The following is a 57,245-nucleotide window of genomic DNA, read 5'->3' as shown; positions in this document are numbered from 1 at the left end:
ACGTGGGTATTGGATCGCCCTACGGTGCGTTGACGCTCGGTCGGCAGAGCAGCTTGCTCTATTTGCAGTCCGCGCAATTCAATCCGTTCTATGCCTCGTTTACGTTTTCGCCCACCATCAATCAGCTCTATTCCGCTTTGGGTACCTACCCTGGTTATCGCATCAATCAGGGCATTCCTGGCGGAACGTCGTGGAGCAATGCGATTCAGTATGCGACGCCGGACTTCAGCGGCTTGAACGCACATGTGATGTACGCGTTCGGCAATCAGGCCGGAGACGATGCAGCGAAAAAAGTTTCGGCGCAGGCCACGTGGACGCACGGCTATTTCGCGATGGGCGCGACCTGGCAGTACCTGAATTTCGGCACCACGCCGGGAGACCTCAATAATCTCGTGCGCGGCTTCCAGAGCCAGACGGCGATGCAATTGGGCATGTCGTACAACTTCAACTTCGTGAAGCTGTACGGCGAATACACCTATGCCGACAACGAGCTGATCACCAGCAGCTTTCACGTGAACATGCTGCAAGGCGGCCTTTCGGTGCCGGTGGGCGTGGGCAGCATACTGGCATCGTATGCGTGGTCGCGCGATAACAGCAATTTGAATCAGGCGCGGCAAACCGCAACGCTGAGTTACGACTACCCCTTCTCCAAGCGCACCGATGTTTACGTCGGCTATATGTACGACCATGTTTCCAGGCTGTCGAGCGGGTATACCGCGGGGGCTGGCATTCGAACGCGTTTCTGACGACGCATTCGACCATGCGAATTGCGGATGAAACGACCTTCGAGTCGGCGCCAGTTGATGATGAAGACGCATTAACTAGTTCCGAAATGTCGTTTGGCGTTTCATCTTGTTAATCAATACACTCTGTCCGGCGCCGAGATAGGTGGAATAAACAGCAGGCGCCTTTCCAGCCGCGCGGCTTTTCGTGTGCGGCCGGCCCCACGATGAAGGCGACACGCACGTCAGCCGGTTCAGTGCGTTCATGCCGCTAGCGTGTGGCAGGAGAACCAGACGTGCATCGTCGTCTTAGACAAACAAGGAGACAGCGCACGTCATGCGTTCACAACCGGACAATCATTCCCCGGGTACATCGGGTTCCAGATCAGGGGAACCCATACTCCATCGCGGACTGCAAGCGCGCCATTTGCGCATGATCGCAATTGGCGGGTCCATCGGCACGGGCCTGTTTGTTGCCACGGGCACATCGATCTCGCAGGCGGGTCCCGGAGGCGCGATGCTCGCGTATATGGTGATCGGCCTGATGGTCTATTTCCTGATGACGAGCCTCGGCGAGATGGCGGCCTTCATGCCCGTGTCGGGGTCATTCGCCGCATACGGTGCGAAATTCGTCGACGAAGGTTTTGGTTTCGCGATCGGCTGGAACTACTGGTATAGCTGGGCGGTGACCATTGCCGTCGAGCTGGTTGCCGCACAACTCGTGATGCACTACTGGTTTCCCAAGGTGCCGGGCGTCTGGTGGAGCGCGCTGTTTCTCACCCTGATTTTCGCGCTTAACGCTTTGTCGGTGCGCGGCTTCGGCGAGGCCGAATACTGGTTCTCGCTGGTCAAGGTATTGACGGTGATTGCGTTCATTGCGGTCGGCGTCCTGATGATTTTTGGCATCATGCAGGGCGGCCCCAGCAACGGGTTCGAAAACTTCACGATCAAGGACGCGCCGTTCGTTGGCGGCTGGGCCTCGATGCTCGGCGTCGCGATGATCGCGGGATTCTCGTTTCAGGGCACCGAAATGATCGGCGTGGCGGCGGGCGAAGCTGAAAACCCGAGCACGACGATTCCGCGCGCGGTGAAGCAGATTTTCTGGCGCATCTTGTTGTTCTATGTGCTGGCAATATTCGTGATCGGCATGATCATTCCTTATACCGATCCGAGCCTGCTGAAAAGCGACGTGACCGATATTGGCGTAAGCCCGTTCACGCTCGTGTTCCGTCACGCGGGCCTTGCGTTTGCGGCCGGCGTCATGAACGCGGTGATCCTGACCGCCGTGCTTTCGGCTGGCAATTCGGGCATGTATGCGTCCACGCGCATGCTCTACAATCTCGCGGTCGAAGGCCGCGCACCCAAGCTGTTTGCAAAAGTCTCGGCGGGAGGCGTGCCGCTCAACGCGCTGTTTGCGACCACCGCCGTGGGCGCGCTGTGCTTTCTCACGTCGCTTTATGGCGACCAGACCATGTACCTGTGGCTGCTGAACCTCTCCGGAATGGCCGGCTTCATTACGTGGCTCGGCATTGCGATCAGCCACTACCGGTTTCGCAAGGGCTTCCTGAAGCAGGGCTATCGCCTCGAGCAACTGCCGTACCGGGCCAAGCTCTTCCCGTTCGGTCCGATCCTGGCTGCCGTGCTGTGCACGCTCGTCACGGTCGGCCAGGACTATCAGGCTTTTCTCGCCAACAAGATAGACTGGGCAGGCGTGAGCGCCACCTATATCGGCTTGCCGCTTTTCCTCGCGGTCTGGTTCGGCTACGCGATCGTGCGCAAAAGCCGCCTCGTGCGCTATGAGGACATGGAATTCGCACCCTGGGTCGAGCGCTATGCGAAAAGCCAGCTCGAGACCGCGTCGAGCGAGAGTCGATCGGGCTACATGAGCGCCCAGGCGAAGGTGGCGCCCGAGGCGTGATCTGTCCCGCTGGAGAGGTGGGCAGTTAAAGCGCCCGCATTCATTTTTCCGTTTTTTAGAAGCCCAATCGCATGCAAAACTTCTACGAATCCACCGTCACCCGTCAGCCTTATCCGCAACTGAGCGGTAAGGTCGACACGCAGGTCTGCATCATCGGCGGCGGCCTCGCGGGCTTGAACACCGCGCTTGGGCTCGTCGAGCGCGGGGTGCGCGACGTGGTCGTGCTCGATGGCGAGCGCGTTGGCTTTGGCGCATCGGGCCGCAACGGCGGCTTCGTGTTTGGTGGCTACAGTCTCGACAATGGCGACCTGCTCGGCACGCTTGGGGCCGCCAAGGCGCGCCACCTGTACGGCCTCACGATCGAAGCCGTGGACCTGATTCGCGCGCGCGTCGCCCGCTATGGCATCGATTGCGACCTCGTCGACCGTGGCGTGATGCTGGCGAACTGGTTCGACGATGCATCGAAGCTGGATGCCGTGCGCTTGCTGATGAAGCGCGATTTCGGCGTCGAATGGGAGCCGGTGGCGAAGGACGCGCTGCGTGCGCGGCTGAAGACCGCGCGCTATCACGGCGGACTCTTCGAACCCAACGCTTTTCATTTCCACCCGCTGAAATACGTGCTGGGCGTGGCGAATGCCGCGGCGCAGGGCGGCGCGCGCATCTACGAGCAATCGCCGGCACGCTCGATCGAGCGCGATGGCGCGGGTTTCGTTGTGCGCACACCGACTGGCACGGTGTCCGCCAAAGATGTGGTATTCGCCTGCGGCGGTTATGCGCGCGGTGTCTCGCAGCGCATCGAGCGCGCGGTCCTGCCGATCGCGACCTATGTGATCGCGACCGAGCCGCTTGGCCCGCGCCTTGCCGAGGCAATCGACGCGCCTTATGCCGTCTACGACACGCGTTTTGCGTTCGACTATTACCGGCCGCTGAAAGACACGCGCATTGTGTGGGGCGGCCGCATCTCAGTGCTCGACCGCGGCCCGGAGGCCATCGCGCGGCTGCTCAGGCGCGACCTCGTGCGCGTGTATCCGCAGTTGGCGGACGTGAAGGTCGAATACGCGTGGGGCGGGCTGATGAGCTACGCACGGCACAAGATGCCGCAAATCGGCCGCGATGGTGACGGCGTCTGGCACGCGATTGCATTCGGCGGGCACGGCATGGCGCCCACCACGGTCGCTGGCGAAACGCTCGCCGACGCGTTGGCGCTGGGTCAGCCGGTGCCGGAAGGCTTTGCGGCATTCGGCCTGACCCGCACGTTCGGCCTCGCCGGCCTTGCTGCCGCACAGCTCACGTACACCGCGTTCCAGGCGCGCGACGCGCTCGCGGCGTACCGGCATTGAGCGTCCCCAGGCGCTCGGTTCGTTCTCGAAGCCGTCACCTCGTGGGGACGCGCTTCGACCCGCCTGTCACTCGATACCGGCGTATGCCCCCGCCTGTTCCAGCAGCCACGCGCGAAACGCTTCGAGCGGTTTGCCGTGGCTGAATTCCGTTGGATAGACGAGATAGTAGGCGGCATCCGAACTTCCGTTCTGCGCCACCGGTGATTCAAAAGGGATCACGAGCCCCAGGTGCTTGAGCTGCCCCTCCACGAGGAATCGGGGCACGAGCGCGATGCCCAGTCCCGCCGCCGCACCCGCGGTGAGCATCGTATGCAGTTCATATCGAACGCCTTGCATCGTGGCGTTGTCTTCCACGCCCAGCGCCGCAAACCATTGCGACCACCCGTGAGGCCGCGTGGTCGAGTGAAGCAGCGGATAGGCGAGCAATTCGTGGGCTTTCTTGATCGGCTTCTTCAACAGGGCCGGCGAGCAGATTGGCACCACCTCTTCGCCAAACAGGTAATCGGAAGTCGTGCCAGGCCAAGTGGGTTTCCCATAGTGAATAGCGGCCTCGAAATGCGATTCGTCGAACGAAAACGTGTCCGTTCGCACGCCCATATTGATCCGCACATCGGCATTGCGGTCGTTGAAGTCTTTCATGCGCGGAATTAACCACTCGGAAGCGAAGGTCGGCAGGACCGCCAGTTCGAGGTAGCCGCCGCCGCTGCCGTGCACGATGATCGAGAGGGTGTCCTTGTCCAGATTTTCCAGCGAGCGGCGTACCTGCATGCCATAGAGCTTGCCCGCGCGCGTCAGGACCACGCGCTGCTTGGCGCGCACGAACAGGCGCACGCCGAGGCCCGATTCGAGGGTGGCGATTTGCCGGGACACGGCGCTTTCCGTGAGAAAAAGCTCCTTGGCTGCCTGAGTGAAACTCTCATGCCGCGCGGCCGCTTCGAATGCGATCAGCGCGCTCATGTTGGGGATCCTGAATTTACGCATGGTAGTTCCAAAAACTCATCGACTGGCAATTTTATGTCACTTTACGGCGGGCGTGGCGTTTTGAATAATTAATTGGTGCGCTGCGTGGGATGGAATCGGTCTCGCGCTCCAATTTGCTGGGATTTGGGAGATGGCAATGAGAAATTCGAATGTTGAAAGCCTGCTGCATGGTTTGCTGGGTGCGCAAAAGACCGAGCGTCTCTTTGCGACGCTGAATATCCCCGCGCTGCTGCAGGAATGGGAAGAAGGCGTGGTCACGCGCGCCGAACTCGCGCAAGCGATGAATATGGCGCTGTTCGAGGACCTGCTCGAACGCTCGCCCAACGGCCGCAACTACACCAACGACGCGATTGCGCAGGGTGGTTCGGTGTACTTCGATCATGGCGCGCTGCGCACGGTGCGCTGGGCGCATAGCGGCGCGCTGCCGCCCGGCGAGGCTGCCTTTACGCGCATCCTGCTGCCGCTCGGCTTCAAGCTCAATGGCCGCTACCCGCTGGACAAGCTCGGCATGACCGGGCGCGCGTATGTGCACGAGGACGCGCCGGACGAGATTGCGCAGTTCTTTGTGAGCGAATTGCATCCGGAGCGCTTCTCGAAGGAGTTTCAGCAGGCTGTGTCCAACGTGCTGGGCACTTCGCGCGATCCGCTCACGCCGCTCGCATGCTCGCAGCTTGCCGAGCTCGCACGCGACGGCTATCTGCCGCTCGAAACGGCGCGCGAATTGTTGCCCGTGATCGTCGGCGCATTTTCGCGTCAGCACGAAGCGCCTAGTGTCAAAGACTACGAAACGCTGCTGCTCGAATCAGCGGAAATGGCCTGGATCGCGACGGAGGGCAACGCATTCAATCATGCGACCGACCGCGTGGCCGACGTGTTCAAGCTCTCCGACGACGAGAAGGCGAAGGGCCGTCCGATGAAGCCCGATGTCGAGCGCTCGCGCTCGGGCCGTGTGTTCCAAACCGCCTATCGTGCTGATATCGTGCTGCGCGATCTGCGCCAGAGCGATGGCGGCACGGTCAAGCGCGAGGTGCCGGGCTCGTTCTACGAATTCATCACGCGCAAGCGCATCTTCAATCAGGCCACGCGCCAGTGGGAAACCGATCTGCGCTTCGACGCCGGTAACGCCACGGGCATCTTCAAGATGACCGCCAATACGGCTAATAACGCCGCCAACACCTCTGCGGCCGGGAAGTAAATTGAAAGCCGCCACTCCGTATCAGGCCAGCGAAGACGTGCTGCAAGGCGTTCAAGCCGATCTTCACCGCGCGCTGCGCGGCGAAGTCCGGTTCGATGCCGGATCGAAGGCGCTCTATGCTTCGGATGCTTCGAACTACCGGCAAATTCCGCTTGGCGTGGTGGTGCCCGCCGACGTGGAGGATCTCGTCGCCGCAGTGGCGGTTTGCAAGCGTCACGACGTACCGTTCCTGACGCGTGGCGGCGGCACCTCGCAAAACGGCCAATGCGTGAACGTCGCCGTGGTGGCGGACGCCAGCAAGTACGTGAACCGGGTGGTGTCCGTGGACCCGGTCGGGAAGACGGCAATCGTGGAACCCGGTGTCGTCTGCGACTCGCTGCGCGATGCCGCCGAGGAGCACGGCCTCACGTTCGCGCCCGATCCGGCAACGCACAGCCGCTGCACGCTCGGCGGCATGATTGCGAATAACTCCTGTGGAGCGCATTCGGTGATGGCGGGCAAGACGGCTGAGAACGTCGAAGCCCTGGAGGTCCTGACGTACGATGGCGCGCGCTTCTGGGTCGGCCCGACCAGCGAAGGGGAGTTGGACGCGATCATCGCCGAAGGCGGCCGTCGCGGCGAAATCTATCGGCGCCTGCGCGCTCTGCGCGATCGCTACGCAGCGCACATTCGCGACGAGTTTCCACAAATCAAGCGGCGCGTCTCGGGCTTCAACCTCGACCAGTTGCTACCGGAGCACGGCTTCAACGTTGCGCGCGCGCTCGTGGGAACCGAAGGCACGTGCGCGATTACGCTGCAGGCCAAGGTGCGGCTCGTGCATAGCCCGGCTTCTCGCGTGCTGCTCCTGCTCGGCTTCAAGGATATCTACGTTGCGGCGGATGCGGTGCCGCATTTCACACGCTTTACTCCCATCGCCATCGAAGGCCTCGATCGTGGCATCGTGCGCGGCCTGCAGGCGCGCGGCCTCAAGAGCGAGGAGATCGCGCTGCTGCCGCACGGCGACGCGTGGGTCGTGCTCGAGTTCGGGGCTGATTCGATGGAGGACGCGACGCGCCAGGCAAAAGCGGCGGAGCGCCATTTTCTGGCGGCTGAGGCGTGCGCCGACGTGACGGGCTTCGTCGTCACGGAAAAAGCGCTACAGCAGAAGATCTGGTCGATACGCGAGACCGGCGCATCGGCGGTTGCTTTGTCGATCGACCCAAACAAGCCCGACCCGATGGTGGGCTGGGAAGATGCTGCCGTGGATCCGGAGCGGCTGGGCGACTATCTGCGGAATTTTCAGGCCCTGGTTGACCGCTACGGCTACGACACCTGCCTGTACGGCCACTTCGGTGACGGCTGCGTGCACGCGCGCATTACCTTCGATATCCGCACGGCGGAAGGCGTCCTCAAATGGAGAGGATTCCTTCGTGAAGCGGCGCAGCTCGTCGTGGATTTCGGCGGCTCGCTCTCGGGCGAACATGGCGACGGGCAAGCCAAGGCGGAATTCCTGCCGATCATGTACGGCCCGGAGATCATGCAGGCGATGGAAGAGTTCAAGGCCATCTGGGACCCGGCGAATCGCTTGAACCCAGGCAAGGTCGTGAACGCCTACCGCGTCGACGAAAACTTGCGCATGGGGCCTTCATACAAGCCCGTGACGCTCACGACGAAGCTGAGCTTCGAAAGTCCCGAGGGCGATGGCATGCAACGCGCGGTCGAGCGCTGCATCGGCATGGGCAAGTGTCGCTCACTCGACGGCGGCACGATGTGCCCGAGTTTTCGCGCCACCCGCGAAGAGCGCTTCTCGACGCGCGGCCGCGCGCATCTCTTCTGGGAGATGTTGCAGGGCGAGGTTATCAAAGACGGCTGGAATAGTACGGAAGTCAAGGAGGCGCTCGACGCTTGCCTCGCCTGCAAGGGGTGCAAGTCCGATTGTCCGACGCATACGGACATGGCCTCGTACAAGGCGGAGTTTCTATCGCACTACTATGAAAACCATCGCCGGCCGCGGCAGGCGATGTTCATGGGGCGAATCGGGCAATGGGCGCCATGGGCGAGCCGCTTCTCGCGGCTTGCGAACTTCGCGATGTCTTCGCCGTCGCTGGCGCGCATCGGCAAATGGGTCGCGGGCGTGGCCGCCGAGCGCGATCTCCCGGTTTTCGCGCCGAAGTCGTTCAGGGCGTCGAGTGCGGAAAAACATGCAGAGCGCGGTGCGCTGCGCAATGTGGCTCGCCAAAAGGTGATCCTCTGGGTCGACACCTTCAACGATCATTTCTCGCCGCAGGTTGCTTCGGCCGCCATGGAGGTTCTGGAGCGCATCGGCTACGAAGTGGTGCTGCCCCGCAAACGGCTGTGCTGCGGACGCCCGCTCTACGACTACGGTCTCCTCGATGAGGCGCGGGCGTTGCTATCCGACATTGTCGAAGCGCTCGCGGACGACATCCGCAGCGGCGTGCCGGTGGTCGGGCTCGAGCCGGGTTGCCTGTCGGTGTTCAAGGATGAGTTGCTGAAGCAGCTTCCGGGCAACGATATTGCGCGGCGGCTCTCGCAGCAAAGCTTCCTCTTTTCGGATTTCGTCTCGCAAGCCCAATTCGAATGGCCGGCGCTCGATGCGGATGTGCTGGTGCATGGGCATTGCCATCAAAAGTCGCTGTTCGGCATGAAGGGCGAAACGGCCTTGCTGAACAAGCTGGGGGTGCGCTGGACGCTCCTCGATACCGGCTGCTGCGGTATGGCAGGATCGTTTGGCTTCAATGCCGCCCACTACGAACTGTCGATGAAGATTGGAGAGGACAAGCTACTGCCGCTTGTGCGGCAAGCGCCGCGCGAGACGCTGGTGGTGACGAATGGATTTAGCTGCCGCGAGCAGATCGCGCAGGGCGCTGGACGGCACACGCTGCATATCGCGGAGCTTGCGTTGCGCTCGCTTGCACGAGGGCAGTCCACCCGGCTCGAACCCGTGTCCGGTTGCGCTGAGGAAACAGTATAAAGCGGCTTAAAACGACTTGAATCGGCTTAAATCGGCGTCGATCATCCCGATGAATTCAACGTCGTCAATTTTTTGAATCAGCATTATCAAGAGGTCATACATAGCATGAAAGCATCGAGCATTCTCAAGGAACTCGGCATTGCTCATCTGGCGGAAGCCGGCGATATCGCAGTCCATTCGCCGATCGACGGCGCACTGATTGGTCGCGTTCCCAGCGAGCCGGTCGCCAACGTGGACGCGTTGCTCGACAAGGCGCAGGCCGCGTTCAAGGTCTGGCGCAACGTACCGGCGCCGCGCCGCGGCGAGCTCGTGCGTATTCTCGGCAACAAGCTGCGTGAGAAAAAGCAGGCGCTTGGCAGCATCATTACGCTCGAAACCGGCAAGATCCTTCAGGAGGGCTTGGGTGAAGTCCAGGAAATGATCGACATCTGCGATTTTGCAGTGGGACTTTCGCGGCAGCTTTACGGCCTGACCATCGCCTCGGAGCGGCCCGGCCATCGCATGGCGGAAAGCTGGCATCCGCTGGGCGTTTGCACCGTGATCTCCGCATTCAATTTCCCGGCGGCGGTGTGGTCGTGGAATGCGGCGCTCGCGCTTATTTGCGGCAATGCCGTGATCTGGAAGCCTTCGGAAAAAACGCCGCTCACGGCGCTCGCGGTCGACGGCATCCTTCAGGACGCCCTCAAAGAGTTTGGCGACGCGCCCGAGGGCCTGACGATGCTGATCAATGGCCGGCGCGAAGTCGGCGAAAAGCTCGTGGCCGATCCGCGCTCGAACATCGTCAGTGCGACCGGCAGCACGGAAATGGGTCGCGCCGTCGGCATCGAAGTGGCGCGCCGCTTCGGACGCTCGATCCTGGAACTCGGCGGCAACAATGCCGGCATCGTGTCGAATACCGCGAACCTCGAACTGGCACTGCGCGGCATTCTCTTCGCGGCTGTCGGCACGGCGGGCCAGCGCTGCACGACGTTGCGCCGGCTGTTCGTGCACGAGAGCGTTTACGACAAGACAGTCGAGCGCCTCAAGGCGTTTTACGGCAAGGTGACTATCGGCAATCCGCTGGAGCAGGGCACGCTGATGGGCCCGCTGATCGACGAGCAATCGTTTGGCCGCATGCAGGCCGCGCTCGCGCAAGCGAAGGCCGAAGGGGGCAAGGTGTTCGGCGGCGAACGCCACGTCGTGAGCGGCAACGAGCAGGGTTTCTACGTGCGTCCCGCGATTGTCGAGATGCCGTCGCAAACTGAGAGCGTGCTCACGGAAACCTTCGCACCGATCCTTTACGTGCTCAAGTACAGCGATTTCGACGCTGCCATTGAGGCTAACAACGCGGCTCACCACGGTCTCTCGTCGTGCGTGTTTACAACGGATATGCGCGAGAGCGAGCGTTTCCTTTCGGCTTGCGGCAGCGATTGTGGCATCGCGAACGTGAATATTGGCCCGAGCGGCGCGGAGATTGGCGGCGCATTCGGCGGCGAAAAGGAAACGGGTGGCGGACGCGAATCCGGCTCCGATGCGTGGAAGGGCTATATGCGCCGTGCGACCAACACCGTGAACTACTCGTCGGCATTGCCGCTTGCGCAAGGCATCGATTTCAACATCGACTGAAAGCGCCAGCCGGCCCGCTTCATTCATAGTTACGCCGTCCGGTAGCACTTTCTCCGGACGGCGGCTCACCACCGTTTCGATCCATTCCGGTTCTTCACCTCTCTCGAACGACACCATGTACGCGTTCACGACTCCGTTCCATCAGCCTTCGGGTTCACCGATTCGCGAGCTCTTCAAGTATCTCAGCGAGCCCGGCATGATTTCGTTCGCGGGCGGCTATCCGGCCAGCGATTTGTTCGATGTGGAAGGCTTGCGGCTCGCGGCGCAGCGCGCTTACGATCCCGCGGTTCAGTGCCTCCAATATGGGCCCACGGATGGACTGCCGGCGCTCAAGCGTGAAATCGTGGCGCTAATGGGCCGGCGTGGCGCAGTGTGCGAAGCCGACGAGGTGATGGCGACCACGGGCTCGCAACAGGGGCTCGATTTGCTGCTGCGCGTGCTGGTCGAACCCGGCGACGTCGTGCTCACCGAAGAGCCCGCCTATCCCGCGACTTTGCAGGCGTTCCGGTTGCAGCGTGCAAAGATCGTGACGGTTCCGATCGATGCGCAGGGGATTCAGGTGGAGAAGCTCGCGGCGCTGCTGGAATCGGGCGCATGCGGCAAGCCGAAGCTGCTTTACACCGTGCCGACCTTTGCGAACCCCACCGGCGCGACGCTGTCCGCCGAGCGTCGGCGCGCGCTGCTCGCGCTGGCGGTCAAATATCGTTTCGTGGTGGTCGAGGACGATCCCTATGGCGATCTGCGCTTTGCAGGCGCGCCGCTGCGCTCTCTGCTCGCCGAGGCGGAGCAGATCGACGGCGCGCGCGACTGGGTCGTGCATTTCGCGAGCCTGTCCAAAATCGTTGCGCCTGGTCTGCGCGTGGGCTGGATGGTTGGTCCGCGCGAGATCGTGAGGCGTTGCGTCATCGCCAAGCAGACGGTCGATCTGTGCAGCTCGCCCTGGACTCAGGCGGTGGCGGCCGAATACCTGGCGGCTGGCGCGCTCGAACCTCATCTGCCGAAAATAACGGCGGCCTACGGCGTGAAATGCCGCGAACTGTGCTCCGCGTTGCGTGAGGAACTGGGGGAGGCCATCGAGTTTGCGCAGCCCGAAGGCGGCATGTTCGTGTGGGCTCGCTTGCCGGGCATCGACGCATCGGACCTGCTGGCGCGGGCGATCGAGCAGAAGATCATTTTCGTGCCCGGTAAAGCCTTCTTTGCCGATGCAGCCGATCAGGCTTCGTTGCGGCTTTCGTTTGCCGCGCCTGGCGTGGACGCGATCAGGGAAGGCGCGCGGCGCATGAAGCGGGCTTATGACGCGGTGGTGAAGGCAGGAAGGCCGTCATAGCGGGTTATACCGCTTTCGCATAATGTCGTTCGTGGACAGCTTGCCGTCGCACGGCGGTAAGGCGTTGTCATATTTCCGTCATATTTTCGTGTGCACGTGCCCTCGCACCCGAGGGGCCGTCATATCCACGGAGAGAGACCATGCAACGCCGCAAGTTTCTAAACACGATTGCCGTTGCCACCGCGGCCGGCGCGCTTGTCACCAGAGCAGGCGCTGCAGAAGCCGGAAAGCCTACAGCCGACGCGCTCGATCCGGCCCGCTGGTCGCCGCTGAACGCGGCGCGCCTGCAGTCGGTGCTCGACCAGCACGGCGTGAAAAGCAAGCAATACAACCCGAATCGTCGTCCATACGCGGTGTTCGATTGGGACAATACGTGCATCATGAACGACTGCGAAGAAGCGTTGCTGATGTACCAGATCGATCATCTGCAGTACAAATTGACGCCGGATGAATTCGTTCAGGTGATGTGGAGAGACGTGCCGAAGGGCCCGTTCATGAAGGACTACACCACGGTGGACGGCAAGCAGGTCACGATGGAGGACCTCGCCGCCGACGTCGAATCCGACTACCGCTGGCTGTATGCGAACTATAAGGGTCTCGCCGGCGACAAGAGCCTCGAAGTGATCCAGGAAACCGACCAGTTCAAGGATTTCCGCGCGAAGCTGTATTTCATGTACGACGCGATCTGCGATACGCATCCGCTCGAAGTCGGCTACAAGTGGATCATCTACTTCTACAGGAACATGACGACTGCCGAGGTGCAGGCGCTGGCGGCCGCCTCGAACGATCATGGGATCGGCGACGCGCTGCGCAAGGTGACGTATGAAAGCCCGAAGACGCTGCCTGGCAAAGCGGGTGTCGTGTCGGACCAGCATTTCCACGGCCTGCGCATTCATGAGGAAATTCGTGCGGTGATGCATACGCTGCGCGCCAACGGAATCGACGTTTATGTGAGCACCGCGTCGCTCGACGACATCGTGCGCGTTTTCTCCGGCCATCCGAACTACGGCTACGGCGTGCCGCCGGAAAACGTGATCGGCATGCGGCTGGAGATGCAGGACGGCAAGTACACGAGCAATTACAAGAGCGGCTGGTACTTCAACTACGGTCCGGGCAAGACTGCGGGTATTCGCGGCGAACTGGAGTCGAAGAAGGGCTATGGCCCGCTGCTCGTATTCGGCGACAGCGACGGCGACGCGTGGATGCTGCGCGACTTCAAGGACACAGCGGTCGGCGTGATCGTGAACCGGATGAAGAAGGGGGAGATTGGCAAGGACAGCAAGCTCGCGGCCGAGCAGATCGGCAACCCTGATGCACGCTTCATTTTGCAGGGCCGCGACGAGCGCACCGGGCTGATGATTCCGGATGAGAAATCGTTGAAGTACGGGAAGACGGAGCGCAAGCTGCTGGCGTGATGCGTGGCAGTCTGCCCCGGTTATGAAGAGGGGCTGCCGCCAAGGTTTGGCTCGCTTCGTAACCGGGCCTTCGCTCCAACGCCGCGTTCGCTTGCGGGTTGGAGCTTGGGGAGTTATTTACGGATGGGTTCTTAACCCTGCACGGCCTGCCACGCTTCATACAGGTCCTGCCCTTCGTCGCGTGCGCGGTGGTGGATCAGCTTCATCTCGCGCTGCTCGATCGGGCGCGCGATTTCCACGTAGCCGCGCGCGGCGGAGAGGTCATACGGCTCGCCTTCTTCGTTCGAGTAGGCGTAATACACCTTGCTGACGCCCGCCAGATACATTGCCGTCAAGCACATTGAGCACGGGTAGCCGCTCGCGTAGACCACTGCGCCGCTCAGATCCGTGCTGCCCTGGGCCTTGCTAGCAGCGCGCACTGCCTGCATTTCGGCATGTGCGCTGGGGTCGCAAAGCGCATCCACTTCATTGACCGAACGGGCCAGCACCTTGCCGTTGCGCACGAGCACGGCGCCGAAGGGCCAGGTCTTGCGCTCTTGCACGTTCTCCATGGCAAGGCGGATCGAGTCGACCAGATAAGTTTCAGTATCGGTATTGGACATGGGACGTCTCCATTGAAATGCGTTGAGGGTTAGCTGCCGCGATACGTGGAAAAGCACCACGGCGAGCAGAGCAGCGGCACGTGATAGTGCTGCACGGGATCGAATACGTTGAATCGCACCGGCACGACATCGGCCAGCGCCGACTGCTCCTTGAAATGCGTGCCGATGGCGAAACGCAATTCGAACTGTCCTGCTTTCGCTGCGCTGCCGGCCAGCATGGGTGCGTCGGTGCGGCCATCGGCGTTGCTGACCGTGCGGTTCAGCAGCTTCGGCGGTTTGACGCTCAGGTCGTAGAGTTCGATCGGCACGCCGGCGATGGGCTTGCCCGTCGTGAGGTCGAGTACATGAGTGCTGATGCCTGCCATTCGCTTGCTCCGGATTGGGTTGATCGGGTTTGATCGTCAGGTGGCGGCGCGGGCCGCTCAGCTGCCACGCTCAACTACCCCGGTAGTAGGTGTAATTCCACGGGCCGAACTGCACCGGCAGATGCAGCCGCTCCGCCGCGCTGCTGATGCGAAAGCGAATCGGCACCTTGGAGAGGAATGAGGGCGAACCAATCCGTGCGCCTTTCATCTGGAAGTAATCGTCCACATGCAGGAGCAACTCGTAATCGCCGGTGCGATAGCTGTCGCCGATCAGCAGCGGCTCGTCGGCGCGGCCGTTCTGGTTGACGCGCACCGTTTTGATCGGCACGGCGACATCGTTCTCGATGCGCGCGAACTCCACGTTCAGGCCCGTCGCGGGCATGCCGTGCCAGGTGTCGAGAATGTGGATCGTCAGGCGCGGGCTCGCGCCATGCAGCGAGATGGGGTCCGCGGATTGTGCGGGCTGCGCCGAAGACGCCGACGATGCGGCAGCAGTGGGCGTGCTCGCGAGCACCTGGCGCGACAGCAGCGCGCCGCCGGCCATGGTCATCGAGGCGAGAACGAATTGGCGGCGATTGGGTTTGCGAAGGTCGCTCATGGATCAGCCCTCCTTCGAGCGGCGAGCTTGCACGATGAAGAGGATCACCAGCGCCGCCGACAGCAACTCGATTCCGGCAACGAGGTACAGGCCGGGCGCGAGGCTGCCCGTGGCGGTCTTGACGAGGCCCAGCACATACGGCGCGCCGAAGCCGGCGAGGTTGGACACCGAGTTGATCAGCGCCACGCCGATGGCTGCCGCACTGCCGGCCAGATACAGGTTCGGCAATTGCCAGAACACGGGAATGGCGCTCATGGTGCCGGCCAGTGCGATCACCATCGCGGCCATCGTGAAGGCGGGGGCAATGCCGTGGAAGCCGAGCATGGCGGCCAGGGCGGCCATGGCCAGCGCGCCGCAGCCCGCCGGGACGGCGAAGTGCCAGCGCACTTCCTTGTTGCGGTCGGAGCGTGCGCCGTTCAGGATCATGCCCGCCGCGCCGAACACATAGGCGAATGCCGCAATCCAGCCAATCACGAGGGTCGAACCGAAGCCCGAGTCGCGGATGATGGTCGGAATCCAGAACGTGAGCGCCGAATTCGCGCACAGCAGGCAGAAGAAGATTGCGATCAGCAGCCACACTTTCGGGTTGCTGAACAGCGTGCGCCAGTCATGACCGCGTTCGCCGAGCGCGCGCTTGTCCTGCTCCAGAATGTTCTGGAGGACCTGCTTTTCGGAAACGGTCAGCCACTTTGCATGATCGGGGCGGTCGGTCATGTAGAAGAACGCCACGATGCCGGCCACGATCGACGGAATGCCTTCGATCACGAACAGCCATTGCCAGCCGTGATGGCCGCTCACGCCGTCCATCGAGGTCATGATGGTGCCCGCGAGCGGGCCGCCCAGCACGCCAGCAATTGCGGAGGCCGACATGAAGGTGCCGAACGCCTTCGCGCGGCGGCTGCTCGGATACCAGTAGGTCAGGTAAAGAATAATGCCCGGATAGAAGCCGGCTTCGAATGCGCCAAGCAAAAAGCGCAAGAGATAGAACTGTGTCGGGGTGCGAACGAATGACTGGAGGATGCAGATAATGCCCCAGCCGATCGTGATGCGCATGATGGTCTTCTTCGCGCCGATTTTCTGCAGCAGCGCGTTCGAAGGCACTTCGAAAAAGAAATAACCGAGAAAGAAAATGCCGGCGCCGAGGCCGTAGACCGCTTCGCTGAATTTCAGCGTATCGAGCATTTGCAGCTTGGCAAAGCCGATATTGACGCGGTCGAGCCAGGCAAGAACCCAGAGGATGCAAAGGAACGGCAGCAAACGCCAGGACACCTTGCGATAAACGGCATCCTCGATCGAAGCATCGGCGCCGGAATAGACCGTAGACGCATTCTGCTCAGTGACGGACATGAATGTCTCCTGAAAGAGATCGACCTTTCAAGGCTGGAGATGCAAGCACCGATGCAACCACCTCATACGTGGCGGTTCGTCGGAAACGACTTGTGCATCGTCGCCTCGCAGGGCCGTGTATTTGTAGTGAGTCGTGACCATATCGCAGGGGTATGGGGGCTGATAGCGAGGAGGTGTTATAGGCTCTATATCAAACTGAAAAGCAGCCGATCCGGCGTGGTTTGGAGGGAAACGCCGCGAGCCCGGATAATCCCGGCAAGGGCCATGACGCCCCGATTTTCAGCCGCGCCGGGCGGGACGTGCCGCGCTCATGGCGATGCGCCATGCATCGGCAACCGTTGACGGCGTGCGGCTATCAACGGCAAAGTGCCACTGATTCATCAACAGGAAGTCACCATGCGCAATGACGATCCGCTCGACACCTATCTTCTGCGGGTTCTATGCACCCTCGTGGAAGAACGAAGCGTGTCGCGCACCGCCATTAGAATGAACCAGTCTCAACCCGCGCTCAGCACGGCGCTCAAGCGCTTGCGCAAGCTGTTCGGCGACCCGCTGCTGACCCGCGAAAAGAACGTGATGGTGCCCACCGAGCGAGCGATCCAGCTGGTACAGGACGCCCAGGTCGCGCTCAGTGCATTGGACAAGATGCTCAGCGCCGACGAGGCCTTCGACCCCGAGCGCTCCGAACGCACCTTCACGATAGCGATGCCCGATTACCTCGCGCCGCCGTTTCTCGCCGACCTGGTGAGCCGGTTCCGGCGCAGCGCGCCGAATTCGAAGCTCGTGACCTTGCCGATGGGCGCGGACTACGACTATGAAAAGGCGCTCGCGGAAGGGCAGGTGGACATCGTGATCGGCAACTGGCCGGCGTCTCCCGAGCATCTGCACATGAGCGTATTGCTCGAAGACGAAGTGGTGTGCCTGATGGCGAAGGATCATCCGCTCACGCGCCCCGGCAAGCTGACCGCCGAAAGCTATATTCAGGCGTCGCATCTGGTGCCGCTGCCGTATTCGAGTTCGCAGCGCGGGGTGGTGGAGAGCTCGCTCGCCACGCTGCGGCTTTCGCGGGGGCGTCAGGTGTCGTGCCCATATTTCAGCCTCGCGCCGTATCTCGTGAGCGACTCGGATCTCATTCTGACCACGGCGCGGCATTTCGCGGCCTACTATGCGCGCCGCCTGCCGCTGATCATCAAGCCCGCGCCGTTCGACTTTCCGCTGATGCGCTTTTACGCGCTATGGCATCCGAACAAGCATCGTGCAAAAGCGCATATCTGGTTGCGAGGCCTCATTGCCGAAAGCGTCACGGTATTGAGAACCGTGGCGGGCGGTGCATAGCGCGCCTGAATTCGCGGGTTGATATACGGCCCATAGTGCTTGCCCGCTAACGCACCGCCCGAGTCGATTTCTATACTCGAAGCCTCACTCCTGCTTCGAGGACTTTAACGACGATGTCCCAGATTACTCTCGACACTCCCAATCTCGCCGCGATCAACGCCATGGCGAAGGATCAGTTCGTCCACGCGCTGGGCGATATTTTCGAGCACTCGCCCGATGTGGCCGAAGACGCGTGGGGCGCACGTCCGTTCCAGTCCGTGGATGCCCTCCATGATGCGATGATGGACAGCATCCGCGGTCGCGACGTTTCGGCAATCAAGGCATTCTTCGATCGCCACCCGGAATTGTCCGCCGAGGCCGTGCGGCGCGGCGGCTTGACGGCGGCGTCGACCGACGAGCAGAGCAGCGCCGGTTTGCACGCGCTCTCGCAGGAAGAAGAGGCGCAATTGCAGCAGATGAATCGTGAGTACCGCGAACGGCATGGCTTTCCGTTCATCATCTGCGTTCGCCATTACACCAAGGCCGGGATTTTCTTCGAACTGAAGAACCGTGTCGCGCGCGATACGGCATTCGAAGTCGACTACGCGCTTAATCAGATCAAGGCGATTACGCGTGGGCGCTTGAATCAGCGAGTGGCTTGAGGCTGCCCGACCAACGGGGATATCCATCCCCGGCCAGCGATTGAGGCCCCTGCGCGCGTCTTGCGCCAGGGGCCGTGCCAATTCACCGACATCGGATTCATCGCGTCGTCTGACCGAACAGGCGTGGATCCAGCGTAAAGGGTTCGACGCTGATGACCTCGACGCTTTCCATTTCCGGATGCATCGGGTTCAGCAGCAGATTGAAATCGCTTGGACAGATGACTGACGGTACCCGCATCCCCAGTTGCTCGCCCGCTTCGAGCCATTGCCGGCCAAGCGCCCGTGTCTGCCCGGGTTCGCGCGTCAGGTCCGCCCAGCCTTCGGGTAGTTGCGGTACGAACGCATGGGTGTAGACCGGGTCCGGCACTTCCAGCGTCACAAGAAAATAACCACCGGCCGGCAATAAGCCCGCCATGTGCACCAGCGCCTCGAGCAGGGCGGTCGAGGCATGACAGCAGGTGTAGAGCACCCGCATGCCTCGCGGGTTCCAGCGGCCGCCCGCGAGCGCCGCACCATTGCCGCTCAGGTCGTCGGCGCGGTAATACCCACGCCTTTCTTTCGCGAGGCGATAAAGCCTCATGCAGACACGCCGTGAATGACGCGCAGCAGAATCTCGCGCACGCGGTCGTAACCTGGCTGCGAGTCGAGCACCTCGAGCGGGCAGAGCCCGCCCAGTTCGGCGTTCGATCGCTGCATCCACTCGGCGGCCAGCGCCGCATCCTCAAACACTTCCATAGCGAGTTGACGCACGTACAGCACGCGTGCAACGCGATCCGACTCAGCGGGCGAAAGACGCTCCTCGCGTGCCATCTTGCGCAGGATGGTCGAGCTCGGCAGATTGAGGTGCGCGAGCAGCGTCTGGACCGGCACGTGCAACAGGTCCTTAGCCACGCGCTCGATGATTGCCGCTTCCATGCCTTCGCGGATCTGCCGGCGCTGCTCGAGCGGATCGAATCTGACGAGGAACGTTTCGATATCGTCGTGGCGGGCGCCGGGGTGGCCTGAGGCGACCAACGACTTGCGGGCATGCCTCGCAGCCGGGCGCGCGGCCGCTTGACGGCCGGACGATTGATTCAGGGTCATGATGTGATTCTCCCAGATGGGAATGTCCTTGCTCTCATTCTAGATATATCTCAAACGGATGTCAAGGCACTCTCATTTGAGCGTCCGCTATGCAGGCTGCGCGCTGGCTGCATTCCGCAAATGTATGAGGTTATGTTTGGCGAGCGCGTCGGCAAGGGCGCGGTTGCCATGCGATTTGGCCTTGCGGGTATCGTCACTTTCCCGAAGCCCGCAGCGCCGCGAGAATGCCTCTCATCAGTTCGAGCGGCGAAGGCGGGCATCCCGGAATGCTCACATCCACGGGAATAAGCTGCGAGAGCGCGCCGCAAACTGCGTAGCTATCCTTAAAGATGCCACCCGTGCAGGCACACTCGCCGGCCGCCACGACCAGCTTGGGCGCTGGCGTGGCCTCGTAAGCCAGCCGAACCGCTTCACGCATATTCAACGCGAGCGGTCCGGTCACCAGCAGCATATCCGCGTGGCGTGGGCTCGCGACGAAGCGAATCCCCAGTCCCTCGATGTTGTAGTACGGGTTGCCGAGCGCGTGAATCTCCAGCTCGCAGCCATTGCACGAACCCGCATCGATTTGCCGGATGCACAGCGCGCGGCCGAGCACGTCGAGCATCTGCTGATGCAGGTGCTGGGCCTTCGTGCGCCAGTCGTCGCCGCCCTCCGGCAGCGCTGGTGCGGGAGCGCGGGTGCTGGCGATCCGCTTGAGAAGTTGCCACGTCACAGGTCGTGCCCCGCGTAACAGAGGTTGAACGATTTGTTGATCAGCGGGAAGTCGGCCACGATATTGCCGATGATCGCCACTTCGATGGCGGGCCAGTTTTGCCACGACGGATCATGGCAGTGGCAGCGGGCCAGCATGCCGTCTCCCGTGGTTTCCAGCGCGACGAACACTTCGCCGCGCCAGCCTTCGATCCAGCCTGCGCCAAACGACGGTGCGTGCGCAGTGTCGGGCTGCACGGCAACGCCGCCGGGCGGCAGGCCCGCGATGATCGCGCGAATCTGCCGTAGCGATTCGTCCACCTCGCGAAAGCGCAGCGCCACGCGCGCGGCCACGTCGCCGCGCTCATCGCTGGCGTGGCGTGCGCCGATTTCGCGGTACGGCGTGGGGCCGTGGTCCACGCGCAAGTCCATCGCCGATCCGCTCGCCCGCGCGGCGAGGCCGCATACGCCGAGCCGGGCCGCCACGGCAGGCGTGAGCGTGCCCGTTTTCGCAAAACGGTCCTGCAATCCGGCGTGATCGTCGTAGATGCGCCGCATCGAATGAACCTCGTGCTCGATGTGCTCGCACTGCGCGACGATCGCGCTGGCCTGTTGCGGATCGAGATCGCGCGCCACGCCGCCGGGCTCGATCGCATCGAATAGATAGCGGTGGCCGAACGCGCGTTCGTTCAGGCGCAGCCAGTCCTCTTTCATGCGCGAGAACTGCGCGAGCCCGAGCGCGAATCCAGCGTCGTTGCCGAGCGCGCCCAGATCGCCGAGATGATTGGCGATTCGCTCGCGCTCTAGCAGCAGCGCACGCAGCCATTGCGCGCGCGCGGGAATCGTCGTGCCGAGCGCGCGTTCGAGCGCCATGCAATACGCCCATGCGAAAGCGACGCTGCTGTCACCGGCAATGCGGGCCGCCACGCGATGGCCGGCCAGCGCCGGCGTGCGTTCGAACAGGCGCTCGATGCCGCGATGCGCGTAGCCAAGCCGCTCTTCGAGTCGCAGTACTTTTTCGCCGACCACGGAGAAGCGAAAGTGCCCGGGTTCGATGGTGCCCGCGTGGATCGGTCCCACCGCGATTTCGTGCACGCCTTCGCCTTCGACGCGTGTGAAGGCGTAATCGGCCTCGTTCGATTCGAAGCGCTCCGTGCCCGATGCCGATTGGCGCAGCGGGAAATAGTCGGCGGGCCAGTTGCCGTGATTCAGCCACGGGCGCACATCGCTGGCGCCATGGGCGCGCAGGCCGGTCAGATCGTGGACGGCGCGCTGCATGCGCGCCGCGCAGGGAAACAGCGCGGAAATGTCGGGGTACGCGCCGTCTCCAGATGCTGCATTGCCGAGCGATAGCCGGACCCATAGCAGACCGTCTTCGACGGCATACGCGGCGTTTGCGCTGAGCGTGCCGTCGCGGCTCTCGTCGCCCCAGATCGAGATCAGGCGTCCGCCGCTTGCGTCGACGTCGGCAGCGAGGCTCAGCCATGCAGCGGCGTCGACTTGCGCGACGAGCGCCGCCGGCGTGTCGGCGAAAGTGGCGAGGCGCATGAGGCCGCGCGAGTGGAGTGTATCGATGCGCATCGATCAACCTGCGAGCACTGCCCCCGCTGCGCGATACCATGCCGCGAGCCAGGACGGAATGTAGAGCCCGAGCATGAGCCCGATGCCCAGATGAATGAACACCGGCAGCAGCGCCGGGCGGTATTCGAGCCGGCGCGCGGTCGATTCGCCGAACGCCATGCCCTGCATGCGCCGGAAAATGACCGCGAAGGCCACCACGAGCGCGAGCATCAGCAAGGGCACGGTCCACGGCAGCGTTTGCAACGCCGTCGTGAGAATCAGGAATTCGCTTGCGAACACGCCGAACGGCGGCATGCCGAGAATCGCGAGCGTGCCCAGCACCATGCCCCAGCCGACCACGGGGCTCGTGCGCACGAGGCCGCGAATGCCAACGATCGCCTGGGTGCCGGTCTTCTGCGCGGCATGGCCGACGCTGAAGAAAATCGCCGATTTGATCAGCGCGTGCGCGCTCATATGGAGCAGGCCCGCGAAGGTCGCCACGGGGCCGCCCAGGCCGAACGCGAAGGTCATCATGCCCATGTGCTCGATCGACGAGAACGAGAACAGGCGCTTGGCGTCGGTCTGCCTGAATAGCGAGAACGTCGCGAGCAGCACGGAAACGAGCCCGAAGCCTGCCAGCAGGTGTCCGGGTAAGCCGTTCTGGAGCGCGCCGTCGGCGAGCACCTTGCAGCGGAGCACCGCGTAGAGCGCCACGTTGAGCAGCAAACCCGAGAGCACGGCGGAAATCGGCGTCGGGCCTTCGGCGTGCGCGTCGGGCAGCCAGTTGTGCATCGGTACGAGTCCGACCTTGGTGCCATAGCCGATCAGCAAGAACACGAACGCGAGCGACACGATGGCGGGATCGAGGCTCGCCTTCGCGGCGTTCAGGCTCGTGAGCAGCAGCGCGTCGTCGCCGCCCAGCACGCGGCTCGCGGCGAGGTACAGCAAGATCGTGCCGAACAGCGCCTGCGCAATGCCCACGCCGCAGAGGATGAAGTACTTCCATGCGGCGTCGAGGCTGGCCGCTGTGCGATAGACCGCCACCAGCAGCACGGCTGCGAGCGTCGCGGCTTCCATCGCGACCCACAGAACGCCCATATTGTTGGTCAGGAGCGCAAGCAGCATCGCGAAGACGAACAACTGATACATGGCGTGATAGAGCCGCGTGCGGTTCGCGCTCATGCGGCCGCGTTCGCGCTCGACGCGCATATACGGTTTCGAAAAGAGCGCCGTGGTCCAGCCGACCAGCGCGGTGAGCGCCACGAGAAACGCGTTGAACGAGTCGACGTGAAACGCATGGCCGAACGCGAACGATGCGCCTTGCGTCAGGGTTCGCTGCGCGAGCCAGAGCGCCGCTGCGAGCGTGAGCAGGCTGAAGGCCGCGTTCAAGTCGGGCGCGAAGCGGCGCGCGCCCACGAGCGCGAGGCTTGCACCGGCGAAGAGCGGCAGGCCGAGCACCGCTGCGAGAATCCAGGCACTACTCATCTTTGCGTGCTTCGAGGTGGTGAATGTCGAGGCTGTCGAACTGCTCGCGAATCTGGAACATAAACACGCCGAGGATCAGCATGCCCACGAGCACGTCGAGCCCGACGCCGAGTTCGACGATCATCGGCATGCCGTTGGTGGCGGCTGCTGCCGCGAAAAAGAGCCCGTTCTCCATCGAGAGGAACGCGATCACCTGCGGCACCGCTTTCGCGCGCGTGATCATCATCATGAACGAGAGCAGCACGCACGCGAGCGCGATGCCGAGCGTGCCGCGCGCCACCGACGCGGCGAACTGCGTGACCGGCAGCGCCACGTTGAAGGCCACCACCACGAGCACGATGCCCGTGAGCAGCGTGGCGGGGATGTTGAGCAACGGTTCCACGTCGCTCGTGATGGCCAGGCGCCGCACGAGGCGATAGAGCAGCCACGGAATCAGCCCCACCTTGAGCACGAGCGTGAGCGCCGCGGAAATATAGAGGTGCGTGTCGGCGGTCACGTAGCCGAGCACGAGGTTGGCCAGCACGAGCGTGACGCCCTGCAGCGTGTAGAGATGGATCAGCGCGAGAATGCGCCGCTGGCTCAGCATCGCGAACGAGATGAGCAGCAGGATTGCGGCGAGAAAGTTGATGATCTGCGTGGCGAGGCCGTGCATTCATGCCCCCAGCAGGAAATGGACGAGCATGCCGATCACCGCGAGCAGGTAAGCCGTGGCGAGAAACTCGGGTACGCGAAAGAGCCGCATTTTCGCGTTGAGCGTTTCCACGAGCGCGAGCAGCGCGCCGCCCACCAGCAGCTTGACGAACAGCGCGGGCACGGCCAGTAGCAGCGCGAGTGGGTTGCCCGTTTCGGCAATGCCCCACGGCACGAATAGCGCGAGGCCGATGCACGAATAGGCGAACAGCTTCAGGCTCGCGGCCCATTCGATCAGCGCGAGATGGCGGCCCGAGTATTCGAGAATCAGCGCCTCGTGAATCATCGTGAGTTCGAGGTGCGTGGCGGGATTGTCGACGGGCAGGCGCGCGTTCTCCGCGAGCGAGACCATGGCGAACGCGATGCCCGCGAACGCAAGGCTCGGGTAGATGGCGAGCTGGCCGTGGCTCAGTGTTTCGACGATGCGCGTGAGGCCGGTCGATTGCGTAATCAGCGAGGCGGAAAACAGCACCATGAGCAGCGCGGGCTCGGCGAGAAAGCCCACCAGCATTTCGCGCCGCGCGCCGAGCGTGCCGAACGCGGTGCCTGTGTCCATGGCGGCGAGCGAGATCGTCACGCGCGCGAGGGCGAACAGGCCCACGAGGGCGATTGCATCGGCGGCTGGCGAAAGCGGCAGGTCGGTCGAGAGCGTGGGCACGATCGCGCAGGCCAGCGTCATGCAGCCAAGCACCACATAAGGCGCGAGACGCGTGATCGGGCTCGCGTGCAGCGCAACCACCGACTCCTTGTTGAAGAGCTTGTGCAGCGTGCGGTACGGTTGCCACAGGCTTGGCCCGCGTTTGCCCTGAAGCCGCGCACGGCAGATGCCGATCCAGCCCGAAAGCAGCGGCGCGGCGGCCAGCGCCACCAGAATTTCGAGCCCTTGCGAGAGCGCTCCGGATAGCGTGATCATCGGCGCACCAGTATGAGCAAGGTGATGAGCGCGAGAAAGCTGCACGTGAGGTAGACCGCGATGCGGCCCGCCTGCAATCGACCCGCGAGTGCGCCTAGCCAGTGCAGGCCGCGAGCGAGCGGCGCGTAGATCCAGGCCCACGTGCGGTCGGAGGCCGTGACGCGATAAGTTGGCTGTGCATCGAACGGCGACGGCACGCTGCGCTCGATGCGGAACAACGGTGCGAAGATTTCGCGGATCGGCTGGCCGAAGCCCTCGGCCGAATCCTGCATGCGCGCGGTGACGAACGGGTTGCCGCACGCCCATGGCGCCGCGCGGCGCAGCCGTCCGTGATAGAAGCGCCGCACGAGCAGGTAAGCGAGCGCGCAGCAGCCCACAAAGAACGCGAGGAAAACGGCGGGCATGTAGCTCGCACGCTCGACGCCGGTGGGCGCGAGCAGCAGCCAGCCGCCCGCCTGCATTGCCGCACCGAGATCGGCGCCCGCGAGCTGCCGGACGACGGGCGTGAGCGCGCGCACCATCTGCACCGGCATGAGGCCGAGCAGCACGCAGGCGGCGACAAACCAGCCGAAGCCCGCGCGCTCCCAGCGGCCGGCGTCGCGCGCACGGGCCAGCGACGCCTCGCGCGGCTGCCCGAGAAACACGATGCCGAAGAACTTGACCATGGTGTAGCCCGCGAGCGCGGCGACCAGGGCGATCAGCGCGGCAATCAGCGGAATGGCCATGTTAAGGAATGCGTTCGGCAGCCCGGGCGTGAACAGAAAGCTTTGCAGCAACAGCCATTCGGACACGAAGCCCGAGAGCGGCGGCAGTCCGGCGCTCGCGAGCGCGCCGACGAGCGCAGCCCAGGCGGTCCAGGGCATGCGGTGAATCAGGCCGCCAAGGCGGCCGAGATTTCGCTCGCCCGTGGCGTGCAGCACCGCGCCGGTGCCGACGAACAGGAGACTCTTGAACGCGGCATGGCTCGCGATCTGATAAAGCAGCGCCGTCATGGCCAGCGCCGCGAGCCCGTTCATGCCGAACGCGCGAAACAGCACCGCGAGCCCGAGACTCACGAACATCAGGCCGATATTCTCGATCGACGAATACGCGAGCAGCCGCTTCATATCGGACTGGATCGCGCTGAACACCACGCCCAATAGCGCGGTGAAGAGGCCGAGCGCGAGCATCAGCACGCCCCACCAGGCGATTTGCAGATGTAGCAGGTCGAAGACCGTGCGCAGCAAGCCGTAGAGCCCGGCTTTCAGCACGAAGCCGCTCATGAGCGCCGAGACCGGCGAGGGCGCGGCGGGATGCGCTTCGGGCAGCCAGACATGAAGCGGAAATATGCCGGCCTTCGCGCCGAAGCCGGCCAGCGCGAGCAGGAAGGCCACCGATGCCCAGAACGGCGCGAGGTGCTGAGCGCGCATGGTGTCGAAAGTGTAGTCGCCGGTGCCAGCCTGTAGTAATCCGAATGAAATGATCAGCGCCAGCGCACCGGCATGCGAGATCAGGAAGTAGAGAAACGCCGCGCCGCGAATCTCGGCGATGCGGTGATTGCTCATGACGAGAAACGTGGCCGAGATCGTCAGCATTTCCCAGGCGACGAGAAAGCCGTACGCGTCGTTGGCGAGTAGAACCAGCGCGAGGCTTGCGAGGCACACGTGGTACTCGAAGCACAGCAGGCCCGGCGGCGTGCCTTCGCCCTTGCGGAAATAACCCGACGAAAACGCGCTCACGCCGGCGCTCACGAGGCCGAGCACGGCGAGAAAGTAGGCCGAAAGCGCGTCGATGCGCTCGTGGAACGGCAAACCTGGCAGGCCGATGGGTAGCACGAGCGTTTGCGCCGGGCCGCGCATGGCGTAGACGCCCAGCCCGAACAGCAGCACGCCGAGCAGCGCGCCAGCGGGAAACAGCCCATGCGCGACCACGCGCGTACGGCGCGCATACGCGAGGCCCGCGCACCCGATCGCCAGCCAGCCCGCAACGATGCCGAGCGCAAGCTGGATCACGAGGCGAGGTTCCATCGAGCCGGGTCTCCGCTGGGCTGGGCGAGTCGTGGGTGGGCGCTGGGTCTCATGCGGCTTTCAGGAGGAAAGCGCATGCGGTTAACACAGTATGTTAACAACATTAACATGCTATCAGAATCGATTTTACGTTTCCAGAGGGTGTTGGTATGCCCCAGGTGCGACCTGACGTACGTTTAAATGAGATGTTAAGATGATTAACATGCTATTGCACTTGGCTGGATCAGGTGGGAGCGTTGCAGGGGAGTAGGCGCATGATTGAAGTGGATGTTCCATTGCTGACCCATGAAAGCAAACGGATACGCTTGCGCGACGCGGGTGGCGAGCGCGGGCTCATTGCTGTGGGCGTTGGCCGGGCAGGCGGGCGCGGGTTCCAGTTGCTGCACCGCTTTGCGGCATTGAGCGAGCGGCTCGATGCAGCCGGCGTGAATCTCGTGTTCGTGTATCCGGCGCAATCGGCGCGGCATGTCCAGGATCGGCTTTCGGTGATGGCGGCTCGCTACAGGGACAAGCCTTGTCTGCTGCTGGACGAGGCGGGCCTCTTCTTCGGCGATACGCTGCCGCCTCAACGGCACAGCGTCATGCGCTTCGACCGGCACATGGCCTGCGTCGAGACGCTTGAGATTGACGCGCGGGAAACGGACTGGGACTCGCGGCTCGGCGAGTTTCTGGATGGCGTGCTTGCGGATAGCGCGTGAGCGCTGAACGGGAAGTGGGGGCCGGTTGGGATCGATTTGGGGGCGGGTAAATCGATTGCGCTACGATCCGATCAACCCGCGAGAGGGCCATGATCCACAACGGGTCTCGGGATTCGATTATAATTTGATTAACATATCTGAACTCCCAAGACCCGCGTGATGGAAACCAAGAGCGCCCGACTGACGATTCTGATCGACCCCGCAAAGAAGGCGGCATTTGAAGAGCTGTGCTCGGCACAGGATTTGACGCCTTCGCAGGTGGTCCGGCAATTGATTCGCGAATACCTCGCGCAGCATGGCGTGACCTACAAGACGAAGAGCACCGTCGGCACGCGCTTGCGCAAGTGACTACGTCGCTTGCTACGTAATAACCGCTTTAAACAAGCTTGAGAGTTGAACATGACCGCATTACCGCCGTGCCCGCAATGCAATTCCGAATTCACCTATGAAGACGGCGCCGTCTATATCTGCCCGGAATGCGGCCACGAGTGGGCCGCAAACGCCGAGGCCGCTGCAGCCGAGCCTGCGGGCAAGGTGTATCGCGATTCGGCGGGCAATATTTTGCAAGACGGCGATACCGTCACCGTCATCAAGGACCTGAAGCTGAAGGGCGGTGGCGGCGTGATCAAGATGGGCACCAAGGTGAAGAACATTCGCCTCGTCGATAGCGACCACGACATCGACTGCAAGGTCGACGGTTTTGGCGCAATGAGCCTGAAGTCGGAATTCGTCAAGAAGGCTTAACGGAAAGACGCGAGAAAGATGCGGTAAAGAGGCGGATCGACATGGACCAGACTCCCGGCAGTTCCGCTTCACCCATCACCATCGCGCGCGCCGATTTCGGCCGCGTTTCCGTGCTGTTCGGCGCGAAGAGCGGCAAGTACCCGGATGGCAATCAGGTGCTCATTCGCGGCTCGGACACGCGCGCGGCTTTCGACACGCCGCTAGTCTCGAACCACATCGGCGCTGAATTCGAGGCGACCGAACTGGTGGTCATGGGGCACGTGCACGAAGACCATATGGCGGGCCTTCATCGCATTCCCCGCGCCGCTGTCCATGTGCACGAGGCCGATTTGCCGGCGATTCGCAGTTCGGAAGGCATGTTCGCGGCGTATGGCACTGGCGCGAAGGACAAGGCCGCGTTGCTGGCCATGCTTCAGCGCGACTTCTTCTATGCGCCGCGTCCGGACGCGCAAGGCTATGTGGATGGGGCGTGCTGGGATCTCGGCCAGTCGCGTATACGCGCATTTCATTTGCCCGGCCATACCGCTGGCCACTGTGTCCTGCTGGTCGAGCCCGAGGGCGTGGCCTTCACCGGCGACATCGACCTGACTGGCTTCGGGCCCTACTACGGCGATGGCAGTTCGAGCTTGCGCGATTTTCGCCGCAGCATCGCGCGGCTGGCCGATATTCCGGCGAAGGTCTGGGTCACGTCGCATCATCGCGGCGTGTACACCGACCGCGAACATTTCTTGCGCGATCTCGCGGCGTTCGGCGCCAAAATCGACGAGCGCGAACAGCGCCTGCTGGCGCGGCTAAAGGAATCGCCGAAGACGCTGGAGCAACTGGTCGAGCAGCGGCTGCTTTATCCGCTGGGGTACGAGGGGCCCTGGGTAGTGTCCGCCGAGACGCGGACGATTTCGCAGCATCTGGCCGAGCTGGTGGCTGATGGGCGGGTCGTTGTGGATGGGGAAGGGGTCTACCGGCTTGGGTGAGGGCTGCATACCCCGCGCTTATCACCTGGTCAATTGCCAGAATGCACTAACGACGCGATCCTGGAGCGAAGGTGGAAGGATCACCAGATCTTCGTCGTCACCGCCCCTCTGAAACAAAAGATGGTTATCGACCCATGTAATCTCCGGGACCGGCGTGTGAAACGTTCGTCGGACGATCAGCTTGCCGGAGGCTGCATCGTAGACGCGGCCGACGTACTTGGGATTTTCGTCGTGGTGCCAATCGAGCATGCATTCCTCAGCAATGTAGCGGCCATCGGGCGATGGGCTGCGTACGCAACCACGCGCATTGGCATCTGATCGGTGTGCAATGAAGAGCCAGGTAAGCGTCAGTATGGCGATGGCGATTGCCAATTTTTTCATAGCTTGACCCGTATAGGCGTGCGAAGGCGACAACGCGCGAGATCGGAAAAAATAATGAAATCACCGCCTCTCTGGTGCTTTATTGCCCACTGACGAAAATCCCTATTATGCACTGGATAATAAACATTGCCTTTCGTTCGCACATCGCCGCGTGCAACCGGATAAGGAAAATACAGGGATGGGATATTAAGTTGCCCCACAATCCCATTGTACGGCACAATGATCACCCCTTTGCTGCTCCAATGGCCGAGATACTGTGATAATGCATCTCCAGATTTGTCGGTGAAGTCGTAGCTATCCTTGACGTATACGTAGACACTCGATACTACAGCCTCTCGCTCGATGGGGTCGATTGTCACGTCTGCTGGAGCAGCGTAGAGGTTGAAGGATCCAAGTGCACCGGTAAGATCATCAGGGACGCCAGCCCTGTGAAACTGTGATTCAATGAATTCGTCGATCTTTTGCGATAACGAACTTCCAACACTGATATACTGAAACTGGAAATGACGGTGTAAAGCAGGCATATTTTTCTTACATATTTTCCACGTATTGAACGGCAAAGCTATATTTCGATATCGCATCAATATAATTTTCAGTTTGTCATGTGCTATTTGGCTATGAATTTGCTTGGCTAACAGGTCGAGATACTTCTTTTCTGCCCGCTTGAACTTTAGAATCCAGTTCATCCGGATCGTGGCGGTGTCGTACATGCAGGGAGGATATGGTTCGCCATTTTGGTTAACCTCGGCCTTGAGATCGTCGTCGGTCGGTGCATAGTTGAGCACGCCAGCAAACCATCTTTGCATGAGTTTCGCGGCAACGGGCATACCCTCAAGTCGCATTGCGTCGGGTATTTCCTGAATGTCGAAGGGTGGAACCTTGATTATTTTCTGTTGGACGGATTGATCTCTGGATGAGCGCGGCAGCGGCGGCGGTGCCTTGTCGAGTGAGATGCCTTGCACGTCCACCGCTTTGCAACCTTCGCAGTGGTTCCATTGCCTTGTCCAAAACGTAGTTTTGTAGTACGGAAGTTCTTTGTCGAAGAGATACACGATATTCCTCTGATGGTTTAGCGCTCACGATCCTAAAAGAAGCGCTGCTCATCCCATCTCGTAAATCGCATGATCTCTGGTTAGCGGTCAAAAGTAGCCTGTTCAGTCTCTATGCCGGACAATCGTTAACGACCCTTGGTGGTCTCCAGAATTCGCCGCACGTAGATCCATCGTGCTGATGGGCGTTTGCTCATGCGCGGTACGTTCAGTGGTTTGCTGGTGGTGCAGATCCTTGCGCGCATCGATGCTGGGCAAGTCGTCCTGCACGAAGCCAGCGCCGAACTCATTGAACGGGCGGGCACAAGCGCCTGACGCCTGCACCCGCCTCATCGCACACTCAATCCAGCAGTTCCCGCACGCCCTGTGCCGCATCACGGCGCAGCGCCTCGAGATCGAGGCCCGGAATTTCGCCGTTCTCCACCACCACGCGCCCGTTGACGATGCTATGACGCACGCGCACCGGCTCACCCGCCGCAACGGGCGCGACCGCGAGGTCGTGGAAGCCGTCGAAGCGCAGCGCGTTGAGGTCGTAAAGCACGAGGTCGGCGGCCTGGCCCGGGGCGAGCGTGCCCACGGCGTCGAGCCCGAGCACGCGCGCGCCACCGGCCGTGCCCCAATGGATGATTTCTTCCACCGTGGTCGCCGCCGCGCCATGCGCGGCACGGTGCACGAGCCACGCGAAGTTTGCCTCGTGGGTCATGCTGCCCGATTCGTTGGACGCCACGCCGTCGACGGCCAGCGACACCGGCATGCCGGCGGCGGCCATGCGCGGCGCGGGCGCGATGCCGCTGCCGAGGCGCGCGTTGCTGACCGGGCAATGCGAGACGCCCGAGCCGGATTCGGCCAGCATCGCAATCTCGCTGGCTTCGAGATGCACGAGGTGCGCGAACCATACGTCGGGGCCGAGCCAGCCGTGGTCGGCCACGAACTCCACCGGCAGCTTGCCGAAGCGCTCGCGGCAGAAGTCGACATAGCGCGTGGTTTCCGAAAGGTGCGTATGCATGCGCAGACCCAGCCCGCGCGCGGCGCGCGCAAGCTCTGGAAGCAGTTCGGGCGGCAGCGAGAAGGTGGGCGTGGTGGGCGCGACCACCACGCGGCGCATCGATGCCGCGCTGCTATCGTGATAGCGCGCCTTGAGGCGCTCGATGTCGGCGAGCATCTGGTCGAGCGTTTCCGGGTGCAACACGGTCTTCGAGAAGCCCGGGTGATCGCCCGCCGATTGCAGCGCGCCGCCCCGGCACAGCACGAAGCGCAGGCCGAATGCAGCGGCTTCCTCGAACAGCAGGTCGCCGGTTTCCACCGTGCCGTGCGCGTGATACAGGTAGTGATGGTCGGCGCAGGTGGTCACGCCCGAGAGCAGCATCTCGGCCATGCCGAGCCTCGCGGCCGTGCGCGCGAGTTCGGGCGTGAAGCGCGCAAGGCGCGGATAAGGCACGGCGGCGAGCCAGTCCTGAAGATCGGCGTTGATGCCCGAAGGCACGGCCTTGAGCAGATTCTGGAACAGGTGATGGTGGGTGTTGACCCAGCCCGGATAGACGACGCAGTCGCGCGCATCGATCACGCGTTCGCCGGCAAGCGGCGTGAGATTGGGCGCGATCGATTCGATCCGGCCGTTGGCGATCCGCAGATCGACCTGGCCGAGGCGTGCCTGGTCACCGGGGCGGCCGCTCATGACGGCGGCGGGGTTGCGGATCAGAATCGATTGGTTCGACGGCGTTGTTGGGTTCACGATCAGGCATCCTTATTATGTGTGTTGGGGGCGATGCGCGAGCACGCGGGGCGCTCGCGCGAGCCGGCGAGTGTTAGTCGCGCATCAGTCACGTATCAGTCGCGCACCATCGTTGCGCAAGCTGCGTCGGCGTGCTCGTCCTGGGCGCGTTCGGCGGGACGCACGCCGTTCAGCACGGCGTTGAGCCCGACGGAAACGAGGCAGGCGAGCACGACGCCGCTGTGCACGAAAGGTTGGGTCCATGCGGGCATATGGGCGAACAACTGCGGGGTCATGACCGGAATCAGCGCCGTTGCAATCGTGAAGCCCACGATCAGCACGTTGTAGCGATTGTTCTCGAAGTCGACCTTGGCGAGCGTTTGCACGCCAGCGGCCACCACCACGCCGAACATGGCGATGCCCGCGCCGCCGAGCGCCGCCGAAGGCGTCGCCGCCACGATGGCGCCGACCTTGGGCACGAGCGCGACGGCGCACATCAACACACCGCTTATCGCAACAATCCAGCGGCTACGCACGCCGGTCAGAATCACGAGGCCCACGTTCTCCATGAAGGCGATGAACGGGAACGCGGCGAACATGCCGGCAATCGCGCTCGCCACGCCATTGGCGCGCAGGCCGCGTACCACGTCTTCCTCGCTCACTTCCTTTTCCACGATGTCGCCGATTGCCACGAACAGGCCCATCGACTCGACCATCTGCACGATCATCACCACGGCCATGGTGGCGATGGGCACGATGGAGAATTCGGGCTTGCCGAAATAGAACGGCACGGGCAGCGTGAACCACGGCGTGGCGGCAACGTTGGCGTAATGGCCCATGCCGAGCATGACGGCGAGCCCGGTGCCCACGACCAGCCCGATCAGCACCGAAAGATTGCGCACGAACGGCGAGCCGAAGCGGTTGATCAGAAGAATCACGGTGGCGACCAGCAGCGTGACGCCGAGGAACGGGAGCGAGCCGAATGCCTCTTTGTCGACGCCGCCGCCGCCGCCCACCCATTGATACGCGACCGGAAAGAGCTGCATGCCGATCACGGTGACGATGCAGCCCGTCACCACGGGCGGGAAGAAGCGCCGTAGCCGGCCGACCAGGGGCGCGGCGAACGCTGTGAGCAGGCCTGCGCCGATCACCGCGCCGCATACACCCGTGAAGCCGATGCCGGGCGTAAGGCCGATGGCGATCACGGGCCCAACGCTGCTGAACGCCACGCCTTGCAGGATCGGCAGCTTCACGCCGAGTTTCCAGGCGCCGACGGTTTGAAAGATCGTCGAGATGCCGGAGCAGAACAGCGCGGTGCTGATGAGCACCGTAGTGTCCGCAGGCGACATCTTGAGCGCCGAAGCGACGATCAACGGCACGGCAATCGCGCCGATATAGGCCACCAGCATATGCTGCATGCCGAGCGTGAGCATCTGGCGCCAGGGGAGAATTCTATCGACGGGATGTGAGGCGGTGTTCATGACATGTCTCCTGATTTTCATTTCCGGGCCGATTCGTGCCGGCCAGTTAATTCGGACTTCTAGTCATGCTGCGATTGCAATAAACTGATCGGGCCGCGGTCTCCCCAGAGAGAAACGGGTGCAGCTTGCGACCAAGTTTCACAAGACGAAATCGCTCTGTACAATATTTTTTCCCATCGATCTTGATACGTTTGCGATATGGACCCCCATGGATTTGCGTCTCTTGCGTTACTTCGCGGCGCTTGCCGACGAACTCCATTTCGGCCGCGCAGCCGCGCGGCTGCACATTTCCCAGCCGCCGCTGAGCCAGCAGATTCGTCTGCTTGAGGAGGAGCTGGGCACGGCGCTGTTCATCCGCTCGCAGCATCGCGTCGAACTCACCGAGGCAGGGAAAACACTGAGCAAACAGGTGCCGCTGATCTTCGCGCAGTTCGAGCGCGCGATCGATCTCACGCGTTGCGCAGGCCGGGGCGAAATGGGCAATCTCGCCGTGGGCATCATCAGCTCGGCCATGGTCGCGCCCATTCCGCGCGCGCTGAGCGTGTTCGCGAGCCGCCATCCGCAGGTGCGCTGGACGCTCAACGAAATGACGCCGGTGGAGCAGATCGCGGCGCTCAAGGAGAAGAGGCTCGACGTGTGCTTCTTCCGTCTGTACCAGGACGATCCCGCGATCCGCAGCGAAGCGATCGGCCGCGATACGGCCATGGCGGTGCTGCCGGCCGATCATCCGCTGGCCGCGCGCAAGCAGATCGCCCTGGGCGAGCTTGCGCACGAGCGCTTCATTTCGTTTGGCTTGCGCCAGTCGCAGCTTGCGCGTTCGCTTCAGGACGCCTGCGTGAAGGCGCGTTTCACGCCCCAGATCGTGCACGAGGTGGTAGAGGTGCATACGCTGTTGTCGCTCGTGAGGGAAGGGCTGGGTGTGGCGCTGCTGCCGACCTCTGCAAAGCAGATCTCGACCGGCGGAGTGGTGTTCGTGAAGCTCGCCCAGACCGATCTCGACGTTTCGCTGCACGCGCGCTATCGCGCCGACGACACGTCGCCGGTGCTGGAGGCGTTTCTCGACACCGTGCGCGAAGTAGCCGCCGCGATGGAGGGCTGAAGCCCGATCCGCAACCCCGCCGGATCGATGCAACTCATAGGAACCTCACGCCAGCGTGCGCGCCACCAGCTCGCTGATCACCCGCACCAGTGGCGCCACGTGCGCCGCGCGCTCGCGCGGCCAGAGCGCGTAGAGGTTGTAGTGGGTAGGCAGTTCGATGTCGTTGAGCGGCACGATGCGCCCTTCGCGGCGTGCATCGGCGGCCAGCAGGCCGCGCGCGAGCCCCGCGCCCATCCCCGAGCCTAGCGCGGCCACGAGCCCCGCCGCGTTGTCCAGCACCGCGATGTTGTCGGGTTCCACGCCCGGCAGGCCGGACTCTTCCAGCCAGGGAATCCACGAACGCTTGGTGTAGCCGAGCAGCGGCAGCGTCAGGACCTGTTCGGGCGTGAGCGGCAGCGTGAGGCCGTGGCGCGCGAGCAGCGCGGGCGAGGCCATGGCCGCGAGCCGGTCGTGACACACCAGCGTGCTGTCCACGCCTTCCCATTCCCCATACCCGTAGCGCAGCGCGAGATCGACATGCTCGAACGTGAAACGGTCGTAGCGCGACGCGGAAAGCACGGTCAGCGAGACGCCGTCGAGCGCCTCCACGATCGCGGGCAAGCGCGAGGGAAACCATCCTTGCATGAGTTCGGGGTCGACGTCGAGCGTGATGGAAGGGCCGGCCGGCCGGCCCTTGACGGTCGAGATCGCACGGTCGATCTGCTCGAGCCCCGCCGAAAGCTGATTGGCGAACAGCGTGCCCGCGTCGGTGAGCGCGATGCGCCCGCCCACGCGCGCGAACAGCGGCTGGCCGATGTAGTCCTCGAGCGAGCGAATCTGCTGGCTGATCGCGCTGTGCGTGAGCGAGAGCTGGCGCGCAGCGCTCGAAAAACTGCCGACCTTTGCCGCTTGCAGAAAGGCCTGCATCGACTGGATCGAGGGGTAACGCTTGAGCATGTGTTAGTCCGGCTTACAGAGGATCGACGAAATGATCGCTGGCTTCCCGCGCAGGGGCTTTCAATAATGCAGCCGTGTTTGCGGGCACGCGCTGGAAAACGTGAAGCGATTTGAAAGCGACCCGAAGCCGCAACGATACGGGAAAAATCCTGCGGGAAAAACCCCGGAAATAACATGAATAACGTAGGAGACAGCGCGTGATTTCGATTGTGGTGAACGATACCCGGCATACGTTCGACGATGTGCCGGAAGACATGCCCTTGCTCTGGGTGCTGCGTGACCGTCTCAAGCTCACCGGCACGAAGTTCGGTTGCGGCAAGGGCCAATGCGGCGCTTGCACGGTGCACATGGAAGGCGCGGCGGTGCGGTCGTGCATGCTGCCGGCAGCGGCGGCGGACGGGCGGCGCATCACGACCATCGAAGGTTTGTCTCACGACGGACGCCATCCGCTGCAACTCGCGTGGATTGCCGAAGACGTGCCGCAATGCGGTTATTGCCAATCGGGCCAGTTGATGCAAGCGGCGGCGATGCTCGCGCAAGACGGCAAGCCCGACGACGCCACCATCGTTTCGACGATGTCGGGCAACGTGTGCCGCTGCGGCACCTATGGACGCATTCATCGCGCGATCAAGCGGGCCGCTTCGGGCGATCCCACCTTGAATGCGATTGTCACACCCATGCCGGAACACGCCGGCAAGGAGGCTTGAATGCGCCATAACGATCAACACGGCGCTGCGCGCCGCCGCTTCCTGAAGCAGGGTTCCGCGCTGCTGGCCGCCGGCCTCGCAGTGGGTTTCGTGCTTCCCGAGGCGCACGCCGCAGCGGCAGCGGAGTCGAACATCAGCGGCGACCCGCATCCGCAGCGCGGCGAGTTCGAGCCCAACGCATGGGTGCGCGTGCTGCCCGACGACACGATCAAGCTCGTCGTCCACAAGCACGATTCCGGCACGGGCACGCGCACAGCGCTCGCAGCGGTGGTGGCCGAGGAACTCGACGTCGATCCGTTCCGCGTGGAGGTCATCACGCCCGAGGATCCGTTCTTCCCGCAATACATTCATCCGCTCTGGAAGGTGTTTTCGACGGGTGGCAGCACCAGCGTCTCGCTCGAATACGAGCGCCTGCGCCGCGCGGGCGCGACGGCGCGCGCGATGCTGATCGAAGCCGCGGCGCAGCAGTGGGGTGTGCCGGCATCGGCGTGCACGACCGACAATGGCAACGTGGTGGAAGCCGCGAGTGGTCGCCGTGCAACCTATGGCTCGCTCGCCGCGCGCGCGGCGAAACTGCCCGCGCCGAAAGACGTCGCGCTCAAGCCGCCCGGCGAGTTCAAGTATGTGGGCAAGCTGCGCAAGAAGCGCGATGCCGCGCAGAAGACCACCGGCAGCTTCGGGTACAGCATCGACGTATCGCTGCCCGGCATGCTCGTGGCGGTGATCGCGCGCGCGCCCATGATCGATGGCCGCGTGCGCAGCGTCGACACGAAGGCCGCGCTCGCCATTCCCGGCGTGCGCGACGTGCTGCGGATTCCCGCGCGGCCCGACATTCTCGGCGGCAATCAGGCGGGCGTGGCCGTGCTCGCGGACGACTACTGGGCCGCGCATCGCGGCCAGGCGGCGCTGCAGATCGAATGGGACGACAGCCCTTTCGAGTCGTTCGACAGCAGCACGCTGGCGGCGCGCCAGGCGGCATGGCTGAACGATCCTGCTGCGCGTGTGGTGCCGACCGTCCAGAACGGCGACGCCAAAACGGCCCAGGCGGCCAAGGCGGCCGGCGGGAAAATGATCGAAGCGTCGTACACGATGCCGTACAAGGCCGCGAATCCGCTCGAACCGGTCAACGTGACCGCGTGGGCCAGAAACGGCGGTATCGAATACTGGGGTGGATTGCAGGTGCCGTCCTCGGCGCTGGAGGCCGCCGAGGTAATCGGTAGTATTCCTGAGAATCGTGTGACGCTGCACGAGCTGGTCTCGGGCGGCAGCTTCGGCGCACGCGAATCGAAGTACTGGCTCTTCGAAGTGACGTGGCTTGCGATCAAGACCGGCAAGCCGGTCAAGCTGATGAACAGCCGCGAGGACGAGATGCGCGCGCTGTATTATCACGCGGCCACGCATCACCGCGCGCGGGCCGTGGTCGATTCGAAGGGGCAGCTTGCGTCGCTGGAATTGCGCGCGGTTTCGCCGGCTTCGCCCGAGCAGTGGGAGCCAGGCTACCTCGACCGCGCTGACCGCATGGACTACAGCACGACCGAGGCCATCAACAAGTGGGAATTCGCCTATAGCGCGCCGCATCGCGACATCGGCTGGGTACGTCATGAGACGGGTGTGCCCACGGGCTGGTATCGCGCCGTAAGCTATATCCCGAACGTGTTCGCCGTGGAGTCCATCATGGACGAGGCTGCACACGCGGCGCGCCGCGACCCGCTGGAGTTTCGCATTGCGCATATGAGCGAGCGGCCGCGACACGTCGCGGTGTTGCGCGAAGCGGCGAAGCGCGCGGGCTGGGGGCAGGCCTTGCCGGCCGGTACCGCGCTCGGCATTTCGACCAATGAGGCCTACAGCAGTTACATCGCCGTGATTGCGCGTGTGAAGCGCAAGGGCGACACGGTGGTGGTCGAGAAACTCACCTGCGTGACCGATTGCGGGATTGCGGTGTCACCGGGCGGCGTGGAAGAGCAGCTTTATGGCGGCCTGATGTGGGGCCTCGGCCATGCCACGAGCGATCGCATCGACATTCGCAACGGCCGCGTGCAGCAGAGCAACTTCGACACGTATCGCGTGATGAGAATGAGCGATATGCCCGACATCGACATTCATCTCGTGCAAGGCGACGTGAGCAAGCCAGGCGGTGTGGGCGAACTCGCGGGCCCGTCGGTTGCGCCGGCCATTGCCAATGCGGTGTTCAGTTTGACGGGCAAGCGCTTGCGCGAAACGCCGTTCAATTTGCAGATGCGGGCGTAGGGGGGAACGCGCTCAAGGCAAGGAAAACCCTTGCCTTGAGTGCTGATGTGTTTATGCCTGCGCGTTCTCGCGGGCCTGCGCGCGTGCGAAAGCAGGGCGGCTGGTGACGCGCTGGACGTAATCTTCCAGCAGTGTGGTGCGTTCCAGCAGCGGGCTGCCCATGAACAGCGCGAAGGTCGTGGCGACCAGAATATCGGCGGCGGAAAAAGATTCGCCCAGCAAATAAGGGCCGCTTTGCAGGGTGCGATTGACGTGCACCATGACTTCATCGGGTTCGACCCAGCCCGCCGTGCCGCGCGGCGGCGTGATGCCCATGAACTTGCCGACCCACGCGGGTTCCATCACGCCCGCGTAATAGGCCAGCCAGGTCAGATAAGCGCCGCGCATCGGCGAACCCACCACCGGGCCGATGCCCGCGTCCGGGAATTTGTCCGTGAGATAGCAGGCAATAGCGGCGCTTTCGAACACCACCGTGCCATCGTCTTCGATGACCGGCACCTTGCCGTGCGGATGCGGATTGGCCGCGTCAACGGCGCCTGTGCCGTTGCCCCGGCGAATATCGACGGACTTGATCTGATACGGCGCGCCAAGCTCTTCGAGCAGGAAGATCATGCGCGAAGAGCGCGAATGCGGAGCATGAAAAAGCGTAATCACGGCTTATCTCCGGGACAGGATAGAAGCCGAAATAGTACCGGAAGGCGGGATCGGTTGCGCTCCAGACCAACGCAACCGATCAGGCGCCCGTGAATAGCGACTTCCTGATAATCGCATGCACGCCCCAGTTGCCATTGACGACCTGCGTGATGCCAAAGTCGACAGCCACCGAAATGAGCGTGACGGCTTCGTCCTCGCTGAGTTTCTTGACGGACATGAGGAAACGGCGAGCCTTGCGAAAGGCGTCGCGCATGGCTTCGTCGAGCGTCGACTTCATGTAGATGTGGCTCTGCGCCTTTTGCCCGAATTCGGTTAGATGGTTCGGAGAACTGAAGCCATGAAGTATCCACTCGTTAGCGGTTTCAACGAGCGGGTAGGTCAAGTCGGCGAAGGGGGCGTTGGGATCGATCTCGCCATTCTTGTGCAGCACCAGTTGAAAGTCGCCGGTCAGCGAGCACTCGATGGCGGTGCCGCATAGCTCCGAGTCGCCCTGGGACGCGTGTGGATCGCCAATCGAGAACAACGCTCCCGGCACGGCTACGCGCAGAAATACACTGGCGCCGCGCGTCACGCGCCAGTTGTCCAGATTGCCCGCGAAGCTCGAAGGCGGAATGGAGTCGATTAAACCGTTCTGGGCGGGCGCCACCGCAATCACGCCAAAATGCGGACGAACCGGTATTTCAATATCGATCAGGACATCGTAATTCTTTTCGATGGTGGAATGGTCGACCGGTACGCCGGGATAGTCGATGGTCGGATGCAGTACGCCAGCCGGATCGCGTTGCGGCGTCCAGCGGAAGTTGTAGAGCGCGCGCGCTTTGCCGTCGGAGCGTTCGCAGTCGATCTCGAAGATGGTCACGACTTCGCGCTCGCGCGGTTCCGTGAGCAGATCGCGGTAATGAAAGCCCCACCACGTTGCGGCATTGCTGCCGAAGGCCTTGCCGTGGTAGCACGGGTTCGCGCTCATGCGCGGGCGGATGTCGAGAATCCTCACTTCGAGCACGTCGCCGGGCATGGCGTCGCGCACGGCCACCGGCCCCGTGCAGATATGGACACCGAATCCTTCGCCCGCGCCACGTCCGTAGATCGACGCATCGAGCGGGCCGGCGCCGCGCCGGTCGACATTCTTCTTTTCGGCGGTCCAATGAAACACGCTTTGCGCGCCGGCATCGCCTTCGATCATGCGCTCCCAGTCGTCCGATGCGTGCTGTGTGAGCGTTTCGATCGTCACCTTGTCGCCCGACTCGACTTCGAGCACCGCGGGCAAGTCGCGGCTCAGATAGCCCCAATGGACCGTCTTGTCGGTGGCGTTGAGCCGGTGATGGCGGCGTCCGAAACTGTCGGTGGCATGGCCCCAGCGGGAAACATGGCCGGGGTGGCCCGGCGCGCTCGCCGGCGCGATGCCGTCGTTGGCCGGAAGCTGATCGCGCGCGATGGGCTGGATCCGCACGTGTTCGGGGCGGCCGCGCGAGATGCGTTGCGCGACGACCTTGGCCGGCGCGGGCATCATCTGGTCGCGATATGAACTGGGCGAAATGCCGAACTGCTGCCGGAATGCGTGACTGAAATACGAGGGGTCGTTAAAGCCCCATCGATAACAGATGTCCGAAACCGTGAGCTTGCTGTAGAGCGGATTCGCGAGATCGGTCCGGCAACGTTCGAGCCGCCGCGTGCGCAGATAGACCGAAAAATTCGTGCCCGACTTTTCGAATAGTTTCTGCAGGTAGCGCGCGGAAACGTGCTCGTCGGCCGCGATGGAGGCCACACTCAAGCCGGGTTCGGCCAGCCGCGCGTCCACACGCTCGCAAATGCGCGCGAAGATGGCGGTGCGCGATTGCGTGAGGCCCGCGAGATCGGGCGGCTGGCTCGCGATCAAGGCGGTGGCGAGAAACTCGGTAATCGTGCTGTCGATCGGTTGCAATGCCTTGGGGTCGGCGGACACGACGGTGTCGAATGTATCGGCGGCCGCGCACAGCATGCGGGCGAAGAGTAGCCCTGCATCGCCCGTGAGCTTGATCGCTTCAGTGGGCTGCGGCGCGGCTACGCGCGCGGCGAGCAGCGCGGGGCCGATGTGAACGGTGAGCAGGCGAAACGCCGTAGCGAGCGACAACTCGGCGTGCGCGCCCGCGGGCACGCAGACAATTTCGTTCGCACGCAGGCTGTTGCTCGCGCCCGTGGTGGCGAGCCCGGCCTCGCCTTCGAGCAACATCAGCAGTACGAGGCCCCGGTCCTTGCCCGCGGCCACGGCAACCGATTGCGGCACTGAGGAGATGCACGCGAGTTCGATGCCCGCACTGGTGGTTCTCGATTGCACCGTGCCGTGCAGTGTGTGATCGGCGCACAGATTCTCGCAGCACAGCCGCGCGACCATAAGCTCGGCGCGCCAGGCGGCGGCACGGCCGGGTTGCGGCCAGGCTTCAGTGGAAAAGTGCGATTGACGCAAGGCCTGTCTCCCTGGCATTTTTTTGCATTGGCATGCAGCAGTCGTAACGGCGGACCCACCGGCTGGGCCCGCCTGACTTCAATTCAGCCCATGCGTTAAGCCGCAGTGGCGGCTAGCCGAAATGCAACTGCCCTCGCATGGCCGCCACCAGGACGAAGCCTGCGAATGTGCCGACGATCGCGAAGATGCCGCCGAGCACATTGGGCGCAGGTATCGGAGCCCGTACTGCAGTGTAAACAACCCCCGTTACCAGGCCAACGGCTGCGGCCTGAATTTCCGTTTGACCCAGCATGATTTCAACCATGTCATTCCCCTTAATCATGAATCGGCGGTAATCGATCAGCTTGCTGGCGGACGACCGAAACTGACACTCTTGCGCCATGCATTCACAATCAAGTAGCCGAGATAGGTGAAGAGAATGGCGCAAATACCCCCGGTTACGTTGGGTGCGGGAATGGGCAGATCGAGCCATGAATACAGCGTGCCGGTGACGAGACCGACTACGAGCGCAACCAGTTCATTGCGCCCCACGTAGACATAGTGCATATGAGTTCCTCTCGCTTGTTCGCTTCGGTTCGCTTGCGTTGTCCGGGTGTCCGACCCTTGGCCGTGTTGGGTCCTTTAGCCCTTGTTCTTCGGCGGGAAGATGGAGCGCGGCATCGTGCAGTGAATGCCCTGAGTGCCGTCGACCACCTGCGTGACGCCGAAGTCCGCCGAAACACTCATGAGCGAATAGGCGTCGTCGCGCGAGAGGCCTTGTTGCTCGGTCAGCAGATGGATCATGTCGCGCGCCGCGTTCTTGCCCGCTTCGTCGAGATCCTCATGGAAGCCGTGGACGACCCAGCAGTCCGGCGTTTCGAGCAGCGGCGAGGGGAAGTGGAAATCTTTTCTCAGGACTACCTGGAAAAGCACATTGAGTGAGGCCTCGATTGCGGTACCGCTGATTTCGCCGTCGCCCTGCGAGATGTGTGGGTCGCCGATCGAGAACAGTGCGCCGTCTACCGCGACCGGGTAATACATGGTTGCACCCGCGCCAATGCGCCAGTTGTCGATGTTGCCGCCGTGCAGGCCCGGCTCCACGGTCGAGACGCGGCCTGCCTTGTCGGGCGCCACACCCGCGGTGCCAAGGTGGGGGCGCACCGGAACGCGCACGCCCGCAAGCGCCGGCTGGCGGCAGCATTCGCGTTCATCGACGATCTTGCCGGGGATCGTCATCTTGTCCGGATAGTCGTAGGCGTACAGGGCGTGCGCGGTGTTCGACGCGGTGTCGAGTTCGTAGATGGTGATGCGTTCTTTGTTGAATTCGCGGTACAACTGGCCCCAGTGCGCGGCGGCATTCGCGCCAAAGCGAAAGCGCGGAATCATTTGCAGGTAGCGCACTTCGAGCACGTCGCCGGGTTTGGCGTCCTCGATGTAAATCGGGCCCGTCATGATGTGTACGCCCGGATTGCGGTCTTCGTGCGGAATCTTCGTAAAGATCTCGCGCACGGCGTCGTCCATCATCAGGTTCGGTGCATCGCCGGCATGGTGGGTGATCGCTTCGGCGCGAATGATGTCGCCGCTTTTCACGGTCAGGGCCGGTGCTTTGCAGGCGTCGAAATAGCCCCAATGAACGGTTTCGGGACGGGCGGGCAGATCATGCAGCATGGTTGTCTCCTTGATTTATGGGTAACCGCGTCCGACGGCCGTGCAGGGCTGAACGGTCGTGCGTGAAGCGGTGTAAGGCCAGGTGCAATGCTGATGAACAGCCACCTCATCGATCGTGGCCATCCATGACGCTTGGGAATCGCTCAGTGCCTTGCCGTTTGACTTGATGTCTTGCGGTGACTTGATATTAGGTATTTCACATTCTTTCGACCTAGGGCGATGCGCCCCAATCGCTTGTGTTCTCGCGAACTAGCGTAAACCCGCTGGAAATACGCTATGAAATGTCCGCTTCAATGCGGGGTCAGGACGCGCATATGCGCAACCGGCATGCATTACGGCATGCGGGATGCGTTAAGGTCGTTGTAAGTGAGGGAGGAATTGCGGACAGGAGAATTCGCGCGATAGCACGCGATGTGTGCGCGTTATTGATACTTCAAGAGCGCAGTGTCGATTAGCGAAAACAAGGTGCGGACACAACCAATCGCGCGAGCCGTCGCGGGGGCGGCGACTCGCGGCCCCCGTGCATCAGCTTCTGAAGATCTCTTCGAGATCGACCTGCTCGCTTGCCGACTCGAGCTTCATGCTGCCTTGAATGTGGTCCAGATGCTCGAGCATCAAACGCTCGGCGCGCGCGGCGTCGCGCTTCGCAATGGCGTCGACGATATGCGAGTGCTCGTCGGCGCGGCAACAGGTTGCGGTGGGCGCATCGTAGAGAAAGATCATGAGGCAGGTGAGCACGGAAAGCTCGCGCATGGTGCGGGCGAGCGCCGAGTTGCCCGCGAGATCCGCCGCGAGCGAATGAAACTCGCCCGAGAGCCTGATCACGGTGCGCTTGTCGTCGCGCTTGCGCGCATCGGCTTCGAGTGCTTCGTGTTCGCGCAGGCGCTTCAACTTTTCGGCCGTCAAGGTTTCGACGAGCCGCCGCATGATCGCGGGTTCGATCAGGCGGCGCGCCTCGAACACATCGAGCGCCTGCTCGATGGAAGGCCGCGCGACATAAGCGCCTTTCTGCGGAATCAGTTCAACGACTTGCTCATGCGCGAGCCTCGCCAGCACTTCGCGGATGCGTCCGCGGCTGGCGTTGAAGATTTCTGCCAGGCGCTCTTCCGCGAGTTTGGTGCCGGGATGCAGCCGGTGTTCGAGGATCGCCGCGTAGATGCGTTCGTAAATCTCGTCCTGGCTGAGTTCGAGTGGCGCGCGCGCCGGCGCAGCGGTTTTGCGTTTGCGCGTGGCGGATTTCCTGGCAGGGGGCGTGGCAAGTTCGTCGATTGCGGACACGGCAATGGCCTCTCATTTGCGGTCAAGCGGGCGCGCCCAGCAACGCTGCGCATCGCCCAGAATCAGGATACCGGCCGCCTCGCAGATTGTCGACATTCATGTAAACACTAGTTTTGTAAACAGCATTGTTGACTATTATGTCGACAGAAGTGACGTCATGATTGCCATTGATCCGTAAGACAATTTTCGAGGCGGGAGATTTCAGGTGACAGGTTCGGCGCTAGATCTGGTTATCCGCAATGCGCGTGTCGCAACGGCCAGCGACACCTTCGTGGCCGACATCGGCGTTGCGGGCGGACGCATCGTCCAGTTGGGCATGGGTTTGCCGGCGGGCGCACGCGAGATCGATGCGGCGGGGCGCGTGGTGACGCCGGGCGGCGTGGATGCGCACTGCCATTTCGATCAGCCGATGGCGCCGCCGCTGCGCATGGCCGACGACTTCGACACCGGCACGCGCGCGGCGGCGTGTGGCGGCACCACCACCGTTATTCCTTTCGCGGCGCAGGAGAAAGGGCAGTCCCTGCGCGCCGCCGTGGACGACTATCACGGCCGCGCCGAAGGCAAGGCGCACGTCGATTACGCGTTCCATCTGATCGTGAGCGACCCCACGCCGAAGGTGCTGGAAGAGGAGCTGCCGGCGCTGATTGCCGAGGGCTACACGTCGTTCAAGATCTACATGACCTATGAGGATCTGAAGCTCGACGACGGCCAGATCCTCGACGTGTTGGCGATCGCCCGCGAATACGGCGCGATGGCCATGGTTCACGCGGAAAACGCCGACTGCATCGAATGGCTCACGAAGCGCCTCGAAGCCGCGGGCCGCAAAGCGCCGCGCTTCCATGCGCATGCGCGCCCGCTGCTGGTGGAGCGCGAGGCCACGCACCGTGCCATTTCGCTCGCTGAACTGGTGGACGTGCCGGTGCTGATCGTGCACGTCTCCGGGCGCGAAGCGGTCGAGCAGATTCGCTGGGCGCGCTCGCGCGGCCTCAAGGTGTATGCCGAAACCTGCCCGCAATACCTGTTTCTGACCGCTGCCGATCTCGGCATCGACGACAACTATCAGGGCGCGAAATGCGTCTGCAGCCCTCCGCCGCGCGACAAGGCCAACCAGGAAGTGATCTGGGACGGACTGAACGACGGGCTCTTTACGCTCTTTAGCTCCGACCACGCGCCGTTTAATTACGACGCGCCCGAAGGCAAAAAACCCGGCGGCGAGGAAGTCTCGTTCAGCCACATTCCGAACGGCATTCCCGGCGTGGAAACGCGCATGCCGCTGCTCTATTCCGAAGGCGTGCTCGCGGGGCGCATGACGTTGAACCGCTTCGTTGAACTGACCGCCACCAATCCGGCCAAGACCTATGGCCTGCATCCGCGCAAAGGCACCATCGCAATCGGCAGCGACGCCGATCTCGTGATCTGGGGCGAGCGCGAATTCGTACTGCGCAATGCGGACCTGCATCACGCCGTCGACTACACGCCGTACGAAGGGCAAACGCTGCGCGCGTGGCCCGACATCACGCTGATTGGCGGGGCGGTGGTCTGGGACGGCCAGTTCCATCCGCGTCGCGGGCGAGGCCGCTTCCTGCGTTGCGGGAAGCCCACGATCGGGCCGCAGGGCGTGCGCGACTGAACTGTTTTGCTTGGGGTAATTCCATTCATGGAGTGCCCGCCGTTTCACCAGAATCTCACTAACCATTCGTAGAACTAATGTGAGCGGCGGGTTTATGCGAGGAGAGAGCATCGTGGAAAGACAGGACAGGAAACTGGCCGAGCTGGACCCGACAGGCCGGCTGTATAACGACGACCTGGCGCCCGCCACCGAGCGGAAGTGGACGTCCTATAGCTTCTTTGCGGTCTGGATGTCGGCGATACACAACATCGGCACCTATACGTTCGTGGCGGGCTTGTTCGTGCTCGGCATGACGGGCTGGCAGGTGCTCGCCTCCATTCTGATTGGCACGGGCATTCTGTTCTTCGGCATGAACTGGGCGGGCCGCATGGGGCAGCAGACCGGCGTTCCCTTTCCCGTGATGGCGCGACTCAGCTTCGGCATCTGGGGGGCCAACGTGCCCGCGTTGATTCGCGCAATCATTGCCATTTGCTGGTACGGCATCCAGACCTATCTGGCTTCGACCGCGGTGGTCGTCCTGCTGTTGCGCATCAATCCCGCCTTGCAGCACCTGGAGGATCAGAGCCTGCTCGGCCTCTCGTATCTGGGCTGGATCTGCTTCGTGTCGCTCTGGGTCATGCAACTGCTTGTGATCACGCGCGGCATGGAAGCGGTGCGCCGCTTCCAGGACTGGGCGGGACCGATCGTGTGGATCGTGATGCTGGCGATGGCCGTGTGGCTCTTCGCGATGGCCGACTGGCATCTGCCGATGAATCTCTCGGTCAAGCCCTTGTCGGGTAGCGGCGTGGTGCAGGGCATTCTGACCGGCGCGTTCCTGCTGGTCTCCACCTACGCGACCATGCTGCTCAACTATTGCGACTTCACGCGCTTCGCGAAATCGGAACGCGCCGTGATCGTCGGGAATTTTTGGGGCATCCCAATCAATTTCGCGGCGTTCGCCGCCATCAGCATCACCATGACAGTGGGCACCGTGGTGGTGTTCGGGAAGGCTATCACCGACCCCGCATTGATTCTCGCCCGCGTGCCCAACACGTTCGTGCTGGTCGTGGGCGCGCTGATGTTCATCGTGGCGACCATCGGCGTGAACGTCGTGCTCAACTTCGTCTCGCCGGCCTATGACCTCGCCAACGTGTGGCCCAAGCGCATTACGTTCCGTCGCGGCGGCATTATCAGCGCAGTGCTGGCACTCGTGGTCATGCCCTGGAATCTGTACTCGAATCCGGTGGTCGTGAATTACTTTCTGGGCGGGCTCGGTGCGTTCCTCGGACCGCTGTTCGGGATCATGGCCGCCGACTATTTCCTGATCCGGCGCGGCGTGGTCAAGCTCGACGACCTGTATCGCTCGGACGAGAACGGCGAGTACTTCTATCGCAACGGTGTCAATCCGAAGGCGTTGGCCGTGTTCGTGCCGACGGCGGGCGCAGCGGTTGCGGTTGCGTTGCTGCCCGCGCTCTCCGCGATTGCGGCGTTTGCGTGGCCGATTGGATTCGTGGCAGCGGGCGTGGCGTATTTCGCGGCGATGGGTGGAGCGGGCGCGCGCGCCAACGCCGGAAGGAATGGAGAAGTGGGCGCGCTGGAGTAACGGTGTTCGCAATGCATGCGGGGCGGACTTCCCGCCGCCCCGCATCGTGAACATCAGAACATCAGAACATCAGGGCGTGAACGTATCGCCGAGCACGACGCCTTCGCGACGCGGGTCGGTGCCGCCCTGCAGCACGACAGACTGGCCTTGCGTGACGCGCATCACCGTATTGATGCCGCTAGCCTGCGAGGCCGTCGACACCTTATGGCCCAGCGCAGTCAGGCCGGCGATCAGCGGATCATTCACACCGTTGTTGGTGAGATCGAGATCCGGATGTTCGCCGCCAATCGTCGTGGTCGGGCTGTTGCTCGCGCCGAAGTCCATCAGACCCGCCGACTGCTGTGCGTCGAGACCCCAGTCGAGCGCGCCCACCAGCGTCTTCACCACGTATTGCGGAATCGTGCCGCCGCCGGGCGAGCCGGTCGCCATCACGAAGTCACCCTTCGAACCGTCCGCCGCAACCTTGAACACGAGCGTCGGCGCCATCGAGCTGCGCGGTCGCTTGCCCGGTTGCACGCGGTTCGCGATCAGATTGCCGGCGCTGTCGGTCGGGCTCGCGGAGAAGTCGGTCAACTGGTTGTTCAGCAGGAAGCCGTGCGTCATGTGGAACGAACCCATGCTCGACTCGACCGTGGTGGTGGCGGTAAGCACGCTGCCGTCGCCGTCGACGATCGTGAACTGGTTCGTGCCGTGCTCGATCTGATTGGCGGCAATACCGACCGGCACCGCGCCGAGATCGCCCGGCTGCGCCGTGCCCATACTCTTCGACATGCTAATCAAATCCGCGCGGCTCTTCAGATAGGGCTTGTTGAGCATCGTGTCCCAGGTGCCGCCCGGCAGCGGTACGAAGTCGGTATCGGCAACGTACTTGTCGCGATCGGCGTACGCGAGCCGTTCCGCTTCCGTGATCAGATGCACGCCGTTGACGGTGGGCTTGCCGCCTTCGAGGTCGATGGCCGTGGGCGGGAGCGATTTCAGGTCGAAGTTCTCGAGAATGCCCAGCGCGGAGGCCACTGCGATCCCGCCCGACGACGGCGGCGGCATTCCGCAGATCCAGTACGTAGCGCGATACGTCGTGCAAACCGGTTCGCGCACTTTCGCCTGATAGCCGGCGAGGTCGGCGAGGGTGGTCTTGCCCGGCGTGAGCGTCGAGCCGTCGGCGCCCGTCGTGGTCGCGATCTTCGCGACGATGTCCTGCGCGATTGTGCCGGTGTAGAGCGCGTTCGCGCCCGACTGCGACATCTGCGTGAGGGCATCGGCGTAGGCGGGATTCTTCAGCACCGTGCCAAGCGCCTTCGGCGAGCCGTCCGCATTCAGGAAATACGCGGCCGCTTCGGGATCGCGCTTCAGGTTCGGCGCGTTCGACGCGATGGCCGCGGCGAGACGCCCGCCGATCGGAAAGCCGTTGGTGGCCAGCGAAATCGCGTCGCCGAACAGGCCGTTCCAGGCCAGCTTGCCGTGATCGTGCTGCAGCGCTTCGATCAGGCGCGGCACGCCGATCGTGCCGATCGAGCGGCCGCTTGCGCGCGCGTTCGGCAGCGGTGTTGTTTGATCCGTCGTGTCGTCGACGTAGCGCAGATAGTTTTCGGTCGCGGCGGCGGGCGCCGTTTCGCGGCCATCGTAGGCTTGCAGCGTCTTGCTGCGGCCGTCGTAATACAGCAGCACGCCGCCGGAGCCGAGCCCCGTGGCCTCCGGAACCGTGAGGCCGAGCACGGCCTGCACCGCAACCGCCGCATCGGCTGCGGTGCCGCCGCGCTTGAGCACGGCGCAACCGGCGGCGCTCGCGTAGGCGTTCGAGGTTGCAACCATGTAGGTCTTGGCGTAGCGCGGTTTCAGTCCCGTCCGGTAGCCGGATGCGGCCTCCGGTAGCGACGGATCGCCAGGCTGGTTCGAGCCGACGACGACAGTGGAGCCATTGTTGTCGACCGCGAGGCAGGCGCTGGCGTCAGTCGCGGGCGGCGGGGTGGACGATGTTGGTGGCGGGTTGTTGTTGGAATCGCCGCTGCAGGCACTCATCAACGCTGCTGCGAGCAGCACGGAGGCGTAAGGCCGGATCGTATTGATTTTCATCGTCGTGGACCGGAGTTGTCGTTCGGGGGAACGGGTGGGGGGCTGAATAGTCCGATGAATGGTTTCTTAAAACAACAAGAAAGGCAATTGGAATAAATTCGACTTGTTGGGGTAGGGCGCTAAAGTTCGCGCGGCCGTTGCCGACAATCCGGGCATGGCATGCGAACCAAATGAACCTTCCGGGAACCATTCGATCTGGGCCGAAGCACGGGCACTGGAGGCCAGCATTCGCGTGATCCGGCGCGCGCAGGGGAAGAAGAATCCCGAGGACTTTCCGCCGCATAGTCCCGAATGCTTCGCCGCCATGGACGAATTCGTGCGCGACGTCTGCCGGGTGCTAGAAGTCGATCTGGATGAGCCCGATGTCGAAGACGATGACGACGACGACCTGCATGGCGCAGGCGCGGGGGGATAGGGCGCGTGACGCCTGCCTGGTTATACGGCCGGGCTGACGCTTGCTACATTCGCGAGATTTTCAACCGTTGCGGGCGTGAGCCCTGGCTCGCTCTTCAAAGCGGCCCAGCCGTCCGGCGTGACCTGAACGGCGCGCGAGTCATTCGTGCGCCGCAGCCAGCCCTTGTCGCACAACACCGCCATGAACCCGACGCCAAGCGGTCCCGCGAGGTGATGCTGGCGCTCGGTCCAGCCGAGGCATTGGCGCGCGATGCCGGCCCGGCCCGGCTTGAGCGCCCCAACATCGAGTCCCAGACGGCTGAACCAGGCCACACCCGCAGGCGTTACGTCGAGCATTCAATCATCAGCGAGTTGACATTAGCCTTATTACTTCACGAAGAAGATAGTTTGCGGCCGGCCCCAGTCGCCTGCCGACTCGAGTCGTGACGTAGCGATCGAACGTGCGGGCGATTGGGTGGTCGATGGGTACAGCCTTGACTTGCCCAGCCGTAATGCGCTCTTGCGCTGCACGACGGGTCATGAACGCCACCGCGAGGTTTTGCGCCGCGATAGCCGCAGCAGTCGAGAACAAATCGCAGCGAAACGCAGGCACATAGATGCGTCCAATATCAGCAAGGATCGCGTCGATATAGGTTTGCAGTCCGAAGTCCGCCGGCATGAACACCAGCCGCTCATTGCCCAGCTCTTCCATTGAGACTGACTTGCGCGCCGACATTCGATGATCGACAGAGAAAATCGCGCACAGCGGCTCGCTCTGGAATAGCCGTGAATTCAGCGTGGGATCGGTCGAGGCCCCGATGGATATGCCGATATCGACCTCGTCCTCGCGAACCATGGACAGCAGTTCAGGCAGCCGGCCAGTGCGCAATTCCACCACGATGTTCGGGTATTTGATGTGGAATTCCTTCAGAACGACGGAGACCAGGTTCGTCACGATGCCTTCGCCAACAGCAATCGTGACCTGGCCTCTTCGCAGGCCGCGATACTCGTCGAGTTGAGCGCGAAATCGCCGCGCCTGCCGGTCCCGCTCCCGGAAATACTCGACGGCCATCTGGCCGGCTTCAGTCAGTTCCATCCTTCGCCCCCGCCGCGACACGAGCGATAAGCGCAACGCACGCTCGGCAAGCGCGACCTGGCGGCTGATCGTGGAGACATTGACGCCGAGCCCAACTGCCGCCTGACGCATCCCTCCATACGTTGAGATTGCGACGAGGTACTGAAGTACGCGCTCCGAAAGCTCGCGTTCAATCGATTCCATTGTGACTATTCCTATGTTGCCTGTTATGCAACATTTTCGTCGTGTCGATAGCAACTTTCCATCGGAAAATTCGCCGATACTGCGACCCATACTGGATGCGGCCGGTGGGCGTGCCCCAAGCCAGACAGATTGGACGACAACCCGTGACCACGGAGCGAGGAGCAGGCATGAGCGATCAGAAGTTGGCAGCGGCGAAAGCCGAGCCAGGCTCGATTGGAGACAATCGACTGCCTCGGGCGAGCACCCGGACAGACCCGATTAACCCCTACGTCCTGCTCTTTTTCATGCTGATTGCGGCTGCTGTGGCGACCTGGGTGGCGCCCGCGGGCGAGTTTGCACGCACAGTCACCAACGGTGTCAGCTTTGTCGTCCCCCACAGCCTGAAATGGATGCCTCAGCAGGGTGTGTTGCCCGGCTTCGTCTTCGTTGCCCTGGCTCAGGGCATGATCAAATCCGCCCCAATTATCTTTCTTATCCTGTTCACGGGCGGCGCGCTCGCTGTCCTTGACGCGACCGGCGCCATTCGCAGCACGCTAAACGCGATCATCAGGCGCGACGCTTCGAGCGAACTCACGACGATCGTCATCGTCTGTGCGGTGTTCTCGGTACTTGGCACGCTGGGGGTCGTGAATAACTCCGTCGTCGCTTTCGTTCCCATTGGCCTGCTGATTGCCGAGTCAATGGAACTGCCACGGGAGATCGGGGCAGGCATGATCTACCTGGGTACGTACTCCGGCTTCAACACAGCCATTCTCAATCCGGTGACTACCGGGCTGTCACAGCGCCTGGCTGGCCTGCCAATGTTTTCGGGGATGTCGTTTCGCATCGGGGTGTATGTCGTCTTCGTGATTGCCACAGTGCTCTTCCTCATTGCCCGAACCCGGGCATACCGCCGGTCCGGCGAAGCAAAGGCTGGCGAGGGGTCAATGGACGAGCCACGGCCCGCCTCTTCCGAACGCCTGAGCGCTCGCCACCTCGTAGTCGTCGGCATTCTGCTGGTTTGTCTCTCGGTCTTTGTCTACGGCGCGTCATCGAGGCATTGGGCGGAGACAGAAATGATCGCGACCTTTCTCGTCATTGCAATCGCTTCCGGGATAGTCGGCGGCATTGCGCCCAGCAAGCTCGCGGATACGTTTTTGTCCGGCTGCGCGCGGCTGATTCACGGCGCGCTAATCGTTGGCGCAGCACAGGCCGTTTCAATAGTCCTCAGCAGCGGCAAGATCCTCGACCCCATCATCAACATGCTCGCGGGAGTTCTCGCGCCGCTCAGCCCGACGCTGGCAGCGGTTGGCATGTTCCTGAGCGCCGCCCTGATGCACGTCGGGATATCTTCGGGATCCGGCGAGTCTGCGGTCCTGATCCCGATTTTCGCCCCGCTCGGAGACGCATTGCACCTGACCCGGCAGGTCTCGGTTCAAGCGGTGCTGCTTGGCGAAGGCTTCGTTAACTGCTTTAACCCGACATCTGGCGTCTTGATGGCCGTTCTCGCGACATCCGGTATCCCCTATACACGCTGGGTGCGCTTTGTTGCGCCCCTTTTGCTCGTGTGGTTTGTGATCTGTGTCGTCGCCATTGCGATCGGGGTTGCCATCCACTGGGGACCTTTTTAACCGACCTCTTCTCCACTTGCCATGTTGCTACCTGATTTGAGTTCCCTATCTGACTTCGAGCCGCTGGAAAGCGACCTTCGACAGTTGCGATATGTCCTGCACGGCTGCCCCGAGCTTGCGTTCGAGGAGACCCAGACCGCAGCGCTGGTCGCAAGCCGGCTAAGCGAGTACGGCTACGCCGTCGAGACCGGTATCGCCGGAACCGGTGTAGTCGGAACGTTACGGCTCGGAACCGGTACGCGTAGTATCGGCATCCGCGCAGACATGGATGCACTTCCGATCGAAGAACTCAACACGTTCGATCACAAGAGTCGATTCCCCGGAAAAATGCACGCGTGCGGTCACGATGGACATACCGCAATGCTGCTTGGCGCAGCCCGCCACCTTGCGAAGCGACAGCGGTTCGATGGCACGCTGCATCTGATCTTCCAGCCGGCCGAGGAAAGAGGGTTCGACAGCGGTGCCAAACGAATGGTCGAGCAAGGGCTTTTCACGCGTTTCCCGTGTGACGCGGTGTTCGCCATGCATAACCATCCCGGCCGTGCCGCGGGTACCTTCATGTTTCGCAAGGGTGCGTTCATGGCCGCGGGCGACCGGGTCTTCATCAAGATCGTGGGCAAAGGTGGACATGCCGCTCGCCCGCACCTGGCCAACGACCCAATTGTTGCGGCGGGCAGCATCGTGATGGGGCTGCAGACAATCGTCTCCCGCAACATGGATCCGGCCAAGCCAGCGGTGGTCACGATTGGGAAAATCGCGGGCGGATCCGCGCCCAACGTCATCCCGGGGGAGGTCGAATTGAGTATCAGTGTTCGTTCTTTTGATGAGGAGATTCGAGGCCTTTTGAGAGAACGGATCACGAAGCTCGTACATGCACAGGCCGACAGTTTTGGCGTCGTCGCCGAAATTGACTATGTAGAAGGTTATCCGGTCGTAACAAACACCGCGGCTGAAACGGATCTCGCGATACAGGTCGCAAGGGAGCTGGTCGGCGAGGCGAATGTGACGGAAAACATGGACCCATTGATGGGTAGCGAGGACTTCGCGTACATGTTGCAAGAGTGCCCCGGAACGTTCTTGCGAATTGGAAATGGTCCGCTTGAAGGTGGAAAAACGCTCCATAGCGCAACGTACGACTTCAATGACGAGAACTTGATCGTTGGTTCTGCGTTTTGGAGCAGACTGGTAGAGCGCTATCTTCAGGTCTAGATCTGGCGCCGGCAAGATTCTCAAACGCGACTTGCGCGCGCCGTACTGGGAAGGGAAAACGAAGAAGGTGAATTGGCCCGCATGCGGGTATGGCGCGACGGCTGACATGTGCGTGTCCTCCAATCCACGCTATGCTTGAGCACGTTTAGGCAAGCGCATAATCGGTTGCGAAAATCGAAATACATGCACCGATTGAGGCGGAAACCGAAACACTCACCGTAATGGAAATTTGGAGAACCGCATGAAACGATTCATTGCAGCAATGCTGGTTGGTACCGCGGCCATCGCATCGTCGGCTTGGGCGCAGACGACGACCGAACCCGCGGCCAACGCCGCGCAACCCGCAGCCACCACTGCGCAACCCGCGAACACCGACGCGATCGTTCAGATGCGCGCGCAGATTGCGGCAGCCAATGCGGAATACAACAAGAAGGTAGCGGCCGCGAAGAAGGTCTTCGATTCGAAGAAGGCGGCTGCCGCGAAGGTTCGCGATGAAAAGGTTGCGGCTGCACGCAACGGCGTGCCGACTCAATAAAGCCGGAGCAGCAATATGAAATCGCCCACGCCAGGATAGTTTCCTGGCGTGGGCGATTTCATTTTCTGTGGCTGTTCGATATCCGGTTTCTTTGAATTGCGCCGTTACTCCCGATACCGGAAAAACTCGATGAAGGCCCGCAGCGCCGGCCGCATTTGGCGGCGCGAAGGGTAGTAAATATAAAAACCGTCGAATTGCGGACACCATTCCTGCATGACCGCAATGAGACGTCCAGCACGAAGGTCCTCGGCAATCGCGTCCTCGAAGAGGAACGCGAGCCCCAAGCCGTCGAGCGCCGCCTGCCGCATCAGGGTCTGCTGAGGCAGAATCAAATTCCCCTTCACCTCGACACTGATCTGGCGTCCTTCCTTTTCCAGTTCCCATCGGTAAATGCGCCCGCTTTCGAAGCGCCGCCGGATGCACGAGTGATCGGCGAGATCGTTAGGGTGTGTCGGCTTCGGGTGGCTTTCAAAATACAAAGGCGTCGCGACGATCAGACTCCGGCGGGGGCCACTCGCTCGCACGGCGATCATGTCCGCCTGGAGGCTTTCGCCCAGTCTCAACCCCGCATCGCAACCGCTCTCGACGATGTCTTCGAACAGATCGGAGGTGCGAATGTCGAGCTCGATCTGCGGGTAGCGCGTGCTGAACGCGCGCAGGCGGGGCATGATCAGCTCTTCCGCGGTCCGGAGCGGCATCGTGATTCGCAGCGGCCCGGAAGGGGTGTCGCGCTGCTCGGCCGCCTCGGCCAATCCCGCAGCGATGTCCGATAGCGGCGCGCCAACCCGGTCGAGCAATCGTTGGCCTTCCTCGGTCGGGCGGGTCGAGCGGGTCGTGCGCGCCAGCAGCCTGACGCCCAGACTGGCTTCGAGCGTCGAAACCGCATGACTGACCGCCGAGGGCGCGATGCCAAGGTGGTCGGCCGCCGCGCGAAAGCTTCCAAGCTGCGAAACGGTCACAAATACGGTGAGTTGTGAAAGCTGTGTCCGGTCCATTGTTCTATCGAATAGATTGAGGCAATCGAATCCGCACATATTATCGAATGATCGATCGGCGACTACGATACCTGCATCCCGACATGTTCGCGAAAGGAGAGAAAGATGCAGACGCGCAGACTTGGACAATTCGATATTTCCGCCATCGGCCTCGGTTGCATGGGACTGAGTCAGGCCTATGGGGTGCAGGACGAAGCAGCGTCGACCGATACGCTGCACCGGGCGATCGATCTGGGTGTGACCTTTTTCGACACCGCCGAGGTGTATGGACCGCATCGCAACGAGATCCTGCTGGGGCGTGCACTCAAGCCGCATCGGGACAAGGTGGTGATCGCGACGAAGTTCGGCTTTAAGTATCGCAACGACCGCGACGATTTTGGCGACGTGACCGGTACCGATGGCCGCCCGGAGAATGCCCGGGCAGTGGCGGAGGCATCGCTCAAGCGTCTGCAAACGGAGGTGATCGATCTGTATTACCTGCACCGTGTCGATCCGGCCGTGCCCATCGAAGAAACCGTGGGCGCGATGGCGGATCTGGTTGCGCAAGGCAAGGTGCGTGCAATTGGCTTGTCCGAGGTTTCAGCCGAGACATTGCGCCGTGCGCATGCGGTCCACCCGATCACCGCGCTGCAAAGCGAATATTCGCTATGGACACGCGATATCGAGCGAAATGGCGTGCTGGCGGCTTGCCGGGAACTCGGGGTCGGCTTTGTGCCGTTCAGCCCGCTCGGGCGTGGCTTTTTGACGGGCAAGGTGTCGTCGCTCGCAACGCTGGACGAGCAGGACTTTCGCCGCAGTCTGCCGCGCTTCCAGCCCGGCCATATCGAGGTGAATCGCAAGCTCGTTGAGGCGGTCGAGGCCATCGCGCTCGAGAAAGGGGTGGCGGCGGCCCAGCTCGCGCTTGCCTGGGTCCTGGCGCAAGGCGACGACATGTTGCCGATTCCGGGAGCCAAGCGCATTGCGCATCTGGAACAGAATGCCGGCGCTGCCGATATTCAATTGAGCGAGGACGAATGCGCGCGGCTCGAAGCCATTTTCTCCCCCGAGCATATTTCTGGCGGCCGCTATCCGGAGGTGTTCGAAAAGATGGCGCAGAAGTAACGCATT

Annotated in this window: 52 protein-coding genes (1 of these 52 only partly in view); 24 read left to right on the top strand and 28 right to left on the bottom strand. The window is 62.6% G+C overall.

Features of this window, described 5'->3' with window-relative positions; translation table 11 throughout:
* From HV773_RS02665 to HV773_RS02655, 3 genes are all read left to right on the top strand, one after another.
* Positions 1 to 746, top strand: the 3' portion of a protein-coding gene (locus tag HV773_RS02665) for a porin (protein ID WP_129563470.1). The gene continues 337 nt to the left of window position 1, outside the view; 746 of the gene's 1,083 nt are visible here — the last part of the coding sequence; its start codon lies off the left edge, out of view; it ends in the stop codon at positions 744 to 746.
* 313 nt (positions 747 to 1,059) lie between these two features.
* Positions 1,060 to 2,640: an amino acid permease gene (locus HV773_RS02660; protein WP_129563469.1), complete on the top strand. Its 1,581-nt coding sequence runs from the start codon at positions 1,060 to 1,062 to the stop codon at positions 2,638 to 2,640.
* 71 nt (positions 2,641 to 2,711) lie between these two features.
* Positions 2,712 to 3,980, top strand: a complete 1,269-nt coding sequence (locus tag HV773_RS02655) for an NAD(P)/FAD-dependent oxidoreductase (protein WP_129563468.1) — start codon at positions 2,712 to 2,714, stop codon at positions 3,978 to 3,980.
* Between the two features lie 66 nt (positions 3,981 to 4,046).
* Here the strand turns inward: HV773_RS02655 and HV773_RS02650 are convergent, their stop codons facing one another.
* The gene (locus HV773_RS02650) at positions 4,047 to 4,961 is read right to left on the bottom strand and encodes a LysR family transcriptional regulator (RefSeq protein WP_129563467.1); all 915 of its coding nucleotides are present in this window, start codon (positions 4,959 to 4,961) and stop codon (positions 4,047 to 4,049) included.
* Positions 4,962 to 5,097: 136 nt separating this feature from the next.
* On the opposite strand from HV773_RS02650, the gene HV773_RS02645 reads away from it, so the two are divergent.
* The 5 genes from HV773_RS02645 to HV773_RS02625 all read left to right on the top strand — a co-directional run bounded on the left by HV773_RS02645 (position 5,098) and on the right by HV773_RS02625 (position 13,474).
* Positions 5,098 to 6,156 carry a DUF1338 domain-containing protein gene (locus HV773_RS02645; protein WP_129563466.1) on the top strand — a complete coding sequence of 353 codons (1,059 nt, stop codon included), beginning with the start codon at positions 5,098 to 5,100 and terminating at the stop codon, positions 6,154 to 6,156.
* A 1-nt stretch (position 6,157) separates the two neighbouring features.
* Positions 6,158 to 9,127, top strand: a complete 2,970-nt coding sequence (locus tag HV773_RS02640) for an FAD-binding and (Fe-S)-binding domain-containing protein (protein ID WP_129563465.1) — start codon at positions 6,158 to 6,160, stop codon at positions 9,125 to 9,127.
* Positions 9,128 to 9,232: 105 nt separating this feature from the next.
* Positions 9,233 to 10,732 carry an L-piperidine-6-carboxylate dehydrogenase gene (amaB, locus tag HV773_RS02635; RefSeq protein WP_129563464.1) on the top strand — a complete coding sequence of 500 codons (1,500 nt, stop codon included), beginning with the start codon at positions 9,233 to 9,235 and terminating at the stop codon, positions 10,730 to 10,732.
* Between the two features lie 115 nt (positions 10,733 to 10,847).
* Positions 10,848 to 12,059, top strand: coding sequence for an aminotransferase-like domain-containing protein (locus tag HV773_RS02630; RefSeq protein ID WP_129563463.1), 1,212 nt, complete (start codon positions 10,848 to 10,850; stop codon positions 12,057 to 12,059).
* Positions 12,060 to 12,199: 140 nt separating this feature from the next.
* Positions 12,200 to 13,474: an HAD family hydrolase gene (locus HV773_RS02625; RefSeq protein WP_175194180.1), complete on the top strand. Its 1,275-nt coding sequence runs from the start codon at positions 12,200 to 12,202 to the stop codon at positions 13,472 to 13,474.
* A gap of 131 nt (positions 13,475 to 13,605) precedes the next feature.
* On the opposite strand, the gene HV773_RS02620 is transcribed toward HV773_RS02625, so the two are convergent.
* The 4 genes from HV773_RS02620 to HV773_RS02605 form a co-directional block, all read right to left on the bottom strand.
* A complete protein-coding gene (locus tag HV773_RS02620) occupies positions 13,606 to 14,076 on the bottom strand; it encodes a nucleoside deaminase (RefSeq protein WP_129563462.1) in 471 nt (156 codons plus the stop codon).
* Positions 14,077 to 14,105: 29 nt separating this feature from the next.
* The gene (gene uraH, locus HV773_RS02615) at positions 14,106 to 14,441 is read right to left on the bottom strand and encodes a hydroxyisourate hydrolase (protein ID WP_129563461.1); all 336 of its coding nucleotides are present in this window, start codon (positions 14,439 to 14,441) and stop codon (positions 14,106 to 14,108) included.
* Positions 14,442 to 14,511: 70 nt separating this feature from the next.
* Positions 14,512 to 15,039 carry a hydroxyisourate hydrolase gene (gene uraH, locus HV773_RS02610; protein WP_129563460.1) on the bottom strand — a complete coding sequence of 176 codons (528 nt, stop codon included), beginning with the start codon at positions 15,037 to 15,039 and terminating at the stop codon, positions 14,512 to 14,514.
* A gap of 3 nt (positions 15,040 to 15,042) precedes the next feature.
* On the bottom strand, positions 15,043 to 16,386 hold the full coding sequence (locus HV773_RS02605; RefSeq protein ID WP_129563459.1) for an MFS transporter: 1,344 nt from the start codon (positions 16,384 to 16,386) through the stop codon (positions 15,043 to 15,045).
* 396 nt (positions 16,387 to 16,782) lie between these two features.
* Here HV773_RS02605 and HV773_RS02600 point away from each other — a divergent pair, with 396 nt between their 5' ends.
* Entirely contained in the window at positions 16,783 to 17,721 is a 939-nt protein-coding gene (locus HV773_RS02600; RefSeq protein WP_129563458.1) for a LysR substrate-binding domain-containing protein, read from the top strand.
* Positions 17,722 to 17,834: 113 nt separating this feature from the next.
* Positions 17,835 to 18,362 carry a 2-oxo-4-hydroxy-4-carboxy-5-ureidoimidazoline decarboxylase gene (gene uraD, locus HV773_RS02595; RefSeq protein ID WP_129563457.1) on the top strand — a complete coding sequence of 176 codons (528 nt, stop codon included), beginning with the start codon at positions 17,835 to 17,837 and terminating at the stop codon, positions 18,360 to 18,362.
* A 97-nt stretch (positions 18,363 to 18,459) separates the two neighbouring features.
* Here uraD and HV773_RS02590 read toward each other — a convergent pair whose 3' ends face one another.
* The 8 genes from HV773_RS02590 to hyfB form a co-directional block, all read right to left on the bottom strand.
* On the bottom strand, positions 18,460 to 18,942 hold the full coding sequence (locus HV773_RS02590) for an RES family NAD+ phosphorylase (protein ID WP_129563456.1): 483 nt from the start codon (positions 18,940 to 18,942) through the stop codon (positions 18,460 to 18,462).
* Entirely contained in the window at positions 18,939 to 19,445 is a 507-nt protein-coding gene (parS, locus tag HV773_RS02585; protein WP_129563455.1) for a type II RES/Xre toxin-antitoxin system antitoxin, read from the bottom strand. The genes HV773_RS02590 and parS overlap by 4 nt, the downstream gene beginning before the upstream one ends.
* Positions 19,446 to 19,638: 193 nt before the next feature.
* Positions 19,639 to 20,157: an NADH-quinone oxidoreductase subunit B family protein gene (locus HV773_RS02580; protein ID WP_129563454.1), complete on the bottom strand. Its 519-nt coding sequence runs from the start codon at positions 20,155 to 20,157 to the stop codon at positions 19,639 to 19,641.
* Complete coding sequence (locus tag HV773_RS02575; RefSeq protein WP_129563453.1) at positions 20,154 to 21,716, bottom strand: hydrogenase large subunit; 1,563 nt, start codon at positions 21,714 to 21,716, stop codon at positions 20,154 to 20,156. Before HV773_RS02575 ends, HV773_RS02580 begins: the two co-directional genes overlap by 4 nt.
* Before the next feature lie 3 nt (positions 21,717 to 21,719).
* Positions 21,720 to 23,180 carry a hydrogenase 4 subunit F gene (locus HV773_RS02570; RefSeq protein ID WP_129563452.1) on the bottom strand — a complete coding sequence of 487 codons (1,461 nt, stop codon included), beginning with the start codon at positions 23,178 to 23,180 and terminating at the stop codon, positions 21,720 to 21,722.
* Positions 23,173 to 23,832, bottom strand: coding sequence for a formate hydrogenlyase (locus HV773_RS02565; RefSeq protein WP_129563451.1), 660 nt, complete (start codon positions 23,830 to 23,832; stop codon positions 23,173 to 23,175). Before HV773_RS02565 ends, HV773_RS02570 begins: the two co-directional genes overlap by 8 nt.
* Positions 23,833 to 24,783: a respiratory chain complex I subunit 1 family protein gene (locus HV773_RS02560; protein WP_129563450.1), complete on the bottom strand. Its 951-nt coding sequence runs from the start codon at positions 24,781 to 24,783 to the stop codon at positions 23,833 to 23,835. It abuts the gene before it with no gap.
* The gene (hyfB, locus tag HV773_RS02555; protein ID WP_129563449.1) at positions 24,780 to 26,789 is read right to left on the bottom strand and encodes a hydrogenase 4 subunit B; all 2,010 of its coding nucleotides are present in this window, start codon (positions 26,787 to 26,789) and stop codon (positions 24,780 to 24,782) included. Before hyfB ends, HV773_RS02560 begins: the two co-directional genes overlap by 4 nt.
* Before the next feature lie 254 nt (positions 26,790 to 27,043).
* Between hyfB and HV773_RS02550 the strand changes: the two genes are divergently transcribed.
* The 4 genes from HV773_RS02550 to HV773_RS02535 all read left to right on the top strand — a co-directional run bounded on the left by HV773_RS02550 (position 27,044) and on the right by HV773_RS02535 (position 29,202).
* Entirely contained in the window at positions 27,044 to 27,487 is a 444-nt protein-coding gene (locus HV773_RS02550) for a hypothetical protein (protein ID WP_129563448.1), read from the top strand.
* Positions 27,488 to 27,646: 159 nt separating this feature from the next.
* Positions 27,647 to 27,835 carry a ribbon-helix-helix protein, CopG family gene (locus HV773_RS02545; RefSeq protein WP_129563447.1) on the top strand — a complete coding sequence of 63 codons (189 nt, stop codon included), beginning with the start codon at positions 27,647 to 27,649 and terminating at the stop codon, positions 27,833 to 27,835.
* Between the two features lie 51 nt (positions 27,836 to 27,886).
* Entirely contained in the window at positions 27,887 to 28,231 is a 345-nt protein-coding gene (locus tag HV773_RS02540; RefSeq protein WP_129563446.1) for a zinc ribbon domain-containing protein YjdM, read from the top strand.
* A gap of 41 nt (positions 28,232 to 28,272) precedes the next feature.
* Entirely contained in the window at positions 28,273 to 29,202 is a 930-nt protein-coding gene (locus tag HV773_RS02535) for an MBL fold metallo-hydrolase (RefSeq protein WP_129563445.1), read from the top strand.
* Between the two features lie 21 nt (positions 29,203 to 29,223).
* Here HV773_RS02535 and HV773_RS02530 read toward each other — a convergent pair whose 3' ends face one another.
* From HV773_RS02530 to HV773_RS02515, 4 genes are all read right to left on the bottom strand, one after another.
* Positions 29,224 to 29,583: a hypothetical protein gene (locus HV773_RS02530; RefSeq protein WP_129563444.1), complete on the bottom strand. Its 360-nt coding sequence runs from the start codon at positions 29,581 to 29,583 to the stop codon at positions 29,224 to 29,226.
* Positions 29,580 to 30,635: a DUF6402 family protein gene (locus tag HV773_RS02525; RefSeq protein ID WP_129563443.1), complete on the bottom strand. Its 1,056-nt coding sequence runs from the start codon at positions 30,633 to 30,635 to the stop codon at positions 29,580 to 29,582. Before HV773_RS02525 ends, HV773_RS02530 begins: the two co-directional genes overlap by 4 nt.
* Before the next feature lie 337 nt (positions 30,636 to 30,972).
* Positions 30,973 to 32,367, bottom strand: coding sequence for an isoxanthopterin deaminase (locus HV773_RS02520; protein WP_484555904.1), 1,395 nt, complete (start codon positions 32,365 to 32,367; stop codon positions 30,973 to 30,975).
* Between the two features lie 92 nt (positions 32,368 to 32,459).
* Positions 32,460 to 33,824, bottom strand: coding sequence for a nucleobase:cation symporter-2 family protein (locus HV773_RS02515; protein ID WP_129563442.1), 1,365 nt, complete (start codon positions 33,822 to 33,824; stop codon positions 32,460 to 32,462).
* A 208-nt stretch (positions 33,825 to 34,032) separates the two neighbouring features.
* Between HV773_RS02515 and HV773_RS02510 the strand changes: the two genes are divergently transcribed.
* Positions 34,033 to 34,923 (top strand): LysR substrate-binding domain-containing protein, encoded by an 891-nt coding sequence (locus HV773_RS02510; RefSeq protein WP_129563441.1) that lies wholly within the window; start codon positions 34,033 to 34,035, stop codon positions 34,921 to 34,923.
* A 45-nt stretch (positions 34,924 to 34,968) separates the two neighbouring features.
* Here HV773_RS02510 and HV773_RS02505 read toward each other — a convergent pair whose 3' ends face one another.
* Positions 34,969 to 35,859, bottom strand: coding sequence for a LysR substrate-binding domain-containing protein (locus HV773_RS02505; protein ID WP_129563440.1), 891 nt, complete (start codon positions 35,857 to 35,859; stop codon positions 34,969 to 34,971).
* 197 nt (positions 35,860 to 36,056) lie between these two features.
* Between HV773_RS02505 and HV773_RS02500 the strand changes: the two genes are divergently transcribed.
* Together HV773_RS02500 and HV773_RS02495 are read left to right on the top strand one after the other, a co-directional pair.
* Positions 36,057 to 36,566: a (2Fe-2S)-binding protein gene (locus tag HV773_RS02500; protein WP_129563439.1), complete on the top strand. Its 510-nt coding sequence runs from the start codon at positions 36,057 to 36,059 to the stop codon at positions 36,564 to 36,566.
* On the top strand, positions 36,567 to 38,813 hold the full coding sequence (locus HV773_RS02495) for a xanthine dehydrogenase family protein molybdopterin-binding subunit (protein ID WP_129563438.1): 2,247 nt from the start codon (positions 36,567 to 36,569) through the stop codon (positions 38,811 to 38,813). It begins immediately after the preceding gene.
* 51 nt (positions 38,814 to 38,864) lie between these two features.
* Here the strand turns inward: HV773_RS02495 and HV773_RS02490 are convergent, their stop codons facing one another.
* From HV773_RS02490 to HV773_RS02465, 6 genes are all read right to left on the bottom strand, one after another.
* Entirely contained in the window at positions 38,865 to 39,467 is a 603-nt protein-coding gene (locus HV773_RS02490; protein ID WP_129563437.1) for a glutathione S-transferase family protein, read from the bottom strand.
* 79 nt (positions 39,468 to 39,546) lie between these two features.
* Entirely contained in the window at positions 39,547 to 41,910 is a 2,364-nt protein-coding gene (locus tag HV773_RS02485) for an acetamidase/formamidase family protein (RefSeq protein WP_227875482.1), read from the bottom strand.
* 112 nt (positions 41,911 to 42,022) lie between these two features.
* Positions 42,023 to 42,214, bottom strand: coding sequence for a XapX domain-containing protein (locus HV773_RS02480; RefSeq protein WP_035525667.1), 192 nt, complete (start codon positions 42,212 to 42,214; stop codon positions 42,023 to 42,025).
* A gap of 35 nt (positions 42,215 to 42,249) precedes the next feature.
* A complete protein-coding gene (locus HV773_RS02475) occupies positions 42,250 to 42,456 on the bottom strand; it encodes a XapX domain-containing protein (protein WP_129563435.1) in 207 nt (68 codons plus the stop codon).
* A gap of 75 nt (positions 42,457 to 42,531) precedes the next feature.
* A complete protein-coding gene (locus HV773_RS02470) occupies positions 42,532 to 43,557 on the bottom strand; it encodes an acetamidase/formamidase family protein (protein WP_129563434.1) in 1,026 nt (341 codons plus the stop codon).
* Between the two features lie 525 nt (positions 43,558 to 44,082).
* On the bottom strand, positions 44,083 to 44,727 hold the full coding sequence (locus tag HV773_RS02465; protein WP_129564405.1) for a GntR family transcriptional regulator: 645 nt from the start codon (positions 44,725 to 44,727) through the stop codon (positions 44,083 to 44,085).
* 313 nt (positions 44,728 to 45,040) lie between these two features.
* On the opposite strand from HV773_RS02465, the gene hydA reads away from it, so the two are divergent.
* Both hydA and HV773_RS02455 read left to right on the top strand, forming a co-directional pair.
* Positions 45,041 to 46,465, top strand: a complete 1,425-nt coding sequence (gene hydA, locus HV773_RS02460) for a dihydropyrimidinase (protein ID WP_129563433.1) — start codon at positions 45,041 to 45,043, stop codon at positions 46,463 to 46,465.
* A gap of 112 nt (positions 46,466 to 46,577) precedes the next feature.
* Entirely contained in the window at positions 46,578 to 48,047 is a 1,470-nt protein-coding gene (locus tag HV773_RS02455; protein WP_217481890.1) for an NCS1 family nucleobase:cation symporter-1, read from the top strand.
* A gap of 69 nt (positions 48,048 to 48,116) precedes the next feature.
* On the opposite strand, the gene HV773_RS02450 is transcribed toward HV773_RS02455, so the two are convergent.
* A complete protein-coding gene (locus tag HV773_RS02450; protein WP_129563431.1) occupies positions 48,117 to 50,117 on the bottom strand; it encodes a gamma-glutamyltransferase family protein in 2,001 nt (666 codons plus the stop codon).
* A 154-nt stretch (positions 50,118 to 50,271) separates the two neighbouring features.
* Between HV773_RS02450 and HV773_RS02445 the strand changes: the two genes are divergently transcribed.
* Positions 50,272 to 50,532 carry a hypothetical protein gene (locus tag HV773_RS02445; RefSeq protein ID WP_175194178.1) on the top strand — a complete coding sequence of 87 codons (261 nt, stop codon included), beginning with the start codon at positions 50,272 to 50,274 and terminating at the stop codon, positions 50,530 to 50,532.
* Between the two features lie 20 nt (positions 50,533 to 50,552).
* Here the strand turns inward: HV773_RS02445 and HV773_RS02440 are convergent, their stop codons facing one another.
* Together HV773_RS02440 and HV773_RS02435 are read right to left on the bottom strand one after the other, a co-directional pair.
* Complete coding sequence (locus HV773_RS02440) at positions 50,553 to 50,867, bottom strand: hypothetical protein (RefSeq protein WP_175194176.1); 315 nt, start codon at positions 50,865 to 50,867, stop codon at positions 50,553 to 50,555.
* 7 nt (positions 50,868 to 50,874) lie between these two features.
* Complete coding sequence (locus HV773_RS02435; protein ID WP_129564404.1) at positions 50,875 to 51,789, bottom strand: LysR family transcriptional regulator; 915 nt, start codon at positions 51,787 to 51,789, stop codon at positions 50,875 to 50,877.
* 167 nt (positions 51,790 to 51,956) lie between these two features.
* Between HV773_RS02435 and HV773_RS02430 the strand changes: the two genes are divergently transcribed.
* The 3 genes from HV773_RS02430 to HV773_RS02420 all read left to right on the top strand — a co-directional run bounded on the left by HV773_RS02430 (position 51,957) and on the right by HV773_RS02420 (position 55,143).
* The gene (locus HV773_RS02430) at positions 51,957 to 53,399 is read left to right on the top strand and encodes a YfcC family protein (protein ID WP_129564403.1); all 1,443 of its coding nucleotides are present in this window, start codon (positions 51,957 to 51,959) and stop codon (positions 53,397 to 53,399) included.
* A gap of 21 nt (positions 53,400 to 53,420) precedes the next feature.
* Entirely contained in the window at positions 53,421 to 54,608 is a 1,188-nt protein-coding gene (locus tag HV773_RS02425) for a M20 aminoacylase family protein (protein ID WP_129564402.1), read from the top strand.
* A gap of 241 nt (positions 54,609 to 54,849) precedes the next feature.
* Entirely contained in the window at positions 54,850 to 55,143 is a 294-nt protein-coding gene (locus tag HV773_RS02420) for a hypothetical protein (RefSeq protein ID WP_129564401.1), read from the top strand.
* Between the two features lie 104 nt (positions 55,144 to 55,247).
* Here the strand turns inward: HV773_RS02420 and HV773_RS02415 are convergent, their stop codons facing one another.
* Positions 55,248 to 56,138, bottom strand: a complete 891-nt coding sequence (locus HV773_RS02415) for a LysR family transcriptional regulator (RefSeq protein WP_129564400.1) — start codon at positions 56,136 to 56,138, stop codon at positions 55,248 to 55,250.
* Between the two features lie 105 nt (positions 56,139 to 56,243).
* Between HV773_RS02415 and HV773_RS02410 the strand changes: the two genes are divergently transcribed.
* On the top strand, positions 56,244 to 57,239 hold the full coding sequence (locus tag HV773_RS02410; RefSeq protein WP_129564399.1) for an aldo/keto reductase: 996 nt from the start codon (positions 56,244 to 56,246) through the stop codon (positions 57,237 to 57,239).
* Positions 57,240 to 57,245 lie beyond the last annotated feature (6 nt).

The organism is Paraburkholderia caffeinitolerans (assembly GCF_902859945.1).
Classification (GTDB): domain Bacteria; phylum Pseudomonadota; class Gammaproteobacteria; order Burkholderiales; family Burkholderiaceae; genus Paraburkholderia; species Paraburkholderia caffeinitolerans.
This window is presented reverse-complemented; position numbering and strand designations above follow the sequence as displayed.

Excerpts from the sequence above, each read along its gene's own strand:
- HV773_RS02445 (WP_175194178.1), top strand. The coding sequence starts at position 50,272 with ATGGCATGCGAACCAAATGAACCTTCCGGGAACCATTCGATCTGGGCC.
- HV773_RS02660 (WP_129563469.1), top strand. The coding sequence starts at position 1,060 with ATGCGTTCACAACCGGACAATCATTCCCCGGGTACATCGGGTTCCAGA.
- HV773_RS02560 (WP_129563450.1), bottom strand. The coding sequence starts at position 24,783 with ATGATCACGCTATCCGGAGCGCTCTCGCAAGGGCTCGAAATTCTGGTG.
- HV773_RS02535 (WP_129563445.1), top strand. The coding sequence starts at position 28,273 with ATGGACCAGACTCCCGGCAGTTCCGCTTCACCCATCACCATCGCGCGC.
- uraH (WP_129563460.1), bottom strand. The coding sequence starts at position 15,039 with ATGAGCGACCTTCGCAAACCCAATCGCCGCCAATTCGTTCTCGCCTCG.
- HV773_RS02470 (WP_129563434.1), bottom strand. The coding sequence starts at position 43,557 with ATGCTGCATGATCTGCCCGCCCGTCCCGAAACCGTTCATTGGGGCTAT.
- HV773_RS02435 (WP_129564404.1), bottom strand. The coding sequence starts at position 51,789 with ATGGAATCGATTGAACGCGAGCTTTCGGAGCGCGTACTTCAGTACCTC.
- HV773_RS02630 (WP_129563463.1), top strand. The coding sequence starts at position 10,848 with ATGTACGCGTTCACGACTCCGTTCCATCAGCCTTCGGGTTCACCGATT.
- HV773_RS02510 (WP_129563441.1), top strand. The coding sequence starts at position 34,033 with ATGGATTTGCGTCTCTTGCGTTACTTCGCGGCGCTTGCCGACGAACTC.
- parS (WP_129563455.1), bottom strand. The coding sequence starts at position 19,445 with ATGACCCTGAATCAATCGTCCGGCCGTCAAGCGGCCGCGCGCCCGGCT.
- HV773_RS02475 (WP_129563435.1), bottom strand. The coding sequence starts at position 42,456 with ATGCACTATGTCTACGTGGGGCGCAATGAACTGGTTGCGCTCGTAGTC.
- HV773_RS02430 (WP_129564403.1), top strand. The coding sequence starts at position 51,957 with ATGAGCGATCAGAAGTTGGCAGCGGCGAAAGCCGAGCCAGGCTCGATT.
- uraD (WP_129563457.1), top strand. The coding sequence starts at position 17,835 with ATGTCCCAGATTACTCTCGACACTCCCAATCTCGCCGCGATCAACGCC.
- HV773_RS02540 (WP_129563446.1), top strand. The coding sequence starts at position 27,887 with ATGACCGCATTACCGCCGTGCCCGCAATGCAATTCCGAATTCACCTAT.
- uraH (WP_129563461.1), bottom strand. The coding sequence starts at position 14,441 with ATGGCAGGCATCAGCACTCATGTACTCGACCTCACGACGGGCAAGCCC.
- HV773_RS02620 (WP_129563462.1), bottom strand. The coding sequence starts at position 14,076 with ATGTCCAATACCGATACTGAAACTTATCTGGTCGACTCGATCCGCCTT.
- HV773_RS02425 (WP_129564402.1), top strand. The coding sequence starts at position 53,421 with ATGTTGCTACCTGATTTGAGTTCCCTATCTGACTTCGAGCCGCTGGAA.
- HV773_RS02480 (WP_035525667.1), bottom strand. The coding sequence starts at position 42,214 with ATGGTTGAAATCATGCTGGGTCAAACGGAAATTCAGGCCGCAGCCGTT.
- HV773_RS02505 (WP_129563440.1), bottom strand. The coding sequence starts at position 35,859 with ATGCTCAAGCGTTACCCCTCGATCCAGTCGATGCAGGCCTTTCTGCAA.
- HV773_RS02495 (WP_129563438.1), top strand. The coding sequence starts at position 36,567 with ATGCGCCATAACGATCAACACGGCGCTGCGCGCCGCCGCTTCCTGAAG.
- HV773_RS02605 (WP_129563459.1), bottom strand. The coding sequence starts at position 16,386 with ATGTCCGTCACTGAGCAGAATGCGTCTACGGTCTATTCCGGCGCCGAT.
- HV773_RS02530 (WP_129563444.1), bottom strand. The coding sequence starts at position 29,583 with ATGAAAAAATTGGCAATCGCCATCGCCATACTGACGCTTACCTGGCTC.
- amaB (WP_129563464.1), top strand. The coding sequence starts at position 9,233 with ATGAAAGCATCGAGCATTCTCAAGGAACTCGGCATTGCTCATCTGGCG.
- HV773_RS02550 (WP_129563448.1), top strand. The coding sequence starts at position 27,044 with ATGATTGAAGTGGATGTTCCATTGCTGACCCATGAAAGCAAACGGATA.
- HV773_RS02570 (WP_129563452.1), bottom strand. The coding sequence starts at position 23,180 with ATGAGTAGTGCCTGGATTCTCGCAGCGGTGCTCGGCCTGCCGCTCTTC.
- HV773_RS02440 (WP_175194176.1), bottom strand. The coding sequence starts at position 50,867 with ATGCTCGACGTAACGCCTGCGGGTGTGGCCTGGTTCAGCCGTCTGGGA.
- hyfB (WP_129563449.1), bottom strand. The coding sequence starts at position 26,789 with ATGGAACCTCGCCTCGTGATCCAGCTTGCGCTCGGCATCGTTGCGGGC.
- HV773_RS02545 (WP_129563447.1), top strand. The coding sequence starts at position 27,647 with ATGGAAACCAAGAGCGCCCGACTGACGATTCTGATCGACCCCGCAAAG.
- HV773_RS02450 (WP_129563431.1), bottom strand. The coding sequence starts at position 50,117 with ATGAAAATCAATACGATCCGGCCTTACGCCTCCGTGCTGCTCGCAGCA.
- HV773_RS02410 (WP_129564399.1), top strand. The coding sequence starts at position 56,244 with ATGCAGACGCGCAGACTTGGACAATTCGATATTTCCGCCATCGGCCTC.
- HV773_RS02600 (WP_129563458.1), top strand. The coding sequence starts at position 16,783 with ATGCGCAATGACGATCCGCTCGACACCTATCTTCTGCGGGTTCTATGC.
- HV773_RS02415 (WP_129564400.1), bottom strand. The coding sequence starts at position 56,138 with ATGGACCGGACACAGCTTTCACAACTCACCGTATTTGTGACCGTTTCG.
- HV773_RS02655 (WP_129563468.1), top strand. The coding sequence starts at position 2,712 with ATGCAAAACTTCTACGAATCCACCGTCACCCGTCAGCCTTATCCGCAA.
- HV773_RS02625 (WP_175194180.1), top strand. The coding sequence starts at position 12,200 with ATGCAACGCCGCAAGTTTCTAAACACGATTGCCGTTGCCACCGCGGCC.
- HV773_RS02575 (WP_129563453.1), bottom strand. The coding sequence starts at position 21,716 with ATGCGCATCGATACACTCCACTCGCGCGGCCTCATGCGCCTCGCCACT.
- HV773_RS02565 (WP_129563451.1), bottom strand. The coding sequence starts at position 23,832 with ATGCACGGCCTCGCCACGCAGATCATCAACTTTCTCGCCGCAATCCTG.
- HV773_RS02645 (WP_129563466.1), top strand. The coding sequence starts at position 5,098 with ATGAGAAATTCGAATGTTGAAAGCCTGCTGCATGGTTTGCTGGGTGCG.
- HV773_RS02590 (WP_129563456.1), bottom strand. The coding sequence starts at position 18,942 with ATGAGGCTTTATCGCCTCGCGAAAGAAAGGCGTGGGTATTACCGCGCC.
- HV773_RS02515 (WP_129563442.1), bottom strand. The coding sequence starts at position 33,824 with ATGAACACCGCCTCACATCCCGTCGATAGAATTCTCCCCTGGCGCCAG.
- HV773_RS02650 (WP_129563467.1), bottom strand. The coding sequence starts at position 4,961 with ATGCGTAAATTCAGGATCCCCAACATGAGCGCGCTGATCGCATTCGAA.
- HV773_RS02420 (WP_129564401.1), top strand. The coding sequence starts at position 54,850 with ATGAAACGATTCATTGCAGCAATGCTGGTTGGTACCGCGGCCATCGCA.